Genomic DNA, 51,160 nt, shown 5'->3' on the forward strand with positions numbered 1-51,160 from the left:
TCGCGGCCATTTTGCCGATGGTGCCCAGCACGGAGCGGATACGGTGTGATAAGAAAGTCATGCCATGATTATAGGGGCAAGCGCGTTATCCGATGCATTCAGGCAAGCGAGCGCATGTGTGCGGGCCGAAACATTGCTTGCCTGCTAATTTATTTCATGAGAGCATATTGTCCAAATAAAATGTATAGACAAGCCAGGCCGTCCGCGCGGCCATGCTTGCCGCGTCCAGGAGACAACGTGCAGCCCCCTTCCCTCTACGCCCTCGCCGGCAGCCTCAATTCCCTCTTCATCGTCGTCAGCCTGTATGGCCTGTGGTCGCAGCTGGCAAAAATCTGGCGCCGCAAGCACGACGCCAGCCTGGCGCGGGGCAAGACGACGGATATCCTTTCCATCAACCAGTTCACCGTCAGCTTCCTCGCGTATTGCGCCTTCTTCGTGTACGGCTATTCGATCACGCCCTTCAACCACTACATCGTCTGGCCGCGCCTGGCCGCCTCGCTGATCGCGCTGCTCATCCTGTTCGAGATTGACCGCGACCGCCGCAGCGCGACGGCCCGCCGCGCGCTGCTGGCGTGCGCCCTGCTGCTGTGCGCCGGCGTGGCCGGCCTCGCCTTCGGCCCCACCTTGACCGATGAAAAGCGCGTGATCTCGCAAAGCCTGATCGTCGCCGTCACCGTGCTGCTGGCGCAGGGCTATGCGCACCAGATCCGCCTGATCTGGCGTTCCGGCAGGACGGGCGCCGTGTCCCTGAAAATGAGCCAGTTCATCCTGGCGATGGATGTCAGCACCATCTTCTTTGCCTGCGTCATGGGTTTATCGACAGGCTGGCCCTTGCTGCTGCTGGCCTGCGTCAGCGCCACGACCAAGCTGATCATCATGTGGCTGTTCCGCTGGGAGCAGACCAGCCCTGCCGCGCGCGTGAAACGCCAGGCGCTGGCTTGACGCTAGAATGGCGGCATCGCCACCTAGTTGAAAGTGAAAGCGCCGCCATGCATGCTCCCATCCCCATCCTGCGCATCTTTTCCGAAGACAAGGCGCGCGAGTTCTACCTCGGCTTCCTCGGTTTTACCCTGGACTGGCAGCACCGCTTCGCGCCCACGGCGCCCCTGTACCTGCAGGTGACGCGGGGCGAACTGGTGCTGCACCTGAGTGAACACTACGGCGACGCCACGCCCGGCGCGGCGCTGCTGATCCCCATCGACGACATCGCCGCCCTGCATGCGGAGCTGCAGGCGAAGGATTATCCGTATGCGCGGCCCGGCATCCGCGACGAGGACTGGGGCCGCATCCTGGAAGTGGCCGACCCGTTCGGCAACCGGCTGCGCTTCTGGCAACGCAGCGCCTAGCCCTTACTGCCCGCTCAGGGCGCGCATTTCCGCATACAGGTTGGCCTTGCCCTCGAAGCCGATGCCGACCAGGTCCGGCATGGTGATGTGGCCATTTTCCACCCGCACGCCGTCGGGGAAGCCGCCGAAGGGCTGGAACAGGTCCGGGTACGATTCATTGCCGCCCAGGCCCAGGCCCGCCGCGATATTCAGGGACATCTGGTGGCCGCCGTGCGGGATGCAGCGGCTGCGCGACCAGCCGTGCTGGCGCAGCATGTCCAGGGTGCGCAGGTATTCCACCAGGCCGTAGCTGAGGGCGCAGTCGAACTGCAGCCAGTCGCGGTCGGCGCGCATGCCGCCATAGCGGATCAGGTTGCGCGCATCCTGCATGGAAAACAGGTTTTCTCCCGTCGCCATCGGCTTGTCGTAATAGCTGCGCAGGGTGGCCTGCAGCTCGAAGTCGAGCGGGTCGCCCGCTTCTTCGTACCAGAACAAATCGTACTGGCGCAGCGCCTTGGCGTAGGCGATCGAGGTATCGAGGTCGAAGCGCCCGTTGGCGTCCACGCACAGCTTCTGGCCATCCTGCAGCACCTCCATGATGGCGTCGATGCGGCGCAAGTCTTCGTCCAGCGAAGCGCCGCCGATCTTCTTCTTGACCACCGTGTAGCCGCGGTCGATATAGCTGCGCATCTCGTCCTGCAGGGCGGACAGGCTCTGGCCCGGATAGTAATAACCGCCGGCCGCGTACACGAACACCTTGTTGTCGGGCGCGCCCGTGCCGTGGCGCTCGGCCAGCAGCTGGAACAATGGCTTGCGCTCGATCTTCGCCACGGCATCCCAGATGGCCATGTCGATGGTGCCGATGGCCACCGAGCGCTCGCCGTGGCCGCCCGGTTTTTCATTGCTAAACATGCAGTCCCACACCTTGTGCGGATCGAGATTGCTGCCATCCGGCGTCACGAGGCTGGCGGGATCGGCGTCGAGGAGGCGCGGGATGAAGCGCTCGCGCATCAGCATGCCCTGGCCGTAGCGGCCGTTCGAGTTGAAGCCGTAGCCGACGACGGGCTTGCCATCGCGCATCACGTCCGTGATGACGGCCACCAGGCTCAGGGTCATCTTCGTGAAATCGATGTAGGCGTTGCGGATGGGGGATGAAATGGGAATGGTCTTTTCGCGGATTTCAACGATTTTCATGCGGGGTCTCCTGTCATTGATTGAATCACGCCAGCTTACCCGCGAACAGGAATCGTATAATCAAATCCAATTTAAACCATTATTCACCTGAAGTTAAAGATGAAAACCGATACGACCACGGAAATGGCCTTCTTTGTGCTGCTGGCCAAGCTGGGCAGCCTGTCGGCCACGGCGCGCGAGCTGGGCATCACGCCGCCCGCCGTCAGCAAGCGCCTGGTGCTGATGGAGCAGCGCCTGGGCGTGCGCCTGCTGAACCGCAGCACGCGGCGCATCAGCCTGACGGGCGATGGCGAAAGCTACCTGGCGCAGGCGCGGCAGATCCTTGACGATATCCGCGCCATGGAAGAGTCCCTGGCCAGCGGCAGCGCCGAGCCGCGCGGCTTGCTGCGCGTGAACGCCACCCTGGGTTTCGGCCGCACGGTGATCGCGCCCCTGCTGTCGCAATTTGCCCTGCGCCACCCGCAGCTGGAAGTGCAGCTGCAGCTGACGGACAGCCCCATCAACCTGGTCGAGCAGGCCTACGACCTGGGCATCCGTTTCGGCGACTTGCCCGACACGCGGCTGTCGGCGCGCAAGATCATGTCGAACCGGCGCTTCCTGTGCGCCTCGCCCGCCTACCTGCAGGCGCACGGCGCGCCGGCCACGCCGGACGAACTGGCGCGCCACCGCTGCATCGTGCACCGGCAGAACGACGACGCCTATGGCATCTGGCGTTTGAGTAAAGGCCGCGCCACGCACACGGTGAAGGTGCGCGGCACCGTGGCCAGCAACGATGGCGACGTGGTGCTGGGCTGGGCCCTGGACGGCCACGGCATCCTGCTGCGCTCGGAATGGGACCTGGCCCGCTACCTCGACAGCGGCCGCCTGCGCGTGGTGCTGCCCGACTACACCCTGGCGCCGGCCGACCTGTACGCCTACTACCCCAGCCGCCACCAATTGCCCGCCAAAGTGCGCGCTTTTATCAATTTTCTCGGCCAGCGGCTGCAGCCGGACGGGGCCACGGATGCCGAATCAGGTTAAACTATAATATTGCGATATGGCAATATTATGAGGGAGTAAGTTTTGCTAGTCATACTCGGATTTATCGTCGTGCTGTTTTCCGTCTTCGGCGGCTTCGCCATGCAGGGCGGGCACCTGGGCGCCCTGTTCCAGCCGCTGGAGCTGCTGATGATCGGCGGCGCCGCGCTGGGCACCTTCTTTGTCGGCAATGACGCCAAGGCCATCCGCGCCACCTTCGCCGCCCTGCCCACCCTGTTCCACGGCTCGCAGTACACGAAAGCGCGCTACATGGAGCTGATGGGGCTGATGTATGAAATCCTCAGCAAGATCCGCAAGGAAGGCCTGATGTCGGTCGAGGACGATATCGACGACCCGTACCGCAGCCCCATCTTCGTGAAATATCCGTACACGCTGGGCGACGAGCATATCCTGGAATTCATCACCGATTACCTGCGTCTGATGGTGTCGGGCAATATGGATGCCTACCAGATCGAAAACCTGATGGATAACGAGATCGAGACGCACCACGAAGATGCGGAAATGCCGATCCAGACGATTTCCCAGCTGGCCGACGCCATGCCCGCCTTCGGCATCGTCGCCGCCGTGATGGGCGTGGTGCATACCATGGCTTCCGTCGGCTTGCCGCCGGCCGAGCTGGGCGTGCTGATCGCGCAGGCGCTGGTGGGCACCTTCATCGGCATCCTGCTGGCCTACGGCTTCATCGCGCCGCTGGCCAGCCTGCTGCGCCGCAAGCACCATGAAACGGCGAAGATGTACCAGTGCGTGAAAGTCACCCTGCTGGCCAGCCTGAACGGCTACGCGCCGGCCCTGGCCGTGGAATTCGGCCGCAAGGTCATTTCCGCCACGGAACGTCCATCGTTCAGCGAACTGGAAAACCACGTGCGGCAAGTGCGCACGAAGAACTAGGGGCGCCTGGCCGGCCCCCATCGGCTGAATCGGCTGAATCGGCATGCAGTGTGCCGGGGACGTTGGGCCGATTTACGGGGCCGGCTCCGCCTCTTCCGGGCAGCTGACTTCTTCCTCTTGCGTATATAAAGTCATCGGCACGCGCTGGCCATCGACTTCCAGCTCGCGCACCTTGGGCGGCACCAGCTGGAACTCGCCCGCCTGGAGTTTTTCGCGCAGGGGCTTGCAGCGCAGGGCTTCCGTGGGAATTTGTCCCCGTGCGGTCCAGCTGCCATCGTCCTTCTCCGCCAGCAGCACCGACGAGGCGCGCGGATCATTGCTGATCAGCAGTACTTCCTGCTTGCCATCGCCATCGAAATCGAGCAGATAGGCGTCGCACTGCTGCCCTGCCCGCTTCAAGCAGGCGGGCAAACGCCAGGCCGGGCCTACTTGCGTCCAGTCCTGGCGCAGGAAACTGTCCGGCAGCTGCGCCGTCGCCGGGCGCAGGGTCAGGTTGATCGACACGTCGCTCAGGGCGCCCGTCTCGTCGAGGCGGTTCTGGCGCTTCAGCATGGCCGCGGCGCGGGCCCGCACGGTGGCCGCGTCCGGCCCCGTCGTGCGCTTGGCCAGTTCCTGCAAGGCCGCCTGGCCGTAGCGGGCGCCTTCGAAGCGCAGGTATTCGAAATCGAATTTATCCACGCCCACCTTGCCGCTGTCCAGGCGCGCCATCTGACTGGCCACGGAAATGCGCGCCGGGTCCGCCAACGGCGAGAACAGCGCGAACAGCACCAGCAAGGTGACGAAGGCGGTGGCCACGTTGACGTTGGCGATCAGGTGCAGCCAGTCGCCATACTTGCTGGCCGCCCAGGCATAGCCGACGGCGTAGCAGGTGGCGACCAGCAGGCAGGCGGCGGCGATCAGGCGGTCGGCCGTCCAGCCATGCGACATCACGCGCAGGGTCAGGGCATAGATGGCGATGCCCACCACCCACGGCAGCAGCAGGCAGGCCAGGCGCGTGCCCAGGCGGATGCCGCGCGCCACGCCATGGCCCACTTCGCCATTCTGGAAGGCGGCATTGATCAGCACCACCAGCACGCCGGCCATGCCCAGCAGCACGGACGCCGCATGGCGCGTGGCCCACAGGCGCTCGAAGCCGATGAATGGCAAGGTCAGCAGGAAGCCGGAGACCAGCACGGCGGCGATCGGCACCAGCCACGACAGCAGCACCAGCAGCAGGGTGCGGATGCCGCGCACGATGGAGGGACGCACGTCCGTGATGTGGATGGCAAAGGAAAAGGCGAAGCAGATGACGGGAATCACGAACCAGGCCTGGCCCAGCAATTTTTTCAGGAAATTCAGTTTAATCAGCAGGAACAATTGCCCGCCCAGCCACAGCACCAGGCACAGGCCCAGCACGAACAGCAAGGAAAACAGCAGCTGGATGCCCAGCTTCCAGGCGATTTCAAAATACGTGGTGTAGCGGGCGATGCGCTGGCCATCCTGGGCGCTGGCCAGCACCAGCGCATGGGCGATGTAAAAGCCCACCACGCAAAAGCCGAACAGCTGGGCCGAAATGACGCGCAGCGGCGCGCCCGGCTTGTAGTTGCCCCAGATGACATGCTCGGCGCCGCGCGCCACGTCGTGCCAGGCCAGCACGGCCATGACGGCCGCCGCGCCCGCCATCCACAGGGCAATGCGCTTCGCCGACATGTGGCCCAGGCTGGAAACCAGCAGGATGGGCAGCAGCAGGCCGATCAGCATCAGCGGCCCCAGCAAGTAGGCTTCCGTGGCTGGCCAGGTCTTGTCCTGGGACGAGCTGTACAGCCAATACAGCAGCAAGCCTTGCAGCAGCCCCGTCACCAGGCGCGTCACCGCGATGCGCGGCGCCACCACCGGATCGAGCAAAGCCATGTTTTTTCCAGCGGCGTCCTGCTGCATAGTCATTCCTTTATGAATCATTATTGCCGTTCATTGCTGTACGGCATACAGGCGCATTATTGCATTTCGTTATCGTCATCTCAACAACGATTCGTGCGGGGCCGTGCCCAGGCTGTCCGCTGCGCGGCGCAGCGGCAAGCTTTGCGCCACGCCCCAGGCCAGTTCCGGCACGATGAACAGCCACAGCACGGGCTGCCCCGTCGCCAGCAAGGCCCACGCCATCCAGCTGGAAAACAGGTAGCGGGCGGCCGCATCGAAACGGCCGAAGCGCGGCTGCGGATCGAGCAGGCGCAAGGCTGACCAGACCAGTACCACGCTGCCCAGCAAGCTGCTGATAAGCAAGTGAAACGGTTCGAAGACGGGCAGCGGCAGGCCGCCCAGTCCCACGTTAAGGGCGCTCAATTGCTCGCGCAACAGCAGAAACGTCCACGGCGTGGCGAACGCGACCGTCATGACGACATCGTAGATGGGCACTGGTGCGCACCAGGCGGCGGAAAGCGGAAACGGACAACATGCGAGACCTCCATCAAGGGGAAAGCGCCCATGATCAAGGCTGGAGTACACTCCATGGTCAAGCATTTTATGAAGGAAGCATCGTCATGCAGATCGGCGAGATGGCGCAGGCGACGGGATTGAGCCGCGATACCCTGCGCTTTTATGAAAAACGGGGCTTGCTGCGCGCGCGGCGCGGCGCGAATGGCTACCGCGACTACCCGCCCGAGGCGGCCGACTGGCTGCGCTACCTGCGCACGGCGCAGCAGCTGGGCTTTACCCTGGCCGAGATCGAGGCCGACATGCCGCTGCTGGCCAGCGCCGATGAACCGGCCACGGCCGAACTGCTGCGCGCGGCCCTGGCGCGCAAGCTGGCCGACATCGACGCGCGCATCGCCGGGCTGACGCAGCTGCGCGGCGAACTGGCGCGGCGACTGGCGCCGCAGGCGGCGGCGTGTCCGTTGCATGGAGGCGGCCATGCGACCGGGTAAATGGCTGCCATGGCTGTTGCTGCTGGGCGCGGGCGGCGCGCAGGCGGGCGCACTGACGTGCGGCGATTTCCTGTCCAGGCTGGGCCGGAAACCACCGTATATCGTCTACCAGGGTTGCCAGCAAAACATGGAACGCCAGGACCAGCCGTTCAAGGCCAGCTACCATGTGGATGGCAGGCATGCGCGGCAGGCGGAAGCGTACTTGCGGCGCGCCTATGGCTTGCCCAAGCTCCAACGCTACTGCTGCATGTGGGACAGTTCGCAGCATTCCTGGCGCGACCGCCGCTCGGGCTACAGCTACGTCATGTTCATGGCCACGGCAGAAACGCCGGTGCGCACGCGCGCCGCCTGGCCGCGGATCGACCGCTTTGTGATCCAGGTCGACGGCTACGCGCAAGACCCCTGAACAACAAAAAACCGCCTGTGCATGGCAGCAGGCGGTTTTGCGTGGACAATAAACGGGCTTACTTGCCAGCCTTGCGGCGGCGCAGGAAACCCATCAGGCCCAGGCCGGCCAGCAGCATGGCGTAGGTTTCCGGTTCCGGCACGGCGGCCATCACGGACACGTTGTCGATCACGGCGCCCGAGTAATTATCGAACGGCGTGCCGGCCTTGGCGGCGCTGGCAAACGACAGGGTCGCCAGGCCCGTGGACGCGGCCGTGAAGCTCAGGGTGTTGCTGTACAGGGTATTCGAGGCGGCAGCCGTCGAGTAGAAATTGCCGGCCACGCCACCGAAATTGACGGCCACGCCCTGGCCTGCGGGACCATTCGCATTGCGCGCCATGTCAAAGCTCAAGTTATAGGTCTGGCCGGCCACCACGTTGAAATTTTGCGACAGGAAACCAGGTCCTGGCGTGCCCAACATGTCGATGCTGTAGCCGTCGATGGCGTTGTAGGCATTGCGGATCAGGTCGACGGAAGAGGCGCCCACGGTCCAGCCCGTGATCGCGGAGGAGCCGCTGTTGACCACCTGGAAGCCGCTGGAAAACGTGGAACCGGGCGCGACAGTCTCGAAGTCGCCATTCGTGATCAGATTGATGGGACTGGCGCTGGCGGTGCCTGCGGCGCTGGCACACAACAGGGCAAGGACGGCGGCGATGGTGGTGGTTTTCATGGTCTGATTTCCTTGCCTTGTTGATATTAAAGTTACCTTAAGTGAAATCATATCCCAGCCTTGATAAAAATCAAAGAACTTTGCAAAAATATATTCAATGTGGACAATTTGTAACGTTTCGACCTAAGGCCAGGCGCAAAAAAAAAACGCGCCCGATGGCGCGCTGGCGGCTCGAAGCGTGAAGGCTCAGTCGAGTTCCTGGCGCGCCACCAGGATGCCGTCGGCATCCGCATAGATCCAGTCGCCGGGCTGCACGGGCACGCCGCTGATCTCCACGCGCACGTCGCGCTGGCCCGCGCCCGTCTTGTTGCTCTTGCGCGGATGCGTGGCCAGGGCGCGCACGCCGATCTGGCACACATTGATTTCCTCGCTGTCGCGGATGCAGCCGTGCACGACGATGCCGGCCCAGCCATTGCCTTCCGCCAGCACGCCCAGCTGGCCGCCCACCAGTGCGCGGCGCAGGCTGCCGCCACCGTCGATGACCAGCACGTGGCCCTGCCCCGGCGCTTCCAGGGTGCTGCGCACGAGGGCGTTGTCTTCAAACACTTGCAAGGTCGTGGCGGGGCCGCTGAAGCGCATGCGCTGGCCAAAGGCCCGGTACACGGGCGGCAAGACCGCCAGGGTGCCATCGTCCAGCATGGCTGCATAGTCGTCGCACAGGTCGGTGGTGGCAAAAGTCATGCTGGCTCCAGGAAGTGAGGAAATCATATCGGATGGCAACGATTCTATGCCTTTTGCAGCGCCGCGGCACGTGTTTTACCGCCCACGCCGACGGCCGTGGCGATCGCCAGCGCCTGGAACACGCCGATAAAGACAAACAGCAGGGCCGGATGGTTGCCATCCATCAGCGCGCCAAAGAACAGCGGCCCCACGGCCAGGCCGCTGTCGAGGCCGGAATACACGACGCCATACACGCGTCCCGTGGCATTCTTCGGCGCCGCCGCGCGTATCATCAGGTCGCGCGACGGGCCCGCCACGCCGGACGTCAGGCCGATGGCGCCCATCAGCAGCACCGCGCCCCAGGCCGGCACGACGGCCATGCCCAGCAGTACGGCCAGCAGCGCGGCGGCGGAAAAGGCGATTGCCACGTTGCGGTCCGGCTGCTTGCTGCGCGCGCCCACCACGCCGCCTGCCAGCATGCCCACGGCCGAGGCCAGCATGTACGCCGTGTAGGCGCTGGTGGCCAGTGCCAGGCTCATGCCGTACAGTTTGACCAGGGCCACGCTGGCAAAGCTCTGGATGCCGCCCAGGGCGATGGCGGTGATGAAGAAGAAGGCAAAGCACATCCACACGGCCGGCAGGCGCAGGAAATCCAGGGTGCCTTCGCCGCTGCCCGCCTGGCCCGGCGCCGTCTTTTTCAGCGGTTCGGGACGGATGGCGTGGCGGTTCAGGAACAGCACCAGCAGCACGCCGAACGGCAGCACGGCCGCGCACTGCAGGGCCACCCTCCAGTCATACTGCGTGGCCACATAGGTCATGAATAACGGCGCCAGGGCCCAGCCAATGTTGCCGCTGATGCCATGCACGGAAAAACCGTAAGCCACGCGCGCGGCCGAGACGCGCTGGTTGAGGATGGTGTAATCGGCGGGGTGGAAGACGCTGTTGCCCACGCCGGCCAGCATGGCGCCCAGCATCAGGGCCGTATAGCTGTGGGCCGTGGACAGGGCCAGCGCCGACACGCCCAGCAGGAAAATGCCAGAAAACAGCACGGCCCGCGCGCCGAAGCGGTCGACGACAAAGCCGGCCAGCGCCTGCCCCACGCCCGAGATGATGAAAAACACCGTCATCAGCAAGCCCAGCTCCGCATACGACAGGTGAAAGGCAGGCTTCAGCCAGACGAACAGGGCCGCCAGGATCAGGTGGTAGAAGTGCGACACGCCATGCGCCAGGCCCACCAGGCCGATGACGCGGGCATCGCTGCGCAGGGTGGGAAGTTCGGATGCCGAGTTAGTTGTTATCATGTCATACCCTGTCTTATACTGGTGAAGCTCAAGTGTATGCAAAATACCATCGTCTGTTTTCCGACAGAACGACATAATTTATCGAATTAAGGCCAAGCTGATGGGTGTACCTATCCTCCACCATACCCGCATGTGTCCGCCGCGGGAAGCGCCCAGCGCCACCATTCCCGTGACCATGATCGCGCGCGACCTGCAACCCGATGAATTTTTATTGCCGCACACGCATCCGTGGGGCCAGGTCACGATGGCGCTCGAAGGCGTGCTGCGCATTACCGCCAACAACAGCAGCTGGGTGCTGCCGCCCATGCGCGCCATCTGGATCGCGCCGAACGTGGAGCATGCCGTCACGATACTGGAAAAAACCCGCTTGCGCCCCCTGTGCATCCATGCCGCGCGCGCGCCATTTGCCGGCCGCGACTGCAAGGTGCTGGAAGTGTCGAGCCTGCTGCGCCAGCTGATCATGGCATTGGAACAGCTGGACCCGGGCCAGGAACCGGCGCGCGAGGCGCTGCTGGCCGAGCTGATCCTCGATGAATTGAAACGGTCGGCCACGCGCCCCATCCGCGTTCCCTTGCCTGGCGACAAGCGCCTGAAGACCCTGTGCGACAGCCTGATCGACAAGCCCGGCTCGAACCACACGCTGGAACACTGGGCGCACATTGCCGGCGCCTCGGAGCGGACCCTGGCGCGGCTGTTCGAACGGGAGTTGGGCATGAGTTTTGGCCAGTGGCGCCAGCAGGTGCGCCTGGCCCACGCGGCACCGATGATCGCGCGCGGCGTGCCGCTGTCGCAGGTGGCCGAAGAACTGGGCTATGCCAGCCAGTCGGCCTTTTCCGCCATGTTCAAGAAGACTTTCGGCAGTTCGCCCTCGGCGTTTTTTGCGCAGGGCGGGCGCCCGTGAGCGGGCGCCCGCAAGCGCTCGGGGCAAGGCGGTGCAACGCCGCCATGGGCGCTTTAACTGTGCGCTCAACGGGAAAGCGCGCCGATACAGTGCTCAGGGCAAGGCGCAGCGCCGCAGACAGTACGCTGGTACGGCAAGGCGGTGCAACGCCGCCATGGACGCTTTAACTGTGCGCTCAACGGGAAAGCGCGCCGATACAGCGCTCAGGGCAAGGCGCAGCGCCGCAGACAGTACGCTAGTACGGCAAGGCGGTGCAACGCCGCCATGGGCGCTTTAACTGTGCGCTCAACGGGAAAGCGCGCCGATACAGCGCTCAGGGCAAGGCGCAGCGCCGCAGACAGTACGCTAGTACGGCAAGGCGGTGCAACGCCGCCATGGGCGCTTTAACTGTGCGCTCAACGGGAAAGCGCGCCGATACAGCGCTCAGGGCAAGGCGCAGCGCCGCAGACAGTACGCTAGTACGGCAAGGCGGTGCAACGCCGCCATGGGCGCTTTAGCGGTGCGCTCTCAAGCCATGAAGTCGAACAGGGAATTCTTGCCGGTATACCCCGGCAGGGCCGAATTCGTGCCCATCTGCTCCTGCGCCGAATACGCCTTCACCAGCGCCTGCGCCTGCGCCGTCAGGGCCTTGGCCAGCACGGCCTTCTTGTTGGTGAGGGTGGTGATGTCCTTGCCGACCGTCTGCACTTCCTTGCGGATGATGCTCGTCTCGCCCGTCAGCTCGCCGATCTTGCTGGCAAACTGATCCGCCACGCCCTTGCCGTTATTGGTAAACAGCTTGCTGACGGCATCGGGGTCGGCTTCGATGGCGGCCTTGAGTTTCTTCTCGTCCAGCACCAGCTCGCCGCTCTTGCCCAGGGTGACGCCCGCGCTGCTCAGGACGGATGCAGGCACGCCCGTGCTGGCCGTGCGCAGCACCTGCTCCATTTGCGAACGCACCTGCCCCAGGGCCGTATCCGATTTCAAGTCGCCCTGCTGCAGGCTCTGCAATTTGGTATTGAGGTCGTTATAGGCCGTCACGAAGCTGGCCACGTTGCTGGCGATCTGGCTGCTGTCCTTGGCGATGACCAGGTCGCTCGTGCCCTTTTTCTTCAATTCGATGGTGGCGCCCTCGATGGCCGTCGTCAGGGTATTCGTGGCGCTCTTGATGTCCTTGCCGTCGACGGTCAGCAGCGCGTCCTGCGCGGCGGCCGTCTGCTGCATGCCCTTGCTGGAGCCGGGCGCATACGCCAGCAGATTGCTGACGGCCGCGTCGCCGGATACGCTGATGCGCATGCTGCTGTCGGCGCCGCTCTTGCCGTTCAGCGACAGCGCATAGCCATCGGGGCCTTTGACCACGCTGGCGTCGATGCCTTGCTGTTTCAGCGCGGCGGCGATGCCGTCCAGGCTATTGTTGCTGCTGTCGATGGTCAGCGAAATGATCTTGCCGCTGCCCGCCGTAAACTGCTTGCCATCGGCCGTGCCCACTTCGATCTTCACCAGCGCGGGCGCGCCCGTGCCGATCGGCGTGCTCGAGGATTTTTGTGCGCCGCTGAGCAGGGTCTGGCCCTGCGCCAGCTGCTTGACGTTCAGTTCGTAGCTGCCGCTGGCGGCCTTGTCGGTGGTGGTGGCGCTGAGCACGTCCTTGGCGCTGGGCGTGGCCGAGGTGGCCAGGCCGCTGCCGGCCATGTTCTTGGCCACGGTCTGGAATTTCGCCAGCGCCGATTGCAGCTGGCCCAGGCCCGAGAACTTGGCCTGGTCGCGCGCCAGGCTCGCGTTGAGCTTGACCACGCCCGTGTTCTGCGACTGCATCTGGCGCTCTACCTTGGCATACACGTCGGCCGAGATATTGCCCTGCGTGGTTTGCTGCGTGTTATTGGTAAAGGCCCTGCTGTTGATGGTCGAATTAAACATGGTGGCTTTTCATCCGGTGAGGGTGTGCGCCCACGGATCAGGCTTGACCGTGCGCCGCGTCTACAAGAGATGAGGCGGCAAGCGCGCAAGGCGCGGCAGCGTCGTCTCCACTGATTGATAATTATGCAGCATGGCTAAAAGATCAAAACAGCGAGCAGAGCCATGTTTACCGCAGTGCTAATGTGTTTGCACCATTTTAGCGCATAAATTTGGAGATGGCGCTGCTGACGGCCATGTCCACGTTCATGAACGTCAGCCCCACCTTGAAGCCGGCGCTGCTGAAAATGCAGTGCGACACGGAGGTGCGCGCTTCGATGATGTGCGCCTTGCCATCGTAAAACAGCTCGAACAGCACCTTGCCTTGCTTGCCTGCCGGCACTGGGTCAGCGATCACGGCGGACATGCCGCCCGGCCCCACATCGAGGGTGCGCGCCGCCACCGGACCCGCGCCATCCATGACCAACATTGCCTTGGCACGCAAAATCTTGCGTGCGCCCTGCCTTTGCTCTACTGACACTATATTCCGCTTCTCTATCGATTCATTGTCCATGCGAATTCACCAGGCGAATTCATCGGACAAATATTATAGTTCCAAACGGGAATTTTGTTTGACTTGTCTCAAACTTGGCATTTATACCATGTCAACTTTTACTCGTGGTCGCGCAGTTTATTAAAGGCCTCGTCGATGCGCTCCACACCGATGACCTTGATGCCGTCGATGGCCTGTTTCGGCAAGTTCGACTTGGGCACCACGGCCAGGGTAAAGCCCAGCTTGGCCGCTTCGCGCAAACGCTCCTGTCCCCGCGGCGCGGGACGGATTTCACCGGCCAGGCCCACTTCGCCAAACACCACGAGTCCCCGCGGCAGCGGCTTGTTGCGCATCGATGAATTGATCGCCAGCAAGACCGCCAGGTCGGCCGCCGGTTCCGTGATTTTCACGCCGCCCACGGCGTTGATGAAGACGTCCTGGTCAAAGGCGGCGATGCCCGCGTGGCGGTGCGCCACCGCCAGCAGCATGGCCAGGCGGTTCTGCTCCAGGCCGACGGACAGCCGGCGCGCGTTCGGCAAGTGGCTGGTGTCGACCAGGGCCTGGATTTCCACCAGCAGGGGGCGCGTGCCTTCCTGCGTCACCATCACGCACGAACCTGGCACCTGGTTGTCGTGCTGCGACAGGAACAGGGCGGACGGATTCGACACGCCTTTCAAGCCCTTTTCCGTCATGGCGAACACGCCCAGCTCGTTGACGGCGCCGAAACGGTTCTTGATGGCGCGCACCAGGCGGAAGCTGGAGTGCGCGTCGCCCTCGAAATACAGCACCGTATCGACGATGTGTTCGAGCACGCGGGGCCCGGCCAGCGCGCCCTCTTTCGTCACGTGGCCCACCAGGATGATGGTCACGCCCGTCTGCTTGGCCGCGCGCGTCAGCTGCGCCGCGCATTCGCGCACTTGCGCCACGGAACCGGGCGCCGAGCTGAGGGCATCCGAATACACGGTCTGGATCGAGTCGATCACCACCACTTCCGGCTTCAGGTCGTTCAAGGTGGAGAGGATCTTTTCCAGCTGGATCTCCGCCTGCAATTTGAGTTCCTTGGCGTCGATGACGAGGCGCTTGGCGCGCAGGGCGATCTGCGCACCCGATTCCTCGCCGCTCACGTACAGCACGCGCTTGTGGTGCGACATGTTGGCCAGCGCCTGCAGCAGCAGGGTCGACTTGCCGATGCCGGGGTCGCCGCCGATCAGCACCACGCCGCCCGCCACCATGCCGCCGCCCAGCACGCGGTCGAATTCCTCGATGCCCGTGCCGAACCGGGGCACGTCGATGGCATCGATATCGTCGAGCGACAGCACGGGCGCCGTCTGCGCCAGCGACATATGCTGCGGATTCGAATAGCGGTTGTTGCCGCCCGTCTCGGGCAGGGTTTCCACCATGGTATTCCACTGATTGCACGAGGTGCACTGCCCCATCCATTTATTGCTGACGGCGCCGCAATCGCTGCAGGTGTAGATGGTCTTGACTTTTGCCATGGTGTACTTTGCCCGGGTAAGAAAGAATGCTGTTTATATATACAGTGAATTCACAGTATATACAAAGCGCGTCCGCGCGTCACCCTAGGCTTCCATCACGGGCACGCGCGGCGCCAGTGCACACATCAGCTCGTAGCCGATGGTGCCGGCCGCCAGCGCCACCTCGTCGACCGGCATGCCCTGGCCCCACAGGGTGACGGCGCTGCCGACCCTGGCGCCGGGCACATGCGTCAGATCGACCATCAGCATGTCCATCGAGACCCTGCCGATCAGCCCCGTGCGCACGCCATCGACCAGCACGGGCGTGCCTTCGGGCGCGTGGCGCGGATAGCCGTCCGCGTAGCCGCAGGCCACCACGCCCACCTTGACGTTGCCCGCCGCCTCATAGCGGCTGCCATAGCCCACCACGTCGCCGGCGGCGATGTCCTGGATGCCGATAATCTGGCTGCGCAAGGTCATGGTGGGCAGCAAATCGAAGGCCTGCGCCGAGGTACCGCCCGGGGCGCCGCTGGGCGTGCCGCCGTATAGCATGATGCCGGGACGCACCCAGTCGCTGTCCAGGTGGTGCAGCAGCAGACCGGCCGAATTGCACAGGCTGCGCGGCAAGACCGTACCGATGCTGGCCGCGCCGGCCTCAAAGCGCAGCATCTGCTGCTCCAGGGGCAGGCGCGTGGGCGCCGCCTCGTCGGCATTGGCGAAGTGCGTCATCAGGGTGATGCTGCCGACATGGGCAATGGCGCGCAGGCGCGCATACGCGGCGGCCACGGCATCGGGCGTAAAACCCAGGCGGTTCATGCCCGTGTTCATCTTCAGGTGCACATCGATGCTGTGCGGCAGGCGCGCCGCTTCCAGCATGGCGATCTGCTCCACACAATGCACGCTGCCATTCAAATGGTGCTGCGCCATGACGGGCAAGTCGCTGGCGTCGAAAAAGCCTTCCAGCAGGAGGATGGGTTTGGTCCAGCCCAGTTCGCGCAGGCGCACGGCGTAGTCGACCTCGACCAGCGCCAGGCCATCGGCCTCGGCAAAGCCGCGCATGGCCCGCTCCAGGCCGTGTCCGTAGGCGTTCGCCTTGACGACGGCCCACACCCTGGCGCCGCGCGCGCAGGCGCGGGCACGCGCCAGATTATGTTGCATGGCATCGAGATGGATGCTGGCGATGAGTGGCCTGGGCATAAGCATTGTTCACGGCAAGTGGGAAAGCCGTATTTTACCGGATGGGCAGGCCGCGGATGCGGCGCACGCCCAAGGTCGTGTACAGGTGACACCATTGATAAAATGCTCACATGTATGTGTATTTTTCTACGGCAGAATAATTAAGTGAACCTTAGACTAGCGGATGTGAAGCAGGCCCGTCCAAACTTGGGGTTTGCCGTTTTTTCGTGGTATAAAGCAAGCCAGATATGATTTCAGGCATTCCAGAATGAATCGTGGTTTTTATACCATCATGGCGGCGCAGTTCTTTTCCTCGCTGGCCGATAACGCCCTCTTTTTTGTCGCCGTCGATTTATTGGTGTCCATGAAATCTCCGGCGTGGATCACGCCGCTGTTAAAACTGTCATTCGTGCTGTTTTACGTGCTGTTGGCCGCTTTTGTCGGCGCCTTCGCTGATGCATTACCCAAAGGCAAGGTCATGTTCATCGCCAACATGGTCAAGATCTTCGGCTGCGCCCTCGTCTTCTTCCATGTCCACCCCCTGCTGGCCTACGCCGTCGTCGGTTTTGGCGCGGCCGTGTACTCGCCCGCCAAGTACGGCATCCTGACGGAATTGCTGCCGCCGGAAAAACTGGTGGCGGCGAATGGCTGGATCGAAGGCTTGACCGTCACCTCCATCATCCTCGGCACCGTCATGGGCGGCGCGCTCGTCAGCGGCCACGTCTCGGCCATGCTGCTGTCCTTCGACTTCCCGCTGATCGACACGGGCATCACCAACAAGACGGAAGCGGCCCTGTGCGTAGTGGTCGGCATCTATGCCCTGGCCACCCTGGCCAACCTGAAGATTCCGGACACGGGCTGCGTATATCCGCACCAGGAACGCAATCCTATCAAACTGATCACCGATTTTGCCAATTGCTATTCCATCCTGTGGAAAGACAAGCTGGGCCAGATCACCCTGGCCGTGACGACCCTGTTCTGGGGCGCCGGCGCCACCTTGCAGCTGATCGTGCTGGAATGGGCCAAGCAATCGTTGAACATGCCGTTCGACAAGGCCACCAGCCTGGTGGGCGTGGTGGCCATCGGCGTGGCAGCCGGCGCCGTGCTGTCGGCACGTTTCATTCCACTGCGCAAGTCCTTGACCGTGATACCGCTGGGCATTGCCATGGGCGTGATCGTCATGATGATGACGCAAGTACACTCCGTATGGATCGCCTACCCGCTGCTGGTGCTGATCGGCGCCCTGTCCGGCTTTTTCGTCGTGCCGATGAATGCCCTGCTGCAGCACCGCGGCCACGTGCTGATGAGCGCAGGCCATTCCATCGCCGTACAGAACTTCAATGAGAACCTGTCGATCCTGACCATGCTGGCCGTGTATTCCATCATGATCCGTCTGCACCTGCCGCTGAACATCATCATCATCCTGTTCGGCCTGTTCGTCGCCGGCACCATGTTCGCCATCATGCGCAAGCACAAGCTGAACCAGGCCGAGCACGACAACTTGTCGCTGATTGGCGAGCAAAAACATTAACGCCCAAGCAAAGGCCGGGGTCAGACCCTCAGGGTCTGACCCGGATGTCGTTTTGGGTTGCGAGTTTTAAATCGGTAAAGCACCTGCCAGCCGCCGCGCGGCAGCCTGCTCCGTCCAGTCAGGCGGCACGACAAAGCCGCGCGTGCGCTCCACTTCCCAGCCTTCGGCATTATCCACCGATGCGACGAGCACCGGTTGCGCCAGATCCGCCAGTTGCGCGCGCAAGGCATCCACCTCCAGCACATCCGCCTCGCGCCCCTTGTACGGCGCCAGCCATTGCAGGCGCGGCAGCACGACATAGCGCTGCGCGGGCAATTGCGCGGGCGTGCACCAGAAACCGTGTCCATGCTCTTGGGAAATGCCGTCCATGCCTGGCGTGGCGCCGGGCGCATAAAACAGCCAGCCCTTGACCAGCGCCTGCGCCGCGCGCACGGGCTGCGCCAGCAAGTCTTGCGCGGCCGGGTGGCGCGACAGGGCCAGCTGCTTGTCCAGGATCTTGCGCATCTTTAAACCGAGTGTGTCGGCCAGGTTCGGTCCGATCAGGTGATTGAAGATGCCGGGGTCGGGTGCCCCTTCCAGCAGGTAGAACTTGGTGGCGAACTCCCAGTGCAGCAACTGATCGGCGTCACGCAGCAGGAAATCGAATTCGCCCACCGTGTCGTTGCGGTTGACCTGCACTTGCAAGCCATGCGCCTGCAACAATCCTTGTTGCTCAAAATAAAAGGCCAGCAGCTTTTCAGCGTACAGGCCCAGGCGGGAATAGAACTTGGGGCCCAGCGCCGTATCGAGCGGCGCAGGATCGTCCTGCAACGCTGCCAGCCACGCGGCCACGGCAGGCGTGACGGGCGCCAGGCTGGCGATGCGCCCGCCCCAGCGGGGGCTGGCCGGGTCTAGCAGGTCGGGCGAATCGAGCAGCCAGGCCAGCGCCCGCACGCGGGGGTGCGTCAGATGGCCCCAGCGCCGCTCGAAGCGGGACTGGAACGTGCCGACGGCCGCGTCAATCACCGTGCGAGTCACCGTGCGCGCTTTTCGCCAGGCACAAGTCGGCCCAGGCACGCGCCTTGGCCTTGCCAGTCTCGTCCTGCAGCAATTGCTCCGGGTGGAAAGTGGCGATGACGGAGGCGCCTCCCAGCTGGCGCACCGTGCCGCGCACGGGCTTTTCGCCAGGATTGATGCCGGCGGCGGCCATCGAGCCGAGCGTCACGATAGTGCGCGGCTGCAACAGGGCCAGTTCGCGGTCAAAATAGGGGCGGCAGGCGGCCGATTCGGCCTGGGTTGGCAAGCGTTCCTGGCCGGCATCATCGAGCGGACGGCATTTCAGCAAGTGGGTGACATACGCATCGGGGCCCGCATCGACGCCGATGGCCTTCAACATATTGTCGAGCAAAATGCCCTGCTCGCCCGGCAAGGCCCGTCCTTCCCGCTCTTCCGCGCGCGCGGGGCTGCTGGCCAGCATCAGCCAGTCCGCCTGGCGGTTGCCACGGCCCATGACCACGCCCTTGCGCGTCTTGCACAAGTCGCAGCGCGCGCATTTGGCGACGGCCGCCGCCAGGCCATCCCAGTCGAGGGCGGCGATATCGGCATCGCCGAGCTGTCTGGCGGGCGGCGGTGGCGGGGCATCGTCGAACCAGGCCGTGTCGTCCAGCGCGGCAGGAGCGGGCGCGGCAGCAGCCGGCACGCTGGCGGCAACGGTTTTCACCTCAGCAACGACTGCCACCTCGGCCAGCACCGGTGCTGGCGCGGAAACGGCCACAGGCGCAGCCACTTCGGCCACGGGCGCCATGACGGGTTCAGCCACCACGGGCGCGGCAGCCACGGCATCCGGCGCTTCCGGCGCGCCGCCCTGGCGCAAGCGCCACAATGGCCCCACGCCCATTTCATCGAGAAAAACGGCGCTGCGGCTCATAGGGTATAACGCATCACGATGGCGTCCTCACGTTGCGACTCGGCGGCCGGATAATATCCCTTGCGCCGGCCGATCTGTTCAAATCCATAGCGCTGGTAAATGTCGAGCGCGCGCACGTTCGACGGGCGCACTTCCAGCAGCATCGATTCCATGCCCAGCTGGCGCGCGCAGGCGCAGGACTGGTTCAGCAGGAAGCGGCCCAGGCCCTGGCCCTGGATGGCGCCGTCGACGGCCACGTTGAGCAGGTGCGCCTCGTCGACCACCAGCATCAGCAGGAAATAGCCGAGCAAGGTGCCATCCACGTCGCGCAGCACCCAGGCCGGGTAGCCGCTCTGCAGCGAATCGACAAAGTTGCCATGCGTCCAGGGATGCGGATACACGCGCTGCTCCAGCGCCAGCACTTCGCCCAGGTCCGCTGCCTGCATCGGCTGATAATCAAGGCGCGGCAAGTCCCAGCCGGCAGCATTGCCGGCCTGCGTCACTGCGTCCTGGCCCGCCACGCTCATTGCGCGGACTCCGCGGCGGCCTTGGCGGCTTGCATGTCGAGCCGTTCCGCGCTCGTGTAGGCGATCTTGTTGCGCAAGTACAAAGGCTGCGCCTCGGCCGCCTTGACGAAGTGGCCGGCGGCAAAGGCGATGCGCGCCAGCTGCGCCACCTGCACGGCATGCGGCATGATGGCGGCGTCGGCGCTGGCGGCGCACGGCAGGCCAGCCAATGCTTCGGCGTATGCACTAAAACCGTTGCCGCAGCCAACAACATCGCCTTGCGGCGCCACGCCGGCGGGCGCGCTCAAGGCCGGCGGCAGGACGGCTTGCAAGCCGTCCTGGCAGTCGTATTGCGCCCAGTACACTTCGCCCATGCGGGCGTCGAGCACGGCCAGGATGCGCTGCGCGCCGTGGGCCTGGTGGCAGGCCAGCGCCATGGCGTCGAGGGTGACGACGGGCACGACGGGCAGGCCGGCGCCGTAGGCCAGGCCTTGGGCGATGCCGCAGGCCGTGCGCACGCCCGTAAACGAGCCGGGGCCGGAACCGTAGGCGATGGCGTCGACATCAGCCAGGGTCACGCCCGCTTCGGCCAGCAATTCTTGCACCATGGGCAAGATGGACTGGGAATGGGTGCGCACGCCCGACGAGGCGCGGGAAAGGACGGCATCGCCGCGCAGCAAGGCGCACGAGGCGAGTTCCGACGAGGTTTCAATGGCAAGCAGGGTGGGAAGTGAGGTAGACATAGCGTATTTTACCTTGCCGCGCCATGCTGCGGCACTCCCCGCTGCGCCATGCCTGGCCCCGCCGGGCAGCGATCAGGCTGAGGCGGCTTGCACAGCGGGTCCGCGAGGACGGCTATAATGCAAGACGCGGCTGATAATTTGACCGGCATCAAGTCTGCCGCGCCAAGCAATTGTTTAGTAAATTGTTCAGTAAATACTTGGCAGCAATCAATTAGCCTCAATCGCCTAGCAACATCGTCTTTCCACTCTTGCCCTGGTCCGTTCCGTGAATCCACTTCTTGCTAAACTGCAACCTTACCCGTTTGAAAAGCTGCGCCAGCTGTTTGCCGGCGTGACGGTCAATCCCGATTACGCGCCCATCAGCCTGGGCATGGGCGAACCCAAGCACCCGACGCCGGCCTTCATCGAGCAAGCCCTGACCGACAATATCCACGGCCTGGCCAGCTATCCGACCACCATCGGCTCGGAAGCCTTGCGCGGTGCCATCGCCGGCTGGCTGGAACGCCGCTACGCCATCCCCAAGCTCGATCCTGCCACGCAAATCCTGCCCGTGAACGGCTCGCGCGAAGCGCTGTTTGCGCTGGCGCAGACGGTAATCGATCCGGCGGCCGGTTCGCTGGTGATCAGCCCGAATCCGTTTTACCAGATCTATGAAGGCGCCGCCTACCTGGCCGGTGCCGAACCGTATTTCGTCAATTCCGACCCGGCGCGCAATTTCGGCTGCGACTACGACAGCGTACCGGCCAGCGTGTGGGAAAAAGTGAAACTGCTGTTTTTGTGCTCACCGGGCAACCCGACGGGTGCCGTGCTGACCCTGACGGACTGGGAACACCTGTTCGCCCTGTCCGAGCGCTACGATTTCGTCATCGCCGCCGACGAGTGCTATTCCGAGATCTACCACGGCGACACGCCCCCGCTGGGCGCGCTGCAGGCGGCGCATATGCTGGGCCTGTCCACGGTCGAGCGTCCGTATGCGCGCCTGGTGGTGTTTTCCAGCCTGTCGAAGCGCTCGAACGTGCCGGGCATGCGCTCGGGCTTCGTCGCCGGCGACGCGGAAGTGTTGAAAAAATTCCTGCTCTACCGAACCTACCACGGCGGCGCCATGAGCCCCGCCGTGCAGGCGGCCTCCGTCGCGGCCTGGAACGACGAAACCCATGTCGAGGAAAATCGCGCCAAGTACCGCGCCAAGTTCGACGCCATCACGCCGCTGCTGCAATCGGTGATGGACGTGCAATTGCCGGACGCCGGCTTCTACCTGTGGGCCGACGTCAGCCGCACGGGCCTGTCCGACACGCAATTCGCGCAACGCCTGTACGCCGAATATAATGTCACGGTATTGCCTGGCAGTTACCTGGCGCGCGACGCGCACGGCATCAATCCGGGCCGCAACCGCATCCGCATGGCCCTGGTGGCCGAAACGGCCGAAGGGCTGGAAGCGGCGTTGCGCATAGTAAAATTCTGCCAGCAGCTTTCCGCATCCGCATCAACCCCGCATTAACCCCTACATAAGACATCATCATGAGCCAACAACTGCAAAACATCATCGACCAGGCCTGGGAAAACCGCGCCGAGATCAATCCGGGCAACGGCACGGCCGAACTGCGCGATGCCGTCTCCCACGTCATCAATGGCCTGGACAACGGCAGCATCCGCGTGGCGGAAAAAACCTCGGGCGACTGGGTCGTCAACCAGTGGGTCAAGAAAGCCGTGCTGCTGTCGTTCCGCCTGGAAGACAACGTCGTCCTGCCATCGGACGGCACGATGCAGTTCTACGACAAGGTACCGACCAAGTTCGCCAACTACACCAAGGAAGACTTCGCCAAGGGCGGTTTCCGCGTGGTGCCGCCGGCCGTCGCCCGCCGTGGTTCCTTTATCGCCAAGAACGTCGTGCTGATGCCGTCCTACGTCAACATCGGCGCCTATGTCGATGAAGGCGCCATGGTCGACACCTGGGCCACCGTCGGTTCCTGCGCGCAGATCGGCAAGAACGTCCACCTGTCCGGCGGCGTCGGCATCGGCGGCGTGCTGGAGCCGATGCAGGCGAACCCGACCATCATCGAAGACAACTGCTTCATCGGCGCCCGCTCGGAAATCGTCGAAGGCGTGATCGTCGAGGAAAACTCGGTCATCTCGATGGGCGTGTACATCGGCCAGTCGACCAAGATCTACGACCGTGCCACGGGCGAAGTGACGTATGGCCGCGTGCCAGCCGGCTCCGTCGTGGTGTCGGGCAACCTGCCTTCGGAAGACGGCAAGTACTCGCTGTACTGCGCCGTGATCGTCAAGCGCGTGGATGCAAAAACCCGCGCCAAGACCGGCATCAACGAACTGCTGCGCGGTATTTGATCCCTGCGCTGACGACAGCTTTGTAAACCTGCCGCGCTGCCCACTATCGGCTTGCTCACCGTACTAACTGTACGGTGAGCAAGCCGCCCCGATACTGGGCGTGCCCGCCACGGTTTGCAGAGGCGTCGTGACGCACGTAAAAAAATCATGTCCTGCCTTTTGGCGGGACATTTTCATTTCCAACTAGCAACTTCAATCGTCCCGCTATCCGCTCCCATCCTGTCCTATACTGGATGGCATGAATACTCCTCCCGTATTGATCGTCGGCGCCGGCCCTACCGGCCTCATGCTTGCCTTGCGCCTGGCGCGCCATGGCGTCGATTGCCGCATCATCGATAAAAACAGCGGTCCCGGGCAAGCCTCGCGGGCCATGGCCGTGCATGCGCGCACCCTGGAGTTTTACCAGCAGCTGGGCTTTGCCGACGAACTGGTGCACTTGGGCATCAAGATCAATGCCATGCACATCCACGAAGGCGGCGAGGAACTGGTGAAACTGGCGCTGGGCGAGATCGGCGAGGGACTGAGTCCCTATCCTTTCGTGCTGAGCTTGCCGCAGGACGAACATGAACGCTTTCTTATCAGCAAGCTGGCGGCGGCCGGCGTGCACGTGGAATGGAACGTCACGCTGGACTTGTGGACGCAGGACGATAGCGAAGTGCAAGCCATCCTGCTGAAAGATGGCGAACGCCAATATTGCACCTATGACTACATTTGCGGCTGCGACGGCGCCCGCAGCAAGGTGCGCGAGATCGCGCAATTCGCGTTTTCAGGCGGCACCTATGACCACCTGTATTACGTGGCCGATGCCAAGGTGGCCGGCAGCAATACGGATCTGCACGCCCACCTGGGCGCCAACGCCTTCGCCCTGATGCTGCCCGTGCGCACCAGCGGCATGCAGCGCCTGATCGGCATCCTGCCCGACCGCCCGGAAGGCGTGCCGGCGCCCGTCTTCGACGATGTGCGCGGCGACGTGGAAACCCTGCTGGGCGTCCAGGTCGAACACGTGAACTGGTTTTCCACCTATAAGGTGCACCACCGGGTCGCCGGGCAATTCCGCGAGCGCCGCTGTTTCATCCTCGGCGACGCGGCCCACCTGCACAGCCCCGTGGGCGGCCAGGGCATGAACACGGGCCTGGGCGACGCCGTCAACCTGGCGTGGAAGCTGGCGCAAAAGCTGCGGGGGCAAAGCAACGACGCCCTGCTCGACACCTATGAAAGCGAGCGCATCGTATTTGCCCGCAAGCTGGTCGCCACCACCGACCGCGCCTTCCAGGCCATCGTCGCGCAAGGCATGGCCGGGCAATTCCTGCGCCGCTGGCTGGTGCCGCACGCCCTGCCCTTCCTCTCCGGCTTCGAGCGGGCGCGCCGACTGCTTTTCAAGACGGTATCGCAAATCCAGATCACTTACGAAGGCAGCGCCCTGTCCGCCGGCTATGCGGAACACCTGCGCGGCGGCGACCGCCTGCCGTGGTTTTCCGACGGCACGCAAGACAACTTTATCGCCCTGCGCAGCATGGATTGGCAACTGCACGTCTATGGCGAACCTGCGCCGGAACTGCTGGACGAGGCCCGCGTGCTGAAACTGCCCGTGCATTGCTACACCTTCAACGTGGCCGCCAAGCTGGCGGGCCTGGGCCGCGACGCCGCCTACCTGGTGCGACCCGACGGCCACATCGCCCTGGCCCTGCACCTGCAGGAAAGCGGCGCCCTGCGCGCCCTGGCCTTGCGCCTGGGCCTGCATTTCGGCCCGGCGGAACCGGGCAAGACAGCGCCACGGCCCGTCTAGGAAAAATCGCGGACATGTTGCAGCGCCGCATCGCCTGGCGCAAGGACTGTATAATGGCGGCTAACATCGCATATCGTGCCGGCGCAAGCGCCGCGATCAAGCGAACCGCACTCATTCCCCGTTAGCCCGACCACTATGACCATTACACTCTACGGTATCCCCAACTGCGATACCGTCAAAAAGGCCCGCACCTGGCTGGCCGCGCAGCAACTCGATTTCACCTTCCACGACTTCAAGAAGCAAGGCCTGGAACGCGCCACCGTCGAGGCGTGGCTGACGCAACTGCCCTGGGATGTACTGGTCAACAAGAAAGGCACGACGTGGCGCGCCCTGTCCGACGAGCGCAAGGCGTCCATCGCGGATGCGGCCAGCGCCCTGGAACTGATGCTGGAGAACCCGTCCATCATCAAGCGCCCCGTGCTGGACAAGGATGGCCAGTTCAGCGTGGCGTTTTCGGATGCGCAATACAAGACCATTTTTTCAGTGTAATTTTCCAGTCCAGCCCGACACCTGCAAGGCTGGGGTCAGTCCTTAGGGATCGACATTTGCCCCACTGGGGCAAATGTCCCCCGGCGGGTCTGCCCCCAAGTTGATGCTCCGCCACATACCGCCCATGACCACCTCCAAAACCCTCGCCCTGACCGAAAAACTGATCGCCCTGTCCTCGGTCACGCCCGATGACAAGGGCTGCCAGCAGCACTTGATCGATATCCTGACGCCGCTGGGCTTTGCCTGCGAGACGATCCAGTCGAACGACGTCACCAACCTGTGGGCACGCCGCGGCACCACGTCGCCCGTATTCGTGTTTGCCGGCCATACGGACGTGGTGCCCACGGGCCCCGTCGAGCAATGGCGCTCGCAGCCCTTCATTCCCACGCAGCGCGACGGCAAGCTGTACGGCCGTGGCGCGGCCGACATGAAGACGTCGATCGCCGCCATGGTTGTTGCCTGTGAAGAATTTATCGCCGCCACGCCCGATCACACGGGCTCGATCGCTTTCCTCATCACCAGCGACGAGGAAGGCCCGGCCACGGATGGCACCGTCATCGTCTGCGACAAATTGAAGGAACGGGGCGAACGGATCGATTATTGCCTGGTCGGTGAGCCGACCTCCAGCGCGCAGCTGGGCGACATGATCAAGAACGGCCGCCGCGGTTCGCTGTCGGGCCGCCTGACGATCAAGGGCGTGCAAGGCCACATCGCCTACCCGCACCTGGCAAAGAACCCGATCCATGAAGCGGCGCAGGCGCTGGCCGACCTGGTCGAGGAACAATGGGACGCGGGCAATGAGTATTACCTGCCGACTTCCTGGCAAATGTCGAACATCAACGCGGGCACGGGCGCCAACAACGTCATTCCAGGCGACATGGTGATCGACTTCAATTTCCGCTTTTCCACGGCCAGCACGGCCGAGGGCTTGCAGGAGCGGGTGCACGCCATCCTCGACAGGCATGACTTGCAGTATGACTTGCAGTGGACCCTGAGCGGCCAGCCCTTCCTCACGCCGCGCGGCACCCTCTCCGATGCGCTGTCGTCCGCGATCCACGCGGAAACGGGCATCACGACGGAGCTGTCGACCACGGGCGGCACCTCCGATGGCCGGTTTATCGCGCAGATCTGCCCTCAAGTGATAGAATTCGGGCCGCCCAATGCCAGTATTCACAAGATCGACGAGCACATCGAACTGCGCCACATCGATCCCCTGAAAAATATTTACCGGCGCACCTTGGAGCATTTGCTGCCCGTCTGAACCAGAATACCGAGGCCCGTCACGGCGGGCCAGAACACCGTCTTTTCGAGAATGCCATGACCCCGAACCCGTTTTCCACGCCACGCGACCTGCTGCGCTACGCCGTTACCCGTTTCAACACCGCCAAGCTGTTTTTCGGCCACGGCAGCGCCGAAGCGTTCGATGAAGCCGCCTACCTGGTCCTGCACACCCTGAAACTGCCGCTCGACCGCCTGGAACCCTTCCTCGACGCCAAATTGCTGCCGTCGGAAGTGGCCAGCGTGATGACGGTCATCGACCGCCGCAGCATCGACCGCGTGCCGGCCGCCTACATCACCAAGGAAGCGTGGCTGGGCACGTATAACTTCTACGTCGACGAGCGCGTGATCGTGCCCCGTTCCTTCATCGCCGAACTGATCCCGGAATACTTCTCGCCGTGGGTGCCGGAACCGGACGCCGTGGAAAACATCCTGGAGCTGTGCACCGGCTCGGGCTGCCTGTCCATCATGATGGCCGACGCCTTCCCGAACGCCCAGGTCGATGCCGTGGACATTTCCGCCGACGCGCTGGCCGTCGCCAAGCGCAACGTCGACACGTACAAGCTGCAAGACCGCGTGCACCTGATCGAGTCCGACCTGTACGCCAACGTGCCGGCAAAAAAATATGACCTGATCATCAGCAACCCGCCGTACGTGAATTCCGCCTCGATGGGCGCCCTGCCCCAGGAATACCTGGCCGAACCGCAAATCGCCCTCGACGGCGGCAGCGACGGCATGGACCTGGTGCGCAAGATCATCGCCGGCGCGGCCGAGCGCCTGACGGACGACGGCATCCTGATGATTGAAATCGGCAACGAACGCGAATACGCGGAAGCGGCGTTTGGCGAGCTGGGCCTGACCTGGCTGACGACGAGCGCCGGCGACGACATGGTGTTCCTGCTGACGGCCGAGCAGCTCAAGCTGGTTTAATGGAATTGGTAGGTCGGATTAGCGTAGCGTAATCCGACATGCCTGTGCGGCACCCGTCGGATTACGTCCTTCGGACTAATCCGACCTACACGATGTTTTTACGGCGGGGCTCAAAGCCCCGCCTTTACAAAGAAAAAAATGATACGTTTCCTACAAGTAAGCCTGATGCGCGGCATCAAACCGTTGCTCGAACAAGTCGACGTCACCCTCAATCCGGGCGACAAGATCGGCCTGATCGGCGCCAATGGCGCGGGCAAGTCGAGCCTGTTCGCCATGATGCGTGGCGAACTGCACCCTGACCAGGGCGAGATCGATTTCCCCGCCAAATGGCGCGTGGCTTACGTGGCGCAGGAAACCCCGCCGCTGGACCGCGCCGCGCTCGACTACGCCATCGACGGCGACGTCACCCTGCGTAAACTCGAAGCGGAACTGGCGCGCCTGGAAGCGGAGCCGGCGACGTCGGAAAACGGCATCGCCATCGGCGAAATCTACAGCGCGCTGGCCGATGCCGACGCCTATACCGTGCAGTCGCGCGGCGAGCAACTGCTGCTGGGCCTGGGCTTCACGCTGGACCAGATGCAGCAACCGGTGGCCAGCTTCTCGGGCGGCTGGCGCATGCGCCTGAACCTGGCGCAAGCGCTGATGTGCCCGTCCGACCTGCTGCTGCTCGATGAACCGACCAACCACTTGGACCTGGACGCCATCATCTGGCTGGAAGACTGGCTGAAACGCTACGCCGGCACCTTGCTGATCATTTCCCATGACCGCGACTTCCTCGATGAAGTCGTCAACGTGGTCGTGCATATCGACGAGCGCAAGCTGAAACGCTACTCGGGCAACTATTCGAGCTTCGAGCGCCAGCGCGCGGCGCAGATGATCCTGGCCGCCGGCGCGCTGGAAAAGCAGCAGCGCAAGCGTGCCCACCTGGAATCGTTCGTCAACCGCTTCAAGGCGCAGGCTTCCAAGGCCCGCCAGGCGCAGAGCCGCATGAAGGCGCTGGCGAAGATGGAAGAGCTGGCACCCTTGCGCGCCGCCGCCGAATTCTCGTTCGAATTCCGCGAGCCTTTGAGCGCGCCGAACCCGCTGCTGGTGATGGAAGACGTCGACGCGGGCTACAAGATCGAGAACGAGGCGACGGGCGAAATCACGCACAAGACCATCGTCAACGGCATCAAGTTTTCGCTGCAGATCGGCCAGCGCATCGGCTTGCTGGGCCAGAACGGCGCCGGCAAATCGACCCTGATCAAGACCATCGCCGGCGAACTGATGCCATTGACGGGCGACGCCACCCTGGGCAAGGGCCTGAACATCGGCTACTTCGCCCAGCACCAGGTGGAAATGCTGCGCCACGACGAATCGCCGCTGTGGCACTTGTCGAAGATCGCGCCGACCACGCGCGAGCAGGAACTGCGCAACTTCCTGGGCGGCTTCAACTTCCCCGGCAACATGGTCACCAGCTCGATCGCGCCGTTCTCCGGCGGCGAAAAAGCCCGCCTGGCGCTGGCCCTGATCGTCTGGCAGCGTCCGAATTTGCTGCTGCTCGATGAACCGACCAACCATCTGGACCTGGAAACGCGCGAAGCGCTGACGGAAGCGCTGGCGCAGTTCGAAGGCACCCTGGTCGTCGTCTCCCATGACCGCCACTTGCTGCGCGCCACCACGGACGAATTCATCATCGTTGCCGACGGCAAGCTGCAGCCGTTCGACGGCGACCTGGACGACTACAAGGACTGGCTGTTCAAGACCAAGCTGGGCAAGGGCACGGACGTGCTGCCGGCCGCCGGCAAGGCCAACAAGACCGACTTCCCCGTCGTTTCGCCGGTAGCCGCCGCCCCGGCCCCTGCCGCGCCCGTGCGCGACAAGCGCAAGGAAGCGGAAGAGCGCCAGAAAACGGCCGCCCTGCGCAAGCCGATCGAAAACAAGATCAAGCGCCAGGAAGAGCAGATCGCCAAGCGCAATGCGCAAAAGGCGGAAACGGACGCCAAGCTGGGCGAGCCGAGCATCTACGACGCCGCCAACAAGGCCAAGCTGAAGCAGTTGCTGGCCGACCAGACCTTCTTCACCAAGGACCTGGCGCAGCTGGAAGCGGAATGGCTCGATTTGCAGGATCAGCTGGAAAAGCTGGGCTGACGCAGCACCCAAAGACGACCCGCGGGTCGTCTTTTTTTTAGGCTATGTCACCGTATCATGCCGCCTGCATGGGGCTGCTGCTGCGGATGGCCATCAGGCGGTCGATGTCGACGAGGATCAGGCGGCGCCCCGCCACCTGGCCCACGCCCAGCAGATAGTCGGCTTCCGTCTCGCCCAGGCCCGGCACGGCGGCGATATCGCCATCGGCCAGGCTGACGATATCGGTGATGCCGTCGACCACCATGCCCATCACGCCGCTGCTCAATTGCAGGATGATCACGTCGGTGGTGGGATCGGGCGCGCCGTGGGCGCTGCCGAACGCGGCGCGCATGTCGACGATGGGAATGATCATGCCGCGCGAGACGGCCACGCTTTGCAGCACTTCCCCTTCCGAGGAAAAACGGTCGAGCTCCTTGAGCGGGCGCAATTCCCGCACGCAACGGTAATCGAGGCCATATTCCAGCCCCCCCAGCCGAAAACTCAGATACTGCACGGAGACAGGTTCCGCCGTTCCTGCGGCGCCAGGCGTCATCGTGGGCTGCATGGTGTTCCTTTCATCCGGTAAGCGCTGCCAGGATGCGCAGTGGCGCAACGATGCAACTTTGGCCTCATGCTAACGGGCATCGCTACAGGCGTGCTTGAGAAACATCAACTTTCCCGGAAGACATCAGTGCAGGCAGGCACGACCTTGCGCCGGCGCAGTGCCGCCGTCTTGCCTTACAATAGCCGTATCGTTTTCCCACAGGCAGGCCATGCAACACCTCGTCAACCCCGCTGAAGTTGAATTCTCCGCCATCCGCGCCCAGGGTCCGGGCGGGCAGAACGTCAACAAGGTCTCCAGCGCCATCCATCTGCGCTTCCCCATCGCCGCCTCGTCGCTGCCGGAAGCGTACAAGGAGCGCCTGCTGGCCCTGCGCGACAGCCGCATCAGCAAGGATGGCGTGCTGGTGCTCAAGGCGCAGCAGTCGCGCAGCCAGGAGCAGAACAAGGAAGAGGCCTTGCGGCGCTTGCAGGAAATTATCGACAGCGTGACCTTTTTGCCGGCCGTGCGGCGCGCCACCAAGCCCACGCGCAGCTCGCAGCGGCGCCGTCTCGACAGCAAGAGCACGCACAGCGTGTTGAAACAGTCCCGCGGCAAGGTCACCGACTAAATGCCTGACCCAAGCTGCTGCGCATCGCGAGTTGCGGCCTGCGATGCTCACTGTGCAGTCGCACAGCTGCGCTTCTCCGCCACAACTCGTTGCCGCTCGCGACGGTTTTGTCTGGCATGTTAAGGCGGCGGCGCATACGTCCAGTCCAGGCTGCCCGTGCTGTCCGCGAACACCAGCTGCGTGGCCGGCGTGGCGCTGCGCAGCAAGGCCTTGATCTCTTTCGGCGGCCGGTCGTAGACCCTGGCCGGCCCGTGCGGCACCACCATGGCCCGCACCGTCGTTTCGCCGTCGACCAGCCCCAGCGTGCAATGCGACAGGCCGGCCATCGCCTGGCGCTCCACGCGCAACTGCTCCACCAGCGCCAGCATCTGCCCCTGCGAGATTTCCGACTGTTTCACTTCCAGCCGCAAGCGCGCCACTTCCTTCAGGACGGGCGCGATGCGCGCGGCCAGCTTGTCGTACTGCACTTGCTGCGCCGGCTGCAGCTGCAATTCGCCGCGCCGCAACTGGCCCGCCAGCAGCAAATAATTGCGCACTTCGGGCAACTGCGCGATGGCGTCGATTTCCTGCTGGCGCTTGTGCTGCATCTGCAGGAATTGCGCGGCCCTGGCCAGGCTCTCGGCGATTTTCTGCTCCAGCGCGCTCAAATCGGGCACCAGCGGGAACACCAGCATGTCCACCTGCTTGCGCGGGCCGGCGCTGCCGATGCGGATGGTGCGCGCCGCCACGGCGCAGCCCTCGGCCAGTTCGATGACGACGTCATCGGCGATGATCTCGCAATTGCTGGCATGGTCGATCACCACGCGCGTGCCGGCGATGACGCAGCTTTCCGCGCGCTGCAAGTGCACTTCGCCGCTCAGCGCCTGCACCACGGAACCGGACGCCACGCCCGCGATGCGCACGTCGCCATGCTCATTGAAGGCCGTGCCGCCCACCAGGTTGTGCTCCAGCAGGATCAGTCCGCCATGCGAGTGCAGATGGCCATACACGTCGCCGTGGATGGTGATGTCGCTGCCATCGACCAGGCGCTGTTCCTGCACCTCGCCATATTCCTCGTAGGCGGCGCGCAGCTTCAAGTTGCCCGTGGTGCGGCTGCTGACGCCTTCGCGGCTGACGATCTTGTTCTCGATCGATATCTTGCCGTGCTCATCGACGTTCACATAGCCATCCACGGTGGCCACGACGAAGTCGCCATCGCTGAAGTGCTCCACCTGCGTGCCGGCGCCGGCGACGGTCGCCAGGTCCAGTTCCAGCGGCGCCGGTGGCGGCAGCACATTGCCCGCCAGGTCATAGCCGGGCAAGCCGGGCGCGCCCGGCAGCAGGCGCAGCAGGCGCGCGTGTTTCTTCACTTGCGGAAAGCGGTTCTTGAAGCTGAGCAGATCCAGGCGTCCGTCGGGCCGTTCGCGCGGCGCATCGTCGCGGTGGATGCCTTGCGACACTTCGACCAGCTGGGCGTCGCGTCCCGGCTGCGGCGCCAGCGCGCGCGCCACCGTGATGCGTTCGGCCTTGCCGGCGTCGAGCAGAGCGCGCACGGCCAGGCTGTCGAGGCCGTAGCGCACGCCCTTGCCCCACAGGTCGGCCACCAGCTCGTCAAATTCGCGGCGCGCCGGCGCCTCGCCGTCCGCGTCGAGGGGCAGCGGCTCGAAGTAAAACTCGGCGCTGTCGCCGCGGATCTTGACTTGCTTATACAGCAGGCGGCGCTGGGGCGGGAATGGCGCCACGCGGGCAGCGATGCGCAGCAAGGCGTCGCCCTTCGGCGCGGCGCGCGGTGCCGGGGCGTGAAACAGGGTCAGCAGGAACAGGGCGTAATCGAGACCGGCCAGCAACTGCCCGGACTGGAACAGCTGCTCGACGGCGGCACGCAGCTGCACGGGCGCCAGCGACAGATCCAGGAACACGCCGCCGTCGCGCTGGAGCAGGCCGCGCGGCAAGCCGCCGGCCTGGACCGCATCAGGAACGGGTGTGTTCTCGTCGCTCACCACTTGCCTCCCCAATAAGAGAATTGCTTCTGTGCACTGGAACAATATCACGGGGAATGGCCGCGTGCCGAAATCAGCCGAATTGGGGCGGCAAACGTGAAAACAGGGCCATGTGCATGCACAAGGCCCTGTCTCGGATAGGGTCGGGAAAAATCAGCGGCGCGGCGGGTTCGAGTAAATATCCTGGCCCACTTCGTTGATCTGGCGCCGCAGGTCGCGGCGTTCATCGGGCGTCATGCGGCCCGTGCGGCGCGCAGCGTCGGCGCCGTCGTTGTTGCGGCGCTGCTCTTCGGCGCGCGTGTCGAAGCTGCGTGCGTCACGCTGTTCGCGCAGTCGCGTATCATTGCTATTGCTGCGCTGTACCTGCTCATACCGCTGGGCCTGCAACTGCTGCTGGTCGTCGCGGCGCGGCGGCGGCTGGTTTTGAGCCTGCGCCAGGCTGGTCGACAATATGCAGCACGCGGCAAACGCGGACAGCACGGACGAAGTTGCGCGTGCGGCGATCGCTGCGCTGGGAGCGGTGTGAATTTTTTTAGTAAAGATATTCATTGAGTTCCTCTTCCGCGATGCCGTATACACTTAAAGCTGATTTCCACTGTGGCCCCAGTGTATGATGCTTTACACGGTGCAGTAAGAGTAATTGGGTAAAGTTTGTAACAGTTTGTAATGGGTCGCCGCAGCCCCTTGTGGGTGCCGCGCGAGGCGTTACTATAGCAACCAATATAAGATAACACGACACCTTAAATGACCACAACCTCCACTACCGGCAGCAATACAACAACGCAATCCATCCACGGCCACCAGGCCAAAATCATGGTAGTGGATGACGATGTGCGCCTGCGCGATCTGCTGCGCCGCTATCTGACCGAACAGGGATTCAATGTCTTTACGGCCGAGAGCGCCACTGCGATGAACAAGCTGTGGCTGCGCGAGCGCTACGACCTGCTGGTGCTCGACCTGATGCTGCCGGGCGAAGACGGCCTGTCCATCTGCCGCCGCCTGCGCGGCGCGGGCGACCAGACGCCGATCATCATGCTCACGGCCAAGGGCGAAGACGTGGACCGCATCGTCGGCCTGGAAATGGGCGCCGACGACTACCTGCCGAAACCTTTCAACCCGCGCGAACTGGTGGCCCGCATCGGCGCCGTGCTGCGCCGCAAGGGGCCCGACGAAATCCCCGGTGCGCCATCGGAAACGCCGCAAACTTTCGAGTTCGGCGACTTCGTGCTGGACCTGGGCACGCGTACCCTGAAAAAGAATGGCGAAACGGTGCCGCTGACGACGGGCGAGTTTTCCGTATTAAAAGTGTTTGCCCGCCATGCGCGCCAGCCCCTGTCGCGCGAGAAACTCATGGAACTGGCGCGCGGCCGCGAATACGAAGTCTTCGACCGCAGCCTGGACGTGCAGATTTCCCGCCTGCGCAAGCTGATCGAGCCAGACCCGTCGAGCCCGCTGTTCATCCAGACCGTGTGGGGCCTGGGCTACGTCTTCATCCCGGACGGACAGCCGCGCTGATCGCAGGCGAGGCATGATGAAGCTTGTTCCCGATATCAGCCTGGCACGGCTGAAAAGCGGCCTGTTCTGGCGCACCTTTTTGCTGCTCGGCACCCTGACCTCGGTCAGCATGATCACCTGGATCGGCATGATTTCCGTCGTCCAGCGCGAGCCGCAGGCGCAGCAGATTTCCGCCCAGATCATTTCCGTCGTCACCATCACGCATGCGGCGCTGACGCACTCGGCGCCCGAGCTGCGGCGCGAGCTGCTGTTCGACCTCGTCAGCAATGAAGGCATCCGCATCTTCTCGCTGGAAGAGGACGACCGCATCGACCCGCCGCCCGACAATTACCTGATGCCCGACATCGAGGCGCTGGTGAAAGCCAAGCTGGGCAAGGACACGCGTTTTTCCGCCCGCGTCAACGGCGTGGCCGGCTTCTGGGTCAGCTTCAAGATCGACGACGACGAATACTGGCTGATGCTGGACCGCGACCGCCTGCGCGGCCTGACGGGCTTCCAGTGGCTGGGCTGGGCCAGCCTGGTATCCCTGCTGTCGCTGCTGGGCGCGGCCATCATTTCCAGCCTGATCAACCTGCCCCTGTCGCGCCTGACGGCGGCCGCGCGCGACATCGCCAAGGGCAAGCAGCCGGCGCCGCTGCCGGAAAAGGGCCCGATCGAAATCATCGAGGCGAACCGCAGCTTCAACCAGATGGTCGACGACCTGAAGCAGGTGGAATCGGACCGCGCCGTGATCCTGGCGGGCATTTCCCACGACCTGCGCACGCCGCTGGCGCGCATGCAGCTGGAAGTGGAAATGGCCAACCTGTCGGACGAGGCGCGCGAAGGCATCCAGTCCGATATCGGGCAGATGGACGCCATCATCGGCCAGTTCCTCGATTACGCCAAGCCGACGGAAACGTCGAGCTTTACCGATGTCGACCTCAGCGGTTTGCTCAATGACATGGCGCGCGAAGCCATGCGCCTGCCGGACGTCAAGCTCACGGCCGACATTGCGGAAGGCGCGCATGCGATGGGCAATCCCACCGATCTGCGCCGCGTGCTGAACAACCTGATCGAGAATGCGCGCCGCTATGGCAAGACGCCGGGCAGCGACGTCACGGAAATCGACATCGCCTGCCACGTGCGCACCAGCCATGGCGCGAAAAAAGTGATTATCGAGGTGCAGGACCACGGCACGGGCGTGCCGACGGAAAAGATCGAGCAGCTGATGAAGCCGTTCACGCGCCTCGACACGGCGCGCGGCCAAGCAAATGGCGCCGGCCTCGGCCTGGCCATCGTCGACCGCGTGCTGCTGCGCCACGGCGCGGAACTGCAGGTGCGCAACCGCGAAGGCGGCGGCCTGGCATTCCAGATCAGCTTGCCTGCCGTGTAACGCGACATGGCGTTAACACGGCACAGTGAACGGCACGGGCGTGCCGTTCACTCGCTTCACGCCGGCGCCTGCTCCTGCGCCAGCAATTTATTCATCAGCAATTCCGTCGCCCCGTAGCCGTACAGGGAATCGCTTTCCATGCCTGGCGTGTCGAAGGGGATCGATTCCTCACGGTCCAGCTTGGCTGGATCGGCGTCCGCATAGCTGGCGCGCCAGGCGCGCTGCAGGGATTCGTTGCGGCGGATAAAGGCCGGCATGGGCCAGGCATCGCGCTCCCAGTGGCGGCTGTCGCCCAGCAAGGGCCAGCGCTCGTTGAGCAGGGCCATGTCGCCCGTGCGCAGGCGGCGCACGGCCTGTTCCGGCCGCAAGCCTTCCAGCTCATCCAATGCGGGCAAGCTGTCGCGCTTGGGCCCGAACATGTACGCCAGCATGATGCGCCCGGCAGGCGCCGTACGCGCCACCACGCCGACGGCATAGCCGCCGCCCGGCAGGGGCACGGCAAACCAGCTGCCTTCTCGGTATGGTAATGATTTCATCTCTGCAAACTCCCCCAAAATCGTGTTCGGGGCACAGTCTACGCGAAACAAGGCGGGTGTGGCGTATGGTACGCCACGGCAACAAACCAAGAGTTACAGAACCTTCTCATCGTAATGGTACTGGGCGACGATAGGGCCGGCCTTGAACAGCGCCTCCTTCATTTCCTTGTCCAGGCGCGCGTCGCGGCGGCGCATCCATTCGAGCAGCATGGCCGCTTCCTTGCGGCTGGTGTCGCCCGCATGCGCCAGCACGCGGCGCAGTTCCGGGTCCGTGCACGCTTCGAAGCGCTGGCTGTTCAAGTCCAGCGCCTGCAGCGCGGCGATGGTGGCGCCGATGGCGCGGTGCATGTCCAGCGCGGTAGCGGGCAAGTCGGATTCTTCGAGTGGGACGGTAGTCATGCGGATTCCTTTGCGCAGGTGAGTGGTGGCATCGGCTGCATTCTCCGCCGCGCGGGCGAAAAGCTCAAGCGTCCACGACACGTTTCCACCCGTTCGGCCATAATCATGGCTCAGCATTAGCCTACACAGCGGGAGCCCCATGTTCAATTTCGACTTTTACAATCCAACGCAAATCCTCTTCGGCCAGGGGCAGATCGCCGCCATCACGGCGCTGATCCCGCCGCAGGCCCGGGTGCTCATGACCTACGGCGGCGGCAGCATCCGGCAGAACGGCGTCTACGATGAAGTCAAGGCGGCGCTGGCGGGCCACACCGTGCTGGAATTTGCCGGCATCGAACCCAATCCCAGCTACGAAACGCTGATGCAGGCCGTGGCCCTGGTGAAAGGCGAGCGCATCGACTTCCTGCTGGCCGTCGGCGGCGGTTCCGTGGTCGACGGCACCAAGTTCATCGCCGCCGCCGCCCTGCATGAGGGCGACGCGTGGGACATCCTGGCCAAGGGCGGCAAGATCGTCGAAGCCGCCCTGCCCTTCGGCACCGTGTTGACCCTGCCGGCGACGGGCTCCGAAATGAATGGCTCGGCCGTGATCACGCGCAAGGTGACGCAGGAAAAGCGCTCGTTCATGAGCCGCAAGGTGTATCCGAAATTTTCCGTGCTGGACCCGACGAAAACGTTTACCTTGCCGCTGCGCCAGATCGGCAACGGCGTCGTCGATGCCTTCGCGCACGTGATGGAGCAATACCTGACCTACCCCGTCAACGCCTGCGTGCAGGACCGCTTCGCCGAAGGCATCCTGCTGACCCTGATCGAGGAAGGCCCGAAGGCGCTGTCGCAGCCGGATGACTATGACGTGCGCGCCAACGTGATGTGGAGCGCCACCCTGGCCTTGAACGGCCTGATCGGCGTGGGCGTGCCGCAGGACTGGTCCACGCACGCCATCGGCCATGAATTGACGGCCCTGTACGAACTCGACCACGCACAGACGCTGGCCATCATCCTGCCCAGCATGCTGCGCGTGCGCAAGCAGGCCAAGCGCGCCAAGCTGCTGCAATACGCGGCCCGCGTGTGGGGACTCGATGGCGGCGACGAGGACGGCCGCATCGAGGCGGCCATCGCCCGCACGGAATATTTCTTCCGCCATATGGGCGTCAAGACGCGCCTGGCCGACTACGGCCTGAACCATGCCAGCGTGGACGCCGTCGTCGCCGCGCTGGAAGCGCATGGCATGACGGCCCTGGGCGAGCAGCGCGAAGTGACGCCGGACATCAGCCGCAAGGTATTGGAACTGAGCCTGTAGCCCCGTTTGCAAATTCGCGCGACACTGTTGTAAAACGGTCAGCCGGGTGGGACAGCTGGCCGTGGTTCATGCTAAGCTATCAATTCGCTAGGGGTCCTGGAGCAGTTATCCGGGTGAGAGATACCCTTCGTACCTGATCTGGATAATGCCAGCGAAGGAAAGCGCAAAGTACCTCCCTCCTTTGATAGCTCCTGCGTTGGCGCCAGCCGAACAAGCAGCCTGCCGTGCTCTTCACCGAGACGGCTTGAACCACGAGCAATCTATGTCCACACCGAATTTATCCCGCCCTGTATTGACCCTGGCTATCCTGCACGCGTTTGCCGCACCAGCCTTTGCCGCGCACAACACCGCCGAGACCGCCGCCGATCCGCAGGCACAGAGCATGGCCGAAGTGGTCGTCACGGCCAGCAAGGCCCCGGCCGCCAAGCGCGCCGCCGTCGGCGGCTTTTCCGACGCGCCGCTGCTGCAAACGCCGGCCGCCGTCACCGTCATCGGGCAAAAGGAACTGCAGGACCTGCAAATCCGCAACCTCAGCGATGCCGTCAAGCTCGACGCCAGCATCAACGAGTCGTACAACGCCGTCGGCTATGCGGAACAGTTCACCATCCGCGGCTTCAAGCTCGATACGAACTCCAGCTACCGCAAGGATGGCGTGGCGATTCCCGGCGATACGCAAATTCCGCTGGAAAACAAGGAACGCATCGAAGTGCTGAAAGGCCTGGCCGGCCTGCAGGCGGGCGTGGCCGCGCCGGGCGGCGTCATCGACTTCATCGTCAAGCGCCCCACCAACGCGCCACTGCGCAGCGTCACCGTGGAAGCGCGCGAGCGGGGCACCCTGTACGGCGCCGTCGACCTGGGCGGACGCCTGGAAGACAAGCGCTTCGGCTACCGCATCAATGTGGCGGCCGAGCGCCTGCGCTCCTATATCCAGGGCGCCGATGGCAACCGGAAATTCATTTCCGGCGCCTTCGACTGGCAGATCTCGCCGCAAGCCCTGCTGCAACTGGACGCCGACTACCAGGACAAGGCGCAAGTAACGGCGCCCGGCTTCCAGCTGCTCAGCAACGGCAGCCTGCCCGCCAACGTCAGCGCCGACACCATGCTCAACAAGCAGCCGTGGACGCACCCGGTGGAAACCGTCACCAGCAACCTGGGCCTGCGCTTCCAGTACGCCTTCAATGACGACTGGCACGCCACCTTGTCGGCCAACCAGCACTCATTCAAGCGCGACGACTACACGGCCTACCCGTATGGCTGCAGTCCGGAAGGCTGGAACCCCGTGTTCTGCAGCAACGGCGATTTCTCCGTGTGGGACTTCCGCAGCCTGGGCGAGACGAAAAAACCGCTGAGCGCGCAAGCCATGATCCAGGGCAAGTTCGCCACGGGCAGCCTGCGCCACGAATTCACGGCCGGCGTATCGTACTTCAACCGCAAGGACCGGGCCGGCAAATACGTGTATGACGAAGTGGGCATCAGCAACATCTACCGCCCTGTCATCGTCGCCCCCTCCGATGGCGTCACGGGCCCCGTGCGCCTGGTGCGCAACGACAAGGAAAAATCCGTCTTCGTGCAGGACATCGTCAGCCTGGCACCGAACTGGAAGCTGCATGGCGGCGTGCGCCATATCGATGTCGACGGCTATCAGTACGTGCTGAAGGCCGACACGGAAATCCGCGCCAAGCATGACTTCCTGCTGCCGAACGTGGCGCTGGTGTACAACCCGCAAGACAATATCGCCGTGTACGCATCGTATTCGCAAGGCATGGAACATGGCGGCACGGCCGACCGCTACGCGGAAAACGCCAACGTGGAACTGACGCCGAGCCGCTCGAAGCAGATCGAATTGGGCGTGAAGGCGGACCTGACGCCGGACTTCATGGTGGCCGCCAGCCTGTTCCAGATCCGCAAGGGCCTGGAATTCAACCAGTACCTCGACAGCAGCATGAGCACCTACAACTTCGTGCGCGCCGGCCAGGCCCAGCACCGCGGCCTGGAATTGTCGGCGCAGGGCAAGGCCAGCGCCAGCCTGAACCTGGGCGCATCCATCACGGCCCTGAACAGCCAGCAGTCCGGCACGGGCAGCGCCGACTACGATGGCAAGCGCGTGCCCAACGTGCCCGCCTTCAAGGCGGCCGTGCGCGCCGACTACGCCGTGCCGCAAGTGGCGGGCCTGAACGTCAACGGCAGCTGGGAATATGCGGGCAAGAAGGCGTTCGAGAACAACAACACCACCTTCGTGCCGTCGTACAGCGTGTTCAATCTGGGCGCCGCCTACGCCACGCGCCTGGCCGGCACGCCCGCCGTGCTGCGCGCCACCGTCAATAACGTGACGGACAAGTTCTACTGGCGCGACGTGACGCCGGAAGCAGGCGGCTACCTGTTCCCGGGCGCCAGCCGCACCTTGAAGGTGTCAGCGCAGTTCGACTTTTAAGCGAGGGGATGGGCAGGCGCTGCATCGAGCGCCTGCTGCAGCAAGGGCGCCGCCTGGACCAGGCGCGCTTCCAGGCTGTCGTGCAGCACGTGGTAGACAATGCCGCGCGCGTCGAGTTCCTCCAGCAGCATGCGGTAGATCAGCTGGCGCACGGCTTCCGACTCGCGCTGCAAGCCGTCGGCCACCCACGGGCTGTCGGGCGCCGTCACCAGGGTGAGGTCGTAGCGCGTGGCAGCGGCCAGCGCCGCCAGCCGCGCATCGGCGCCGGCAAAATAATGGCGGCTGTAAACCACCGTCATCAGCGGCGTCGTGTCGCAAAACAGGAAATGGCGCGCCTGCGCGCTTGCCGCCGCTTCCCGTTCGACTTGCGTGCGCGCGATGCCGTACTGGTCGGCGGCCACAGGCACCCGGCCCTGCGTCTCGACGAATTCGCGCAGGTATTCCGGCACCCAGACCGTGCCGTAGCGCTCGGCCAGGGCGGCCGCCAGGGTCGACTTGCCCGACGATTCCGCGCCCAGGATGGCCACGCGCACGCAGCGCCCCATCACTTGAGGACCATGGCGTCAGGCGCGGCCGGCGCCGATTTTTTCCACGCCAGCAAGCCGATGACCGCCATCACGACAAAGAATCCATACAGCACGGCCGTCAGGGTCAGGCCCTTGTGCAGGTACAGCCACACGTACAGCACGTCGACGATGATCCAGGCGATCCAGTTTTCCAGCTTCTTGCGCGACAGCAGGAACTGCCCCACCAGGCTGCCTGCCGTGAGGAAACCGTCAGCATGGGGCACATCCGTATCGGTCGTCGTCAGCAGCCAGGCGATGAGCAGAAAACCGGCAAGCCAACCCGCGGCGCAAGCCAGCCAGCCGCGGCCATCGAGGCGCGTGACGGGCAGGGTCTTGCCGCCGCTGACGGGGTGCAGCCATTGATACCAGCCCCAGAACGAGACGCTGATGAACAGCAGCTGCAAGGCCATGTCGCCATACAGGCGCGACTCGAAGAACACGAAACCGTAGGCGCCCGAGGAAATGATGGCAAACAGCCAGGCCCAGTGGTTCTGGCGGATGTTCAGCGCAACGGTTGTCAATGCCAGGACAAAGGAAATCAGTTCAAGCGGCGTGGTGGCAAAACCCAGCAGGAGAAGCGTATCGTTCATGGGAATCGTGATGAGGCGGGTGGCGCAGTATGCAATACGGTAGTTGAATAAGCAAGGACATGCCGATCAGCCAGGCTTGCCAGGCCGGTGCGAAGCTCGATGTTTCAATAGAAAAATGTTTACTAAAATAAATCTATTTATGGCAACATCAAACCGTTCACCTGCCATGCCATCTGGCACTGCGAATGGCTGGCTTTCGCCGACAAGGACGAGATCAGATTGCCCCCGTCCATCTATGAGGAGCTTACATGCGTACTACCGTATTCCTGGCTGCCATGCTGGCCGCCGGCTGGGCCCAGGCCGACTGGGTGCCTACCCTGGCAAGCAATAACCATGTGGTCACGATCAGCTATGGCGGGGGCACGGGGACTTATCGGGAGGGTGCCAGAAACTACGATGGCCGGATTTATCAATTCGCCGCGCAGATGCGCGGTGCGCATGCCGTGTTCGAGAACGCGCTCAACACGGTAGTCGCCGCGAAAGTGGCGGAACAAGGCATCACGTTCAGAGGGGGCAGCATCACGGGCAATCTGCACGCACGCATGCAGCCCATCGGTAACAATACGATACTCATGAGTCTGGATGGCATCAATTACGCGGCACGCAGCAGCTATTCGGGCAAGCGCCTGGGTTTTATCACCTTCGATTGCGTGAACACCTTCACGGCCAACAACATTTCAATCACCGGCCAATATGGCGCCAACAATGGCGCGCTGGCCCCGAGCGTGGGCCTCAACTCGAACGTCAATTCATCGACGGACTGCGATTCCAACCTGTCCTGGATCTTGCCCATCGTTGGCGACCTGCTGGTGAACAAGGCCACCGGCATCCTCGACGGCCGCCTGGAAGATGGGGCGCGCCAGGCGATGAACAATGTTAAAGATAAACTGCTGTTCGTTCCCGATGCCATTTGGGGCGTTGGCCTGAATAACCTTCTGACTTCGTCCGAGAATGGCGTGCGTTTGCCGGACGGCACGCCATTCAACCTGGGCCTGTATGTGGCCAATAATATGGACTATGTACTGGGCAACAGCCAATTCGACATGCAATTTGGACGCGGCCTGGAAATCAAGACCAAGCCAGGCACCAGCGCACCGCCAGACGGCCCGGTCCAGGCCAATATCCTGTTGCTGACCGTGACTTCGCCCGCGATGACGTTTTCAATCCAGATCAGCGAAGAAGCGATCGTACGCTGGAACTGGAAATGCCCTGCCAACTCGCCGCAAGGCGGCTGCCGGGAACCATAAACGGCGGCGCCGGCGAATGTCGACAACGATGGCAGGCAGCCGCAGCAGGCTGCCTGCGCGTCACACAAATCCCTCCTCGACGGCGCGCGCCAGCGAACGCTGCACGATCAGCTTGTGGAAGGGCCGGATCAGCAGGATATATGCGCGTCCCACCCGGTTGTGGCAGTGCACCACGCTGGCCAGGGTCACGCTGCCATGCCTGCCCGCCTCCCGGTTGCGCAGCACCGACAGCCGGAAGTCCAGGTGGCTGTCATCCTCGCCCACGATGATTTCGTCGTCGCTGACGCTGTAAATGCGGAAGATGCCGATGCGTTCGCCACGCCTGGCCTCCATCTGCCTGGACGTCTTGATGCCAAACAGTGCGACGATGGCGTCGCGCACCACCATCAGCCAGCGCGCCCAGCGCGGCTGGCTGCCCAGCAGGATGCGCGCCAGGCCGGGCATATCCATCCGCCGCGCCTGTTCGGTCGGCAAGGCGACGGCATACGCGTCGGCCAGGTTGCTGCCTGGGTACAGGGACGCGATGCCGGCGCCGGGCGGCAGGTCCACGGCGCGTACCACGTTGTTCATCTCTTGCATGCGATCTCCATGTGTTCAGTGATAACATGGCCATCATACACCACAATGTGAACAGCGATAACATGCAATGACAACAGCGATGACTACAGTGAACACTTACCATCACGGCAACCTGCGCGACACCTTGGTGGCCACCGCCATCGCGCAACTGGCGCAGCAGCACGACGCCGCTCTCTCGCTGCGCGAACTGGCGCGCACGGTGGGCGTGTCGATCGCCGCCGTGTACCGCCATTTCCCCAGCAAGGAAGCCTTGCTGGCCGAGGTGGCCGCGGCCGGCTTCGCCAGCCTGGTCGCCAAATGGGAAACGGAATTGCCGCCGGCCGGCAGCCTGCCCGCCGAACAGCGTTTCCAGCTGCTGGGCCAGCAATACATCGAATTCGCCCTGGCCGCGCCCGCCCACTACCGCCTGATGTTCGAGCACCAGGACGTGCGCCAGTTCCCCGTCCTGCAAGAGGCGGCGCAAGCGTGCTTCCAATATGTGCTGAAAACGGCGGGCGCGGCCGTGCGCGAAGCGGGCGCCGACCCGCGCTGGGAACGTGCCGCCGCCAGCGCCGGCTGGTCGCTGGGACACGGCTACGTGATGCTGCTGCTGAGCGGCCGCCTGGCCATGACGGACGGCGGCGACGAACTGTCGCCGGCCATGGTGCCGCGCTTTTTTCAATTGCCGGTGGAGGCACTGACGTCAGCACCGCTGTCCTGAATCCTGTCCATATCCATTATGAAAGAGATCGTGAACGTCAAGCCTTAGACGGTATCCGCCATGGACGCATCCATCCAATGCCACGTCACCTCGTCGTCGGGCAAATCGAGCAGCCAGTCGCGGCGCGGTTGCGGGAACGGCGCGCCCTGGATCAGCCAGGCCTGGCGCCAGTACTGGTTGACGTTCGCCTGCAGCGGATGGTCGGCCGCTACCCAGGGTTGCCAGACGCCGCTGACGGGACAGGCTTGTGCGCAAGGGCAGCTCAACCATGGCTCGGGTCGCGCCACCTCGCGCAGCAAGCCGCGCGCGGCGCGCGGTTCCACCGCGCCATGGTTGTGCCGTATCGTCAGGCACTGTTCCCATGTCACGCCGCCATAACGCCTCTTGCCGGCGGCATCCGCCACATCGAAATGGCGGAACGCTACGCCTGCGTGCACCAGCTGGGCCGGCTGGGTCAAGCCCTGCCCTGGGGCCGGTTGCCAGTACGCGGAAAATGGCGCGCTCGCCGCGTCGCTGTGCAAGCCGGTGGGCCGCAGCGCATACTCGGCGGCCAGGAAATATGGTTCTTGCAACAGCGAGGCGGCGCTTGGCTTCGGAATGGCCGATGACGGGCTGACGCCCATGGCCACGTCAAGCAGGCTCTTTCGTTGACCATCCCAGGGCGGCAGATCAGCTGGTGGCAATGGCAAGATTTTATCGAGGTTCGGAAAGCGGCGATTGGGGTTGAAGCCGAGGGCACGACCAAGTACGCCATAACGTTCTGCCCGTGCTTTATCAATATATGGAACCTGCATATTTGCAAGATCAAACGGATCGCCGAATTCGATCTTGAGTTTGGTTGCGCATTTCCCGCAGCCCAGCCTCACTCCAGTATGTAATACTTGCAAGGCGCGTTCTTTTGTTTCAGCTGTTCTTTTCCCATCAGACGTGCCGTCAGGCGTTCTTAATACAACATATAAATAAGATAAATCATATGCGGACGGGCCATATCCCTGCCCCAGCGCGCACTCCATCATCTTGATTGCTACAGGAATATTCCCCCACATTTCGGCACCCGGATAATCCTTTCCTGCAGTGAGTTTTTCTCCTAAATAACCCATCGCTTGCGGATTACCCATCTGCGCCGCCTTTTGCCAGAAGGAATAAGCCCGAGTGGAATCGCCTGCCACGCCCGTACCATTCGCATAATATGTTCCCATCCGGTCATACGCCGCCGGTATCCCCAGCAGCATCGCCTTTTCCACCAGTTGCACCGCCTCTTCATTACCATGTGAGGGATCGCGCCCTTCCACATACAGGCTGGCCAGATTGAGCATCGCCTTCCAGTGCAACCGCTCTGCCGCCTGACGCGTCAGATCGAGGATCTTTTTGTAATCGCGGTCTTCCACAAAAATTTCAGGATCTTCCAGGGCGCGTGCTTCGAGAAACCACTCCTCGGCTTGCGCATCGATGGGAGGTACCTTGCTCGACTCGGTTTCACAGATAAAATCCGCAACATGTGGATTGAAGAGGGGCAGGCTTTGGTTGCGTGGCAAGACGTCTTCTTTGTCGTTTGGCATTTTGCAAGCAAGCAGGCAGCACAAGAAAATAGACGATGCGCAGCATCCTCTCGCGGCAGCCATGCCGGATTGATTCCAAATCATTGCGTGCTCCATCGCTGCGGCATGGTGTTATCCCATATCAGGAAGGGACGCATCCATCAAATGCCACGTCACCTCGTCGTCTGGCAAATCGAGCAACCAGTCGCGGCGCGGTTGCGGGAACGGCGCGCCCCGGGTCAGCCAGGCCTGGCGCCAGTACTGGTTGACGTTCACCTGCAGCGGATGGTCGGCCGCTACCCACGGTTGCCAGACGCCGCTGACGGGACAGGCTTGCGCGCCAGTGCAGATCAACCATGGCTCGGGCCGCGCCACCTCGCGCAGCAAGCCGCGCGCGGCGCGCGGTTCCACGGCGCCGTGGTTGTGCCGTATCGTCAGGCACCGTTCCCACGTCACGCCGCCATAGCGCCTCTGGCCGGTGGCATCCGCCACATCGAAGTGGCGGAACGCTACGCCTGCGTGCACCAGCTGGGCTGGCTGCGTCAAGCCCTGCCCCTGGGCCGGTTGCCAGTACGCGGAAAATGGCGCGCTCGCCGCGTCGCTGTGCAAGCCGATGGGCCGCAGCGCATACTCGGCGGCCAGGAAATATGGTTCTTGTAACAGGGAGGCGGCGCTTGGCTTCGGGATTGCCGGTGGCGCGCTGACGCCCATGGCCGCGTCAAGCAGGCTCTTTCGTTGACCATCCCAGGGCGGCAGATCGGCTGGTGGCAATGGCAAGATTTTATCGAGGTTCGGAAAGCGGCGATTGGGATTGAAGCCGAGGGCACGACCAAGTACGCCATAACGTTCTGCCCGTGCTTTATCAATATATGGAACCAGCATATTTGCAAGATCAAACGGATCGCCGAATTCGATCTTGAGTTTGGTTGCGCATTTCCCGCAGCCCAGCCTCACTCCAGTATGTAATACTTGCAAGGCGCGTTCTTTTGTTTCAGCTGTTCTTTTCCCATCAGACGTGCCGTCAGGCGTTCTTAATACAACATATAAATAAGATAAATCATATGCGGACGGGCCATATCCCTGCCCCAGCGCGCACTCCATCATCTTGATTGCCACAGGAATATTCCCCCACATTTCGGCACCCGGATAATCCTTTCCTGCAGTGAGTTTTTCTCCTAAATAACCCATCGCTTGCGGATTACCCATCTGCGCCGCCTTTTGCCAGAAGGAATAAGCCCGAGTGGAATCGCCTGCCACGCCCGTACCATTCGCATAATATGTTCCCATCCGGTCATACGCCGCCGGTATCCCCAGGAGCATCGCCTTTTCCACCAGTTGCACCGCCTCTTCATTACCATGTGAGGGATCGCGCCCTTCCACATACAGGCTGGCCAGATTGAGCATCGCCTTCCAGTGCAACCGCTCTGCCGCCTGACGCGTCAGATCGAGGATCTTTTTGTAATCGCGGTCTTCCACAAAAATTTCAGGATCTTCCAGGGCGCGTGCTTCGAGAAACCACTCCTCGGCTTGCGCATCGATCGGAGGCACCTTGCTTGCCTCGGTTTCACAGATAAAATCCGCGACATGTGGATTGAAGAGGGGCAGGCTTTGGTTGCGTGGCAAGACTTTGTCGTTTGGCATTTTGCAAGCAAGCAGGCAGCATAAGAAAATAGACGATGCGCAGCGTCCTCTCGCGGCAGCCATGCCGGATTGATTCCAAATCATTGCGTGCTCCATCGCTGCGGCATGGTGTTATCCCATATCAGGAAGGGACGCATCCATCCAATGCCACGTCACCTCGTCGTCGGGCAAATCGAGCAGCCAGTCGCGGCGCGGTCGCGGGAACGGCGCGCCCTGGGTCAGCCAAGCCTGGCGCCAGTACTGGTTGACGTTCGCCTGCAGCGGATGGTCGGCCGCTAGCCACGGTTGCCAGACGCCGCTGACGGGACAGGCTTGTGCGCAAGCACAGCTCAACCATGGCTCGGGTCGCGCCACCTCGCGCAGCAAGCCGCGCGCGGCGCGCGGTTCCACGGCTCCATGGTTGTGCCGTATCGTCAGGCACTGTTCCCACCTCACGCCGCCATAACGCCTCTTGCCGGCGGCATCCGCCACATCGAAATGGCGGAACGCTACGCCTGCGTGCACCAGCTGGGCTGGCTGCGTCAAGCCCTGCCCCTGAGCGGGTTGCCAGTAGGCCGAAAATGGCGCGCTCGCCGCGTCGCTGTGCAAGCCGGTGGGCCGCAGCGCATACTCGGCAGCCAGGAAATATGGTTCGTGCAACAACGAGGCGGCGCTTGGCTTCGGAATGGCCGGTGGCGGACGCACGCCCTTGGCGGCATGCAGCAAGGTATCCCTGTCACCATTCCAGGGGGGCAGATCGGCTGGGGGAAGCGGTAATACCTTGTCCAGATTGGGAAAGCGGGCATTGGGATTGAATCCCAATTCACGATTTAATACCGCATAACGTTCGCCGCGCGCTTTGTCAATGAACGGCACTAACATGTCGGACAAATTAAAAGGTTGGCTAAACTCTATCGAGAGATCGCGTGCGCACTGCGCGCAACCCAGGCGAACACCTTCATGTAAAATTTTTAGTGCACGGTCTTTTGTTTCTGGCGTCCGATGATCGCCAATTATTGTGCCATCTGCAGTTCTTGGCGCAGCATATAAATAGTATAAATCGTATGCCGCTGGACCATAACCTTGGGCAACCGCACATTCCAACATTTTGGTCGCTACAGGAATATTCCCCCACATTTCAGCACCCGGATAATCCTTTCCTGCAGTGAGTTTTTCTCCTAAATAACCCAGCGCTTGCGGGTTGCCCATCTGCGCCGCCTTTTGCCAGAAGGCATAAGCCCGAGTGGAATCGCCTGCCACGCCCGTACCATTCGCATAATATGTTCCCATCCGGTCATACGCCGCAGGTATGCCCAGCTGCATCGCCTTTTCTACCAGTTGCACCGCGTCTTCCTTACCATACAAGGGATCGCGCCCTTCCACATACAGGCTGGCCAGATTGAGCATCGCCTTCCAGTGCAAACGCTCCGCCGCCTGACGCGTCAGATCAACGATTTTTTTGTAATCGCGGTCGTCCACGAAAATTTCAGGATCTTCCAAGGCGCGCGCTGCGAGGAACCAATCCTCGGCTTGCGCATCGATGGGAGGCACCTTGCTCGCCTCGGTTTCACAGATAAAATCCGCGACATGGGGATTAAAAAGCGGCAAGCTCTGGTTGCGTGGCAAGACTTTGTCGTCTGGCATTTTGCAGGCAAGCAGGCAGCACAAGAAAATAGACGATGCGCAGCATCCTCTCGCGGCAGCCATGCCGGATTGATTCCAAATCATTGCGTGCTCCATCGCTGCGGCATGGTGTTATCCCATATCAGGAAGGGACGCATCCATCAAATGCCACGTCACCTCGTCGTCGGGCAAATCGAGCAGCCAGTCGCGGCGCGGTCGCGGGAACGGCGCGCCCTGGGTCAGCCAGGCCTGGCGCCAGTACTGGTTGACGTTCGCCTGCAGCGGATGGTCAGCCGCTACCCACGGTTGCCAGACGCCGCTGACGGGACAGGCCTGCGCGCCAGTGCAGATCAACCATGGCTCGGGTCGCGCCACCTCGCGCAGCAAGCCGCGCGCGGCGCGCGGTTCCACGGCGCCATGGTTGTGCCGTATCGTCAGGCACTGTTCCCATGTCACGCCGCCATAACGCCCCTTGCCGGCGGCATCCGGCACATCGAAGTGGCGGAACGCTACGCCTGCGTGCACCAGTCGGGCCGGCTGGGTCAAGCCCTGCCCTGGGGCCGGTTGCCAGTACGCGGAAAATGGCGCGCTCGCCGCGTCGCTGTACAAGCCGGTGGGCCGCAGCGCATACTCGGCGGCCAGGAAATATGGTTCTTGCAACAGCGAGGCGGCGCTTGGCTTCGGAATGGCGGGCGGCGGGCTGACGCCCATGGCCGCGTCAAGCAGGCTCTTTCGTTGACCATCCCAGGGCGGCAGATCGGCTGGTGGCAATGGCAAGATTTTATCGAGGTTGGGAAAGCGGCGATTTGGATTGAAGCCGAGGGCACGACCAAGTACGCCATAACGTTCCGCCCGCGCTTTATCAATGTATGGAACCAGCATATTTGCAAGATCAAACGGATCGCCGAATTCAATCGTGAGTTTGTTTGCGCATTTCTCGCAGCCCAGCCTTACTCCAGTATGTAATACTTGCAAGGCACGCTCTTTGGTTTCAGCTGTTCTTTTCCCATCAGACGTGCCGTCAGGCGTTCTTAATACAACATATAAATAATATAAATCATATGCGGGTGGGCCATATCCCTGCCCTAGCGCGCACTCCATCATCTTGATTGCCACAGGAATATTCCCCCACATTTCGGCACCCGGATAATCCTTTCCTGCAGTGAGTTTTTCTCCTAAATAACCCAGCGCTTGCGGATTACCCATCTGCGCCGCCTTTTGCCAGAAGGAATAAGCCCGAGTGGAATCGCCTGCCACGCCCGTACCATTCGCATAATATGTTCCCATCCGGTCATACGCCGCCGGTATCCCCAGGAGCATCGCCTTTTCCACCAGTTGCACCGCGTCTTCTTTACCATACAAGGGATCGCGCCCTTCCACATACAGGCTGGCCAGATTGAGCATCGCCTTCCAGTGCAAACGCTCGGCCGCTTGACGCGTCAAATCGACGATTTTTTTGTAATCGCGGTCTTCCACAAAAATTTCAGGATCTTCCAGGGCGCGCGCTGCGAGGAACCAGTCCTCGGCTTGCGCATCGATCGGAGGTACCTTGCTTGCCTCGGTTTCACAGATAAAATCCGCAACATGCGGATTGAAGAGGGGCAGGCTTTGATTGCGTGGCAAGACTTTTTCGTTAGGCATTTTGCAGGCGATTAGAGAAATAAAGAAAAGAACTGCCAACACAACAGATGGCAGGCGGAAAAAAACGGTATCGTTTTTACTCATAATCAGCCCAGGCGTATGGTGGAGCTGCGTTTATCTTCCAGTGGCAGCAGGAAACCGGTCATTTTCTTTAAAAGTGCATCTTCAGATTTATCCCATTTTTTCTTGCGATTTTCGCCCATCAACTCCACCCACTTCCGATAAGCGCCCACAATCTCCGCCTTCGTCCCGCCCCCACCGTCGACCATCCCGCCGCTATGCATGCGCCACACCCGCTTGCGCAAATCGCGGGCCACGCGATAGTCGACGGTGGCGATATTGATTTCGCTGTCGACG

The 51,160-nt window shown here is 63.0% G+C and carries 49 protein-coding genes, 1 pseudogene and 1 riboswitch (1 of these 51 cut by a window edge); of the genes and pseudogenes, 22 read left to right on the top strand and 28 right to left on the bottom strand.

Annotated features, from left to right (window positions below; translation table 11 throughout):
• Window positions 1-61: the start of an Lnb N-terminal periplasmic domain-containing protein gene (locus ACZ92H_RS07230; protein ID WP_465048817.1), read on the bottom strand. The gene continues 998 nt to the left of window position 1, outside the view; the window shows 61 of its 1,059 coding nt (coding positions 1-61); it begins with the start codon at window positions 59-61; its stop codon lies off the left edge, out of view.
• Window positions 62-237: 176 nt separating this feature from the next.
• Here ACZ92H_RS07230 and ACZ92H_RS07235 point away from each other — a divergent pair, with 176 nt between their 5' ends.
• Both ACZ92H_RS07235 and ACZ92H_RS07240 read left to right on the top strand, forming a co-directional pair.
• Window positions 238-942 carry a hypothetical protein gene (locus ACZ92H_RS07235; RefSeq protein ID WP_465048818.1) on the top strand — a complete coding sequence of 235 codons (705 nt, stop codon included), beginning with the start codon at window positions 238-240 and terminating at the stop codon, window positions 940-942.
• Window positions 943-989: 47 nt separating this feature from the next.
• Window positions 990-1,346, top strand: a complete 357-nt coding sequence (locus ACZ92H_RS07240; RefSeq protein WP_465048819.1) for a glyoxalase superfamily protein — start codon at window positions 990-992, stop codon at window positions 1,344-1,346.
• A 3-nt stretch (window positions 1,347-1,349) separates the two neighbouring features.
• On the opposite strand, the gene ACZ92H_RS07245 is transcribed toward ACZ92H_RS07240, so the two are convergent.
• On the bottom strand, window positions 1,350-2,519 hold the full coding sequence (locus ACZ92H_RS07245; protein WP_465048820.1) for a mandelate racemase/muconate lactonizing enzyme family protein: 1,170 nt from the start codon (window positions 2,517-2,519) through the stop codon (window positions 1,350-1,352).
• Window positions 2,520-2,618: 99 nt separating this feature from the next.
• Between ACZ92H_RS07245 and ACZ92H_RS07250 the strand changes: the two genes are divergently transcribed.
• Window positions 2,619-3,539, top strand: a complete 921-nt coding sequence (locus ACZ92H_RS07250; protein WP_465048821.1) for a LysR family transcriptional regulator — start codon at window positions 2,619-2,621, stop codon at window positions 3,537-3,539.
• A 42-nt stretch (window positions 3,540-3,581) separates the two neighbouring features.
• The gene (gene motA / locus ACZ92H_RS07255; RefSeq protein WP_092794839.1) at window positions 3,582-4,445 is read left to right on the top strand and encodes a flagellar motor stator protein MotA; all 864 of its coding nucleotides are present in this window, start codon (window positions 3,582-3,584) and stop codon (window positions 4,443-4,445) included.
• Between the two features lie 72 nt (window positions 4,446-4,517).
• Here the strand turns inward: motA and ACZ92H_RS07260 are convergent, their stop codons facing one another.
• Window positions 4,518-6,335 (bottom strand): DUF4153 domain-containing protein, encoded by a 1,818-nt coding sequence (locus ACZ92H_RS07260; RefSeq protein WP_465048822.1) that lies wholly within the window; start codon window positions 6,333-6,335, stop codon window positions 4,518-4,520.
• A 102-nt stretch (window positions 6,336-6,437) separates the two neighbouring features.
• Complete coding sequence (locus ACZ92H_RS07265) at window positions 6,438-6,815, bottom strand: hypothetical protein (RefSeq protein WP_465048823.1); 378 nt, start codon at window positions 6,813-6,815, stop codon at window positions 6,438-6,440.
• A gap of 146 nt (window positions 6,816-6,961) precedes the next feature.
• On the opposite strand from ACZ92H_RS07265, the gene ACZ92H_RS07270 reads away from it, so the two are divergent.
• Together ACZ92H_RS07270 and ACZ92H_RS07275 are read left to right on the top strand one after the other, a co-directional pair.
• Window positions 6,962-7,345, top strand: coding sequence for a MerR family transcriptional regulator (locus ACZ92H_RS07270; protein WP_465048824.1), 384 nt, complete (start codon window positions 6,962-6,964; stop codon window positions 7,343-7,345).
• Complete coding sequence (locus tag ACZ92H_RS07275; RefSeq protein WP_465048825.1) at window positions 7,332-7,751, top strand: DUF4952 domain-containing protein; 420 nt, start codon at window positions 7,332-7,334, stop codon at window positions 7,749-7,751. The genes ACZ92H_RS07270 and ACZ92H_RS07275 overlap by 14 nt, the downstream gene beginning before the upstream one ends.
• A 58-nt stretch (window positions 7,752-7,809) precedes the next feature.
• Here the strand turns inward: ACZ92H_RS07275 and ACZ92H_RS07280 are convergent, their stop codons facing one another.
• The 3 genes from ACZ92H_RS07280 to ACZ92H_RS07290 all read right to left on the bottom strand — a co-directional run bounded on the left by ACZ92H_RS07280 (window position 7,810) and on the right by ACZ92H_RS07290 (window position 10,421).
• A complete protein-coding gene (locus tag ACZ92H_RS07280; protein ID WP_465048826.1) occupies window positions 7,810-8,460 on the bottom strand; it encodes a choice-of-anchor C family protein in 651 nt (216 codons plus the stop codon).
• Between the two features lie 186 nt (window positions 8,461-8,646).
• A complete protein-coding gene (rraA, locus tag ACZ92H_RS07285) occupies window positions 8,647-9,141 on the bottom strand; it encodes a ribonuclease E activity regulator RraA (RefSeq protein WP_131372891.1) in 495 nt (164 codons plus the stop codon).
• 44 nt (window positions 9,142-9,185) lie between these two features.
• Window positions 9,186-10,421 carry an MFS transporter gene (locus ACZ92H_RS07290; RefSeq protein ID WP_465048827.1) on the bottom strand — a complete coding sequence of 412 codons (1,236 nt, stop codon included), beginning with the start codon at window positions 10,419-10,421 and terminating at the stop codon, window positions 9,186-9,188.
• A 100-nt stretch (window positions 10,422-10,521) separates the two neighbouring features.
• On the opposite strand from ACZ92H_RS07290, the gene ACZ92H_RS07295 reads away from it, so the two are divergent.
• A complete protein-coding gene (locus tag ACZ92H_RS07295; RefSeq protein ID WP_465048828.1) occupies window positions 10,522-11,322 on the top strand; it encodes an AraC family transcriptional regulator in 801 nt (266 codons plus the stop codon).
• 507 nt (window positions 11,323-11,829) lie between these two features.
• Here the strand turns inward: ACZ92H_RS07295 and fliD are convergent.
• The 4 genes from fliD to alr form a co-directional block, all read right to left on the bottom strand.
• Window positions 11,830-13,215, bottom strand: a complete 1,386-nt coding sequence (fliD, locus tag ACZ92H_RS07300) for a flagellar filament capping protein FliD (RefSeq protein ID WP_465048829.1) — start codon at window positions 13,213-13,215, stop codon at window positions 11,830-11,832.
• A 196-nt stretch (window positions 13,216-13,411) separates the two neighbouring features.
• Window positions 13,412-13,765: a PilZ domain-containing protein gene (locus ACZ92H_RS07305; RefSeq protein ID WP_131372885.1), complete on the bottom strand. Its 354-nt coding sequence runs from the start codon at window positions 13,763-13,765 to the stop codon at window positions 13,412-13,414.
• A 98-nt stretch (window positions 13,766-13,863) separates the two neighbouring features.
• On the bottom strand, window positions 13,864-15,240 hold the full coding sequence (gene radA / locus ACZ92H_RS07310; protein WP_131372883.1) for a DNA repair protein RadA: 1,377 nt from the start codon (window positions 15,238-15,240) through the stop codon (window positions 13,864-13,866).
• Between the two features lie 84 nt (window positions 15,241-15,324).
• The gene (gene alr / locus ACZ92H_RS07315; RefSeq protein WP_465048830.1) at window positions 15,325-16,416 is read right to left on the bottom strand and encodes an alanine racemase; all 1,092 of its coding nucleotides are present in this window, start codon (window positions 16,414-16,416) and stop codon (window positions 15,325-15,327) included.
• A gap of 247 nt (window positions 16,417-16,663) precedes the next feature.
• On the opposite strand from alr, the gene lplT reads away from it, so the two are divergent.
• Window positions 16,664-17,926 carry a lysophospholipid transporter LplT gene (gene lplT, locus ACZ92H_RS07320; RefSeq protein ID WP_131372879.1) on the top strand — a complete coding sequence of 421 codons (1,263 nt, stop codon included), beginning with the start codon at window positions 16,664-16,666 and terminating at the stop codon, window positions 17,924-17,926.
• Window positions 17,927-17,992: 66 nt separating this feature from the next.
• On the opposite strand, the gene ACZ92H_RS07325 is transcribed toward lplT, so the two are convergent.
• Genes ACZ92H_RS07325 through tsaB form a run of 4 tightly spaced genes read right to left on the bottom strand, consistent with a single transcriptional unit; the run spans window position 17,993 to window position 21,060 of the window.
• Window positions 17,993-18,943, bottom strand: coding sequence for a DUF1853 family protein (locus ACZ92H_RS07325; RefSeq protein ID WP_465048831.1), 951 nt, complete (start codon window positions 18,941-18,943; stop codon window positions 17,993-17,995).
• On the bottom strand, window positions 18,924-19,832 hold the full coding sequence (locus ACZ92H_RS07330) for a uracil-DNA glycosylase (RefSeq protein ID WP_465048832.1): 909 nt from the start codon (window positions 19,830-19,832) through the stop codon (window positions 18,924-18,926). Before ACZ92H_RS07330 ends, ACZ92H_RS07325 begins: the two co-directional genes overlap by 20 nt.
• Window positions 19,829-20,338, bottom strand: a complete 510-nt coding sequence (rimI, locus tag ACZ92H_RS07335; RefSeq protein WP_131372875.1) for a ribosomal protein S18-alanine N-acetyltransferase — start codon at window positions 20,336-20,338, stop codon at window positions 19,829-19,831. The genes ACZ92H_RS07330 and rimI overlap by 4 nt, the downstream gene beginning before the upstream one ends.
• Window positions 20,335-21,060, bottom strand: a complete 726-nt coding sequence (gene tsaB / locus ACZ92H_RS07340; protein ID WP_465048833.1) for a tRNA (adenosine(37)-N6)-threonylcarbamoyltransferase complex dimerization subunit type 1 TsaB — start codon at window positions 21,058-21,060, stop codon at window positions 20,335-20,337. The genes rimI and tsaB overlap by 4 nt, the downstream gene beginning before the upstream one ends.
• A gap of 265 nt (window positions 21,061-21,325) precedes the next feature.
• On the opposite strand from tsaB, the gene dapC reads away from it, so the two are divergent.
• The 7 genes from dapC to ACZ92H_RS07375 all read left to right on the top strand — a co-directional run bounded on the left by dapC (window position 21,326) and on the right by ACZ92H_RS07375 (window position 30,019).
• Entirely contained in the window at window positions 21,326-22,558 is a 1,233-nt protein-coding gene (gene dapC, locus ACZ92H_RS07345; protein ID WP_131372871.1) for a succinyldiaminopimelate transaminase, read from the top strand.
• Between the two features lie 20 nt (window positions 22,559-22,578).
• The gene (gene dapD / locus ACZ92H_RS07350) at window positions 22,579-23,406 is read left to right on the top strand and encodes a 2,3,4,5-tetrahydropyridine-2,6-dicarboxylate N-succinyltransferase (protein ID WP_070282206.1); all 828 of its coding nucleotides are present in this window, start codon (window positions 22,579-22,581) and stop codon (window positions 23,404-23,406) included.
• Between the two features lie 238 nt (window positions 23,407-23,644).
• Window positions 23,645-25,192, top strand: a complete 1,548-nt coding sequence (locus ACZ92H_RS07355; protein ID WP_465048834.1) for an FAD-dependent oxidoreductase — start codon at window positions 23,645-23,647, stop codon at window positions 25,190-25,192.
• 135 nt (window positions 25,193-25,327) lie between these two features.
• Window positions 25,328-25,681, top strand: coding sequence for an ArsC family reductase (locus ACZ92H_RS07360; RefSeq protein WP_131372867.1), 354 nt, complete (start codon window positions 25,328-25,330; stop codon window positions 25,679-25,681).
• A gap of 124 nt (window positions 25,682-25,805) precedes the next feature.
• The gene (dapE, locus tag ACZ92H_RS07365; RefSeq protein ID WP_465048835.1) at window positions 25,806-26,942 is read left to right on the top strand and encodes a succinyl-diaminopimelate desuccinylase; all 1,137 of its coding nucleotides are present in this window, start codon (window positions 25,806-25,808) and stop codon (window positions 26,940-26,942) included.
• A gap of 56 nt (window positions 26,943-26,998) precedes the next feature.
• A complete protein-coding gene (prmB, locus tag ACZ92H_RS07370; protein WP_131372863.1) occupies window positions 26,999-27,889 on the top strand; it encodes a 50S ribosomal protein L3 N(5)-glutamine methyltransferase in 891 nt (296 codons plus the stop codon).
• 138 nt (window positions 27,890-28,027) lie between these two features.
• Window positions 28,028-30,019: an ATP-binding cassette domain-containing protein gene (locus tag ACZ92H_RS07375; protein WP_131372861.1), complete on the top strand. Its 1,992-nt coding sequence runs from the start codon at window positions 28,028-28,030 to the stop codon at window positions 30,017-30,019.
• 55 nt (window positions 30,020-30,074) lie between these two features.
• Here ACZ92H_RS07375 and ACZ92H_RS07380 read toward each other — a convergent pair whose 3' ends face one another.
• Window positions 30,075-30,563: a chemotaxis protein CheW gene (locus ACZ92H_RS07380; protein ID WP_131372859.1), complete on the bottom strand. Its 489-nt coding sequence runs from the start codon at window positions 30,561-30,563 to the stop codon at window positions 30,075-30,077.
• Between the two features lie 208 nt (window positions 30,564-30,771).
• On the opposite strand from ACZ92H_RS07380, the gene arfB reads away from it, so the two are divergent.
• Window positions 30,772-31,170, top strand: a complete 399-nt coding sequence (arfB, locus tag ACZ92H_RS07385; protein ID WP_034749850.1) for an alternative ribosome rescue aminoacyl-tRNA hydrolase ArfB — start codon at window positions 30,772-30,774, stop codon at window positions 31,168-31,170.
• Window positions 31,171-31,289: 119 nt separating this feature from the next.
• On the opposite strand, the gene ACZ92H_RS07390 is transcribed toward arfB, so the two are convergent.
• Together ACZ92H_RS07390 and ACZ92H_RS07395 are read right to left on the bottom strand one after the other, a co-directional pair.
• Window positions 31,290-33,149: a flagellar assembly protein A gene (locus tag ACZ92H_RS07390; protein ID WP_465048836.1), complete on the bottom strand. Its 1,860-nt coding sequence runs from the start codon at window positions 33,147-33,149 to the stop codon at window positions 31,290-31,292.
• Window positions 33,150-33,302: 153 nt separating this feature from the next.
• A complete protein-coding gene (locus ACZ92H_RS07395) occupies window positions 33,303-33,698 on the bottom strand; it encodes a hypothetical protein (RefSeq protein WP_465048837.1) in 396 nt (131 codons plus the stop codon).
• 264 nt (window positions 33,699-33,962) lie between these two features.
• Here ACZ92H_RS07395 and ompR point away from each other — a divergent pair, with 264 nt between their 5' ends.
• Complete coding sequence (ompR, locus tag ACZ92H_RS07400) at window positions 33,963-34,664, top strand: osmolarity response regulator transcription factor OmpR (protein WP_223278807.1); 702 nt, start codon at window positions 33,963-33,965, stop codon at window positions 34,662-34,664.
• Window positions 34,665-34,677: 13 nt separating this feature from the next.
• Window positions 34,678-36,036, top strand: coding sequence for a sensor histidine kinase (locus ACZ92H_RS07405; RefSeq protein ID WP_131372853.1), 1,359 nt, complete (start codon window positions 34,678-34,680; stop codon window positions 36,034-36,036).
• A gap of 56 nt (window positions 36,037-36,092) precedes the next feature.
• On the opposite strand, the gene ACZ92H_RS07410 is transcribed toward ACZ92H_RS07405, so the two are convergent.
• Window positions 36,093-36,572, bottom strand: coding sequence for an Imm26 family immunity protein (locus ACZ92H_RS07410; RefSeq protein ID WP_465048838.1), 480 nt, complete (start codon window positions 36,570-36,572; stop codon window positions 36,093-36,095).
• Between the two features lie 93 nt (window positions 36,573-36,665).
• Window positions 36,666-36,971, bottom strand: a complete 306-nt coding sequence (locus ACZ92H_RS07415; RefSeq protein ID WP_465048839.1) for a ferritin family protein — start codon at window positions 36,969-36,971, stop codon at window positions 36,666-36,668.
• Window positions 36,972-37,110: 139 nt separating this feature from the next.
• On the opposite strand from ACZ92H_RS07415, the gene ACZ92H_RS07420 reads away from it, so the two are divergent.
• On the top strand, window positions 37,111-38,268 hold the full coding sequence (locus tag ACZ92H_RS07420) for an iron-containing alcohol dehydrogenase (protein ID WP_465048840.1): 1,158 nt from the start codon (window positions 37,111-37,113) through the stop codon (window positions 38,266-38,268).
• A 79-nt stretch (window positions 38,269-38,347) separates the two neighbouring features.
• Window positions 38,348-38,445: riboswitch (TPP riboswitch) on the top strand.
• Between the two features lie 85 nt (window positions 38,446-38,530).
• Window positions 38,531-40,699: a TonB-dependent siderophore receptor gene (locus tag ACZ92H_RS07425; protein WP_465048841.1), complete on the top strand. Its 2,169-nt coding sequence runs from the start codon at window positions 38,531-38,533 to the stop codon at window positions 40,697-40,699.
• Here ACZ92H_RS07425 and ACZ92H_RS07430 read toward each other — a convergent pair.
• The gene (locus ACZ92H_RS07430; RefSeq protein WP_465048863.1) at window positions 40,696-41,244 is read right to left on the bottom strand and encodes an AAA family ATPase; all 549 of its coding nucleotides are present in this window, start codon (window positions 41,242-41,244) and stop codon (window positions 40,696-40,698) included. The two genes, ACZ92H_RS07425 and ACZ92H_RS07430, sit on opposite strands and share 4 nt — an antisense overlap.
• A complete protein-coding gene (gene pnuC, locus ACZ92H_RS07435; RefSeq protein WP_131372845.1) occupies window positions 41,244-41,855 on the bottom strand; it encodes a nicotinamide riboside transporter PnuC in 612 nt (203 codons plus the stop codon). Before pnuC ends, ACZ92H_RS07430 begins: the two co-directional genes overlap by 1 nt.
• Window positions 41,856-42,103: 248 nt before the next feature.
• On the opposite strand from pnuC, the gene ACZ92H_RS07440 reads away from it, so the two are divergent.
• A complete protein-coding gene (locus tag ACZ92H_RS07440) occupies window positions 42,104-43,102 on the top strand; it encodes a hypothetical protein (protein WP_131372843.1) in 999 nt (332 codons plus the stop codon).
• A gap of 60 nt (window positions 43,103-43,162) precedes the next feature.
• Here ACZ92H_RS07440 and ACZ92H_RS07445 read toward each other — a convergent pair whose 3' ends face one another.
• Complete coding sequence (locus ACZ92H_RS07445) at window positions 43,163-43,681, bottom strand: DUF2867 domain-containing protein (protein ID WP_465048842.1); 519 nt, start codon at window positions 43,679-43,681, stop codon at window positions 43,163-43,165.
• 79 nt (window positions 43,682-43,760) lie between these two features.
• Between ACZ92H_RS07445 and ACZ92H_RS07450 the strand changes: the two genes are divergently transcribed.
• Window positions 43,761-44,381 (top strand): TetR/AcrR family transcriptional regulator, encoded by a 621-nt coding sequence (locus ACZ92H_RS07450; RefSeq protein WP_465048843.1) that lies wholly within the window; start codon window positions 43,761-43,763, stop codon window positions 44,379-44,381.
• A gap of 44 nt (window positions 44,382-44,425) precedes the next feature.
• Here the strand turns inward: ACZ92H_RS07450 and ACZ92H_RS07455 are convergent, their stop codons facing one another.
• The 5 genes and pseudogenes from ACZ92H_RS07455 to ACZ92H_RS07475 all read right to left on the bottom strand — a co-directional run.
• Window positions 44,426-46,024 (bottom strand): tetratricopeptide repeat protein, encoded by a 1,599-nt coding sequence (locus ACZ92H_RS07455; protein ID WP_465048844.1) that lies wholly within the window; start codon window positions 46,022-46,024, stop codon window positions 44,426-44,428.
• A 27-nt stretch (window positions 46,025-46,051) separates the two neighbouring features.
• The gene (locus tag ACZ92H_RS07460; protein ID WP_465048845.1) at window positions 46,052-47,644 is read right to left on the bottom strand and encodes a tetratricopeptide repeat protein; all 1,593 of its coding nucleotides are present in this window, start codon (window positions 47,642-47,644) and stop codon (window positions 46,052-46,054) included.
• Between the two features lie 27 nt (window positions 47,645-47,671).
• Window positions 47,672-49,267, bottom strand: a complete 1,596-nt coding sequence (locus ACZ92H_RS07465) for a tetratricopeptide repeat protein (RefSeq protein WP_465048846.1) — start codon at window positions 49,265-49,267, stop codon at window positions 47,672-47,674.
• A 27-nt stretch (window positions 49,268-49,294) separates the two neighbouring features.
• Window positions 49,295-50,887, bottom strand: a complete 1,593-nt coding sequence (locus tag ACZ92H_RS07470; RefSeq protein WP_465048847.1) for a tetratricopeptide repeat protein — start codon at window positions 50,885-50,887, stop codon at window positions 49,295-49,297.
• 2 nt (window positions 50,888-50,889) lie between these two features.
• Window positions 50,890-51,160 (bottom strand): annotated as a pseudogene (locus ACZ92H_RS07475) (phospholipase D-like domain-containing protein); the annotation flags it as partial.

The organism is Janthinobacterium foliorum, assembly GCF_978021625.1.

Coding starts and splice junctions, on each gene's coding strand:
- ACZ92H_RS07240 (WP_465048819.1), top strand. CDS start 990: ATGCATGCTCCCATCCCCATCCTGCGCATCTTTTCCGAAGACAAGGCG.
- ACZ92H_RS07245 (WP_465048820.1), bottom strand. CDS start 2,519: ATGAAAATCGTTGAAATCCGCGAAAAGACCATTCCCATTTCATCCCCC.
- ACZ92H_RS07250 (WP_465048821.1), top strand. CDS start 2,619: ATGAAAACCGATACGACCACGGAAATGGCCTTCTTTGTGCTGCTGGCC.
- ACZ92H_RS07260 (WP_465048822.1), bottom strand. CDS start 6,335: ATGGCTTTGCTCGATCCGGTGGTGGCGCCGCGCATCGCGGTGACGCGC.
- ACZ92H_RS07265 (WP_465048823.1), bottom strand. CDS start 6,815: ATGACGGTCGCGTTCGCCACGCCGTGGACGTTTCTGCTGTTGCGCGAG.
- ACZ92H_RS07270 (WP_465048824.1), top strand. CDS start 6,962: ATGCAGATCGGCGAGATGGCGCAGGCGACGGGATTGAGCCGCGATACC.
- ACZ92H_RS07275 (WP_465048825.1), top strand. CDS start 7,332: ATGCGACCGGGTAAATGGCTGCCATGGCTGTTGCTGCTGGGCGCGGGC.
- ACZ92H_RS07280 (WP_465048826.1), bottom strand. CDS start 8,460: ATGAAAACCACCACCATCGCCGCCGTCCTTGCCCTGTTGTGTGCCAGC.
- rraA (WP_131372891.1), bottom strand. CDS start 9,141: ATGACTTTTGCCACCACCGACCTGTGCGACGACTATGCAGCCATGCTG.
- ACZ92H_RS07290 (WP_465048827.1), bottom strand. CDS start 10,421: ATGATAACAACTAACTCGGCATCCGAACTTCCCACCCTGCGCAGCGAT.
- ACZ92H_RS07295 (WP_465048828.1), top strand. CDS start 10,522: ATGGGTGTACCTATCCTCCACCATACCCGCATGTGTCCGCCGCGGGAA.
- fliD (WP_465048829.1), bottom strand. CDS start 13,215: ATGTTTAATTCGACCATCAACAGCAGGGCCTTTACCAATAACACGCAG.
- ACZ92H_RS07305 (WP_131372885.1), bottom strand. CDS start 13,765: ATGGACAATGAATCGATAGAGAAGCGGAATATAGTGTCAGTAGAGCAA.
- radA (WP_131372883.1), bottom strand. CDS start 15,240: ATGGCAAAAGTCAAGACCATCTACACCTGCAGCGATTGCGGCGCCGTC.
- alr (WP_465048830.1), bottom strand. CDS start 16,416: ATGCCCAGGCCACTCATCGCCAGCATCCATCTCGATGCCATGCAACAT.
- lplT (WP_131372879.1), top strand. CDS start 16,664: ATGAATCGTGGTTTTTATACCATCATGGCGGCGCAGTTCTTTTCCTCG.
- ACZ92H_RS07330 (WP_465048832.1), bottom strand. CDS start 19,832: ATGAGCCGCAGCGCCGTTTTTCTCGATGAAATGGGCGTGGGGCCATTG.
- rimI (WP_131372875.1), bottom strand. CDS start 20,338: ATGAGCGTGGCGGGCCAGGACGCAGTGACGCAGGCCGGCAATGCTGCC.
- tsaB (WP_465048833.1), bottom strand. CDS start 21,060: ATGTCTACCTCACTTCCCACCCTGCTTGCCATTGAAACCTCGTCGGAA.
- dapD (WP_070282206.1), top strand. CDS start 22,579: ATGAGCCAACAACTGCAAAACATCATCGACCAGGCCTGGGAAAACCGC.
- ACZ92H_RS07355 (WP_465048834.1), top strand. CDS start 23,645: ATGAATACTCCTCCCGTATTGATCGTCGGCGCCGGCCCTACCGGCCTC.
- ACZ92H_RS07360 (WP_131372867.1), top strand. CDS start 25,328: ATGACCATTACACTCTACGGTATCCCCAACTGCGATACCGTCAAAAAG.
- dapE (WP_465048835.1), top strand. CDS start 25,806: ATGACCACCTCCAAAACCCTCGCCCTGACCGAAAAACTGATCGCCCTG.
- prmB (WP_131372863.1), top strand. CDS start 26,999: ATGACCCCGAACCCGTTTTCCACGCCACGCGACCTGCTGCGCTACGCC.
- ACZ92H_RS07375 (WP_131372861.1), top strand. CDS start 28,028: ATGATACGTTTCCTACAAGTAAGCCTGATGCGCGGCATCAAACCGTTG.
- ACZ92H_RS07380 (WP_131372859.1), bottom strand. CDS start 30,563: ATGCAGCCCACGATGACGCCTGGCGCCGCAGGAACGGCGGAACCTGTC.
- arfB (WP_034749850.1), top strand. CDS start 30,772: ATGCAACACCTCGTCAACCCCGCTGAAGTTGAATTCTCCGCCATCCGC.
- ACZ92H_RS07395 (WP_465048837.1), bottom strand. CDS start 33,698: ATGAATATCTTTACTAAAAAAATTCACACCGCTCCCAGCGCAGCGATC.
- ompR (WP_223278807.1), top strand. CDS start 33,963: ATGGTAGTGGATGACGATGTGCGCCTGCGCGATCTGCTGCGCCGCTAT.
- ACZ92H_RS07405 (WP_131372853.1), top strand. CDS start 34,678: ATGATGAAGCTTGTTCCCGATATCAGCCTGGCACGGCTGAAAAGCGGC.
- ACZ92H_RS07410 (WP_465048838.1), bottom strand. CDS start 36,572: ATGAAATCATTACCATACCGAGAAGGCAGCTGGTTTGCCGTGCCCCTG.
- ACZ92H_RS07415 (WP_465048839.1), bottom strand. CDS start 36,971: ATGACTACCGTCCCACTCGAAGAATCCGACTTGCCCGCTACCGCGCTG.
- ACZ92H_RS07420 (WP_465048840.1), top strand. CDS start 37,111: ATGTTCAATTTCGACTTTTACAATCCAACGCAAATCCTCTTCGGCCAG.
- ACZ92H_RS07425 (WP_465048841.1), top strand. CDS start 38,531: ATGTCCACACCGAATTTATCCCGCCCTGTATTGACCCTGGCTATCCTG.
- ACZ92H_RS07430 (WP_465048863.1), bottom strand. CDS start 41,244: ATGGGGCGCTGCGTGCGCGTGGCCATCCTGGGCGCGGAATCGTCGGGC.
- pnuC (WP_131372845.1), bottom strand. CDS start 41,855: ATGAACGATACGCTTCTCCTGCTGGGTTTTGCCACCACGCCGCTTGAA.
- ACZ92H_RS07440 (WP_131372843.1), top strand. CDS start 42,104: ATGCGTACTACCGTATTCCTGGCTGCCATGCTGGCCGCCGGCTGGGCC.
- ACZ92H_RS07445 (WP_465048842.1), bottom strand. CDS start 43,681: ATGCAAGAGATGAACAACGTGGTACGCGCCGTGGACCTGCCGCCCGGC.
- ACZ92H_RS07450 (WP_465048843.1), top strand. CDS start 43,761: ATGACTACAGTGAACACTTACCATCACGGCAACCTGCGCGACACCTTG.
- ACZ92H_RS07455 (WP_465048844.1), bottom strand. CDS start 46,024: ATGATTTGGAATCAATCCGGCATGGCTGCCGCGAGAGGATGCTGCGCA.
- ACZ92H_RS07460 (WP_465048845.1), bottom strand. CDS start 47,644: ATGATTTGGAATCAATCCGGCATGGCTGCCGCGAGAGGACGCTGCGCA.
- ACZ92H_RS07465 (WP_465048846.1), bottom strand. CDS start 49,267: ATGATTTGGAATCAATCCGGCATGGCTGCCGCGAGAGGATGCTGCGCA.
- ACZ92H_RS07470 (WP_465048847.1), bottom strand. CDS start 50,887: ATGAGTAAAAACGATACCGTTTTTTTCCGCCTGCCATCTGTTGTGTTG.